Consider the following 57,450-nt stretch of genomic DNA (forward strand, 5'->3'; position numbering starts at 1 on the left):
CGCCCGGTCGCCGGATCGACGCGGTGGCAGCGCGCGTCGATGAGTTCGATGGCGGGCATGACGTAGTCGGTGGCGTCCAGCACGTCGAACAGCGTCACGTCCGGCCCGATCAGGTCGCGGGTCAGATGGAACACCAGTTCGACCTCGACCATGGGGACGATGAAGCGGTCGAAGGGGATGTCCTGGCCGTTCTCGAACAGCATGTCGTCGAGCAGCACGCCGTAGTCGGGCTCCTCGATCCGGGAGGACCGCTGCATGGCGCGCGAGGTCAGGCCGATCTTGCGGCCGATCACGCGCCGGCCTTCCTGGAGCTTCAGGCGGATGCCCTCGCTCTGGATGGCGTAGGCGTCCTCGATCGTGATCCCGGGATGGTCCAGGGACGGCGCGCGCACCTGGACGCGGGTGCGCTCGGCTTCGCGCAGGGCGGCGGCGGCCCGGGCGATGGCGTCGCGGGACAAGGCCCCCTGGGCCGGCGCCCGCGGGCGATCGGCGATGGCGGTTTCAGCGTTTGGCATAGCGGGCATGGATGTTGTTGTGCTTGAGCGTACCCGCCTCGGAGAATTCGGACAATTCCAGGGACAGGGCCAGGGTGCGGCGCCGGAACAGCGCGTCGAAATGCTGCTTCATCACGTCGAACAGCGCCTGCGCGGTGTCGCGCACGGCCTGCGGATCGCGGCCCGCGCCGATCTTGACGGTGGCATGCACGAAGGCGTCGTCGTGGTCGCCCTCGGCCACGCAGTATTCTTCCAGGCGCAGGGCGCGCGAACGGATGCCGCCCGGCGGGAACAGGCCGGTGTCGATCAGGACGTGGTTGGCCTTGCGCAGCAGGCCGGGAATGTCGCCTTCCTGGGCGAGATTGCCTGAATACTCGAAAATCAGATGTGCCATGATATGTGGACCCAGGATGCGGAAATCGGCGTCCCGGCCGGGCGGCCGGGGGACGGTCCGCGCGGCCCGCCGGGGCCGGCCGCGCATGACCGGAGAAGCCGGGATTTACTGGACCGGCAGGACCGCGTTGATCTGGCCGGTGCCCGAGCTGCCGAAATACGGGGTGACGACTTCGGCCTGGCCCCGGTACTGGTCCCAGCCCAGGGCGCCCAGCAGCATGGCGGTGTCGTGCATGTTGCCCTCGCCGTGGCACTTGGCGTTGTATTCGGGCAGCATCTCGCAGAAGGTCGCCCAGTCGCCGCGCTTCCACATGTCGATCACGGCGTGATCCATGGTTTCCAGGAACGGGCTCCAGATCTTGAACAGATAGTCCTCCGCCACGCCGTTCTGGGCGAAGCGGTGCGACAGCGAGCCGCTGGCGAGGAAGGCGACCGTGCCGTCGTACTGTTCCTCGACCGCGCGGCGCATGGCGGCGCCGATCCTGGCCGAATCCTCCATGTTGTGGACGGTGCACAGCGCCGCCACCGACACCACCTTGAACCGGCGGTCCGCGTTCATGTAGCGCATCGGCACCAGCGTGCCGTATTCCAGTTCCAGGCTGGCGATTTCATGCGCGCGCGTCCGGACGCCGGCCGCCGTGCTGGCATCGGCCAGCAGCTTGCCCAGCGCCGGATTGCCATCGTATTCGTAGGGCATGTCCTTGATGAAGTGCGGCAGCTCGTTGCTGGTGTACACGCCCTTGAAATGGGGCGCGCAATTGATGTGATAGCCGGAATTCACCAGCCAGTGCGTGTCGAAGACGACGATCGTGTCCACCCCCAGTTCGCGGCAGCGGCGGCCGATTTCCTTGTGGCCGTCGATGGCGGCCTGGCGGCAGCCTTTATGCGGCCCGTCCAGCTCGGACAGGTACATCGACGGCACGTGCGTGATCTTCGCGGTCAAAGCGAGCTTACCCATGGTGTCTCCTCCGTAAGGGGATATGAGGCAATGTTGGCTGGAGTTCAGACGCCCCAGCGAGGGATCGGATGATCCCCGTATGAGATGCAGATGTTCTTGGCTTCGCAGAACACCTCGTAGCTGTAATGGCCGCCTTCGCGCCCGGTGCCGGAGGCCTTGACGCCACCGAAGGGCTGGCGCAGGTCGCGCACGTTCTGGCTGTTGACGAACACCATGCCAGCCTCGATGCCGCGCGCCATGCGCAGGGCCCGTCCGGTGCTTTCGGTCCAGACGTAGGACGACAGCCCGTAGGGCGTGTCGTTGGCGATGGCCAGGGCCTGGGCCTCGTCGTCGAACGGGATCAGGCAGGCCACCGGGCCGAAGATCTCGTCCTGGGCGATGCTCATCCCGTTGTTTACGTCGGCGAAGACGGTGGGCTGGACCCAGTTGCCGCCCCGGAAGGCCGCGTCCACGTCCGGCGCGCCGCCCCCGCACAGCAGGCGGGCGCCCTCGCGCCGGCCCGCCTCGATGTAGCCCGTGACCTTGCGCAGGTGATCGGCCGAGATCATCGGCCCGATGATGGTCTTGGGATCCAGCGGATCGCCCACAGCCAGGCGCCGCGCCCGGGCGGCGAAATCGGCCTGGAAACGCTCGTAGATGCCGCGCTGGACCAGGATGCGGCTGCCCGCCGTGCAGCGTTCGCCATTGTTCGAGAAGATCATGAAGACGGCGGCGTCCAGCGCCCGCTCGTAGTCGGCGTCGTCGAACACGACGAACGGCGACTTGCCCCCCAGCTCCATGGAAAACTTCTTCAGGCCGGCGGCGCGCACGATGCGATGGCCGGTGGCCGTCGAGCCGGTGAAGGACACCGCGCGCACGCCGGGATGCGAGACCAGCGCCTCGCCGGCCGTGGCGCCGTAGCCGTGGACGATGTTGAACACCCCCGGAGGCACGCCGGCCTCCAGGGCCAGCCGCCCCAGGTGGTCCACGGTCAGGGGCGACAGTTCGCTCATCTTCATGACGGCCGTATTGCCGAACGCCAGGCAGGGCGCGAGCTTCCAGGTCGCCGTCATGAAGGGCACGTTCCAGGGCGAGATCAGGGCGCAGACCCCGACCGGCTGCCACATCGTGACGTTCAGGTGGCCGGTGTCCGAGGGATAGCTTTCCCCGTCCAGCCGCTGGATCTGCTCGGCGAAGAAATGGAAATTGTTGGCCGCGCGCGGCACCAGCGCCTTGCCGGTCTGGCCGATGACCTGGCCTGTGTCCCGGGTTTCCAGGCGGGACAGCTCGGGCACGTCGCGCGTGATCAACTCGCCCAGGCGATGCAGGATGGCCGCGCGCTCGGCGGTCGGCCGGGCCGCCCAGACAGGAAAGGCCTCCTGGGCGGCCTGCACGGCCCGGGCGACCTCGTCGGCGCCGCCGCTGGCGACCTCGGCCAGGACCTCGCCCGTCGCGGGATTCAGGGTTTCGAAGACGTCGGCGCTTTCGACTTCGCGCCCGGCGATCAGATGCTTGATCATGGAAGGTTCATCCCTGGTTGGCGGGTTGGGAAGGGTGGGCCTCGTCGCCCACGATGGTGTTGACCAGGCGGCCCACGGATTCGATCTCGGTTTCGACCACGTCCCCGGGCCGGGTCTCGGCCAGCCCCTGCGGGGTGCCGGTCAGGATCACGTCGCCCGGCGACAGGGTCATGAAAGACGACAGGTATTCGATCAGGAACGGGATGTCGAAGATCATGTCGGCGGTCGTGCCCTGCTGCACGACCTGGCCGTTGATGCGCGTGCGCAGCGCCAGGGCCATGGGATCGGGCACGTCGTCGCGGTCGACCATCCAGGGGCCGATGGGCGTGCAGCCGTCGCGGTTCTTCACCCGCAGGTTGGGCCGGTACCAGTTTTCCAGGTAGTCGCGGATGGCGTAGTCGTTGGCCACGGTGTAGCCGGCGACGTGCTCGTAGGCGTGCCCGCGGTGGATGCCGCGGCCGCCGCGTCCGATGACCACGGCCAGCTCGCATTCATAGTGCATGCTCTTCACACCGTCCGGGCGGCGGGTGCTCGCCCGATGGCCGATGAAGGTATTGGGGCCCTTCAGGAAGACCAGCGGGACCTCGGGCGCCTTGAAGGCCAGTTCCGCGGCGTGGTCGGCGTAGTTCAGACCCAGCGCGAAGGCCGTGCCGATCCGCACCGGCGGCAGCCAGACGACTTCCTCCGCGGGCGCCGCGCGGCCGTCGGCCAGGCGCAGCGTGCCGTCGTCCTCGACCGTGGCCGGGCGGACCGCCCCCTGCCAGGCGATGCGTGCATGCCTCATGCCGGTTCCTCCCCGGTTTCCACGGTGAATTCCAGCCGGGCCAGGCCCGGCACCTCGACGCGCACGGCGGAACCCGTCCGGGCCTCGGGCGACCGATAGACGACCCCGGTCAGGAGCACGTCGCCCTGGCGCAAGGTCATGAATTCCGTCACGTCGGCCAGCAGCCGGGCCGGCGCGCGCAGCAGGTCGGCCAGGCGGCGCTCCTCGCGCCGCTCGCCGTCGATCCAGGTCCGCAGCGCCAGGGACTGCAGCTCGCGGACCGCGCGCGGCGGCAGCAGCCGCATGGGCAGGGACCCGTCGAAGCATTTCTGGCGGATGGCCGGCCGGTAATAGTCGGCGTGCGGCAGGCTCAGGTCGGCGGCCAGCAGGCAGGCATCGACGGCATCCAGGGCCGACTCCGGCCGCAGCCGGGCCGCGTCCCGCCCCATGCGCAGGCCGATCACGGCGCCGACCTCGACCGCGCGCTCGCCGGCCGGCAGCCGTACCGCGCCGCCTTCCGGCGCCCAGGTGTTGCGCGGCTTGATGTACAGGACCGGCGCCGCCGGCAACTCCTTGTACGGCGGCTGCCGCGCGGCATCGCCCAGGCGCGACACACTGGCGGGGTCATTCATGATGACGCCGTACACGGCGGCGTCGGGAGGCAGGATGGTTTCGGTATGCATCATGTTTCAGCGACGGACGGGATTGGCCGGACTAGCCCAGGGCGCGGATCAGCCACAGGGTAATGCCCGGGAAGAAGGCCAGCACGATGATCCGCAGGAAATCGGACGCCAGGAAGGGCATCACCCCCAGCGCCGTTTCCTTCATGGGTACGTCCTTGGCCAGCTTGTTGATGATGTACAGGTTCATCCCGACCGGCGGGTGCACCAGGCCGATCTCGACCACCATCAGCGTCATGATGCCGAACCAGACGGATTTGTCGCCCGCCGACAGGCCGAAGAAATCCAGGCCCATGATCATGGGATAGAAGATCGGGATCGTCAGCAGGATCATCGCCAGCGAATCCATGACGCAGCCCAGCAGGATGTAGATCGCCAGGATGACGAAGAGCACCATCATGGGCGACAGGCCGCTGTCGATGACCCATTGCGCCAGCTCGTTCGGCATCTGCGACAGGGCCAGGGACGAATTCAGCAGGTCCGCGCCGATCAGCACCATGAAGATCATGCCGGTGACCCGCGCCGTGCCCAGCAGGCTCTGGCGCGTGCCTTCCCAGCGCATGCCGTTGGCCAGGGCGATCACGCCGCACGCCCCCGCCCCGATGGACGCCGCCTCGGTCGGATTGGCCCAGCCGCCGTAGATGCCCACGACCACGACCACGAACACCAGCATGATGGGCACGGTGCGCATCAGCGCCGCCAGGGCCTCGGCCCTGGGCGCCTTGGTGCCGGTGGGGCCGGATTCGGGATTGCGCGTGACGAGGATGCGGATCACGATCAGGTAGCCCAGCGCGGCCAGGATGCCGGGAATCACGGCGGCCATGAACAGCTTGCCGATGGAGTCCTGGACCAGCACCGCGTAGATGATCAGTGGCACCGAGGGCGGGATCAGGATGCCCAGCGTGCCGCTGGCCGCCAGCGTGCCCGTGGCCAGGCGCCCCGAGTAGCCGTGCGCGCGCAGCTCGGGCAGCGCCACCTGCCCCATCGTGGCCGCCGTGGCCAGCGACGAGCCGCAGATCGCCCCGAACGAGGCGCACGCCGCCACCGAGGCCATCGCCATGCCCCCGCGCCAGTGCCCGATCAGCTTGCCGGCCGCATCGAACAGCGCCTTGGACAGCCCGCCGTGTGTGGCGAACTGCCCCATCAGGATGAACAGCGGCACCACCGCCAGGTCGTAGTTCGACAGGCGCGCATAGGCCAGGTCGCTGAGCGTATACAGCAGTCCGTTCAAGGCCCAGTCGCTGGAGGCCACGTAGATCACCGCCCCGGCCAGCAGCATCGCCACCGCGATCTGCACCCGGAGCACCAGCAATACCAGCAGCCCTGCGAGACCGCTCAGGCCCACCGCCATCCCGCTCATGCCGACACCCCGTGATCGACGGCCATCTGTTCACGGCGCCCCAGGTACCGGGCATGCCCGAGCGCCGCCCGGACGCGCCAGAGCGCGCACAGGGCGGTCAGCAGCAGGCTGGGCACGATGGCCGCCACGGGCATCCAGATCGGCAGGCCCAGCAAGGTGGTGAAATCACCCGTCTCGCGCAGATGCAGGGCCGACAGCCAGGTCCGCCAGGCCAGCACCAGCATGGCCGCCACCAGCAGGCACTCGCAGGAGGCGTCGAGGCGGCTCTTGGCGGTCGCCGGGAGCCGCTCGGTGAACAGATCGACCCGCAGGTGATCGCCCACCAGCGTGCAGTAGGGCAGGAAGGCGGCGGCGGCCACCGCCGTCCCCACCTGCATCATCTCGACGTCGCCGGTGATCGAGCCAAAGCCCAGCTTGCGCCCGACGATGGAGACCAGCGACATGCCGACCAGCAGGATGAACAGCATCCCGCCCCCCAGGGCCAGGCCCGTGGCCAGCCGATTCAGGATCGGCCAGCCCCGGCTGCGGCGGGCCAGTTCGGTTCCGGTGTAATCCATGATCTGAATCCGTGTCGGTTATTGACGCGCCAGCGCGTGCGCGGCTTCGGACAGCTTCGTGCCGTCGAGGCCCTTCTTGTCCATTTCCGCGCGCCACTCGGTGTCGACCGCGCGGGCGGCGTTCTTCATGGCGCCGAGATCGGCTTCGCCGATGTCGACCACTTGGCCGCCGGCGGCCCGCACCTTGGCCTGCGTCTGCGCGGCCACGTCGTCCCAGACCTTGCCGAAGCGCTCGACCAGCGCCGGTCCGCTGTTGCGGTCGATGACGGCCTTCAGGTCGGGCGCGAGGCCATCGTACTTCTGCTGGTTCATCAGCAGCACCAGCACCGTGGCGGCGGGATAGGCCTGGCCGGCGGCGGGTTGCGTATGATATCGAGTGACCTCTTCGAGCTTGGTGGGCAGCACGACTTCCCAGGCGCCCATGGCGCCGTCGACCACACCCTTGGAAATGGCCTCGGTGACCTGGCCCGGCGGCATGGAAACCGGCTCGCCGCCCAGGGCGGCCAGGGTCTTGGAAGCCATGCGCGTGGGCGTGCGCAGCTTCAGGCCCTTGAAGTCCCCAAGGCTGGCGATGGCCCGCTTGGACGTATGCAGGGCCACGCCGCCGTCCACGTGCACGGCCAGCACCTTGTACTTGGAGAATTCCTGCTTGGCGTACTGTTCGTAGAAATTCCAGGCGGCGCGGCTGCCGCTGGCGGCATCCCTGACGACGAAGGGCAGTTCCATGGCTTCGATGGCCGGGAAGCGGCCCGCCGAATAGCCGGGCGCCGTCCAGACGATGTCGGCCACGCCGCGCAGGGCCTGGTCCGCCAGCTGGCCCGGCGTGCCGCCCAGCTGCATGGCGGGGTAGAACTGGCAGGCGATGCGCCCGGACGATTCCTGGGCCAGCGTGGCGCACCAGGGTTCGAGTACCATTTGCTGAGCCGCGGCGGCCGACGGCAGGAAATGCGCGATCTTGAGAGTGACTTCCTGGGCGGCGGCGGGATTGCCGACGGAAGCGGCCAGCGCCAGGGCCAGTACGGCGAGTCGTCGTTGCATATGTCTTCTCCGGATGAGGATGGGTTTTATGAGCATCGGCTGGGTTCAGTTGCCGATTCACTAACATGTTATTGTTATTTTCAGGCACTATAAAGCTAACATATTAGCAAGTCAAGCACGGAAACCGGACCGACATGAACACACCGAAAATCCATCGCAACCTGCCGCAACTCCTGCTGAAGGCGCGCGACGCCCTGCTGAGCCATTTTCGCGGGATCCTGACGCACTACGGCCTGACCGAGCAGCAATGGCGGATCGTGCGCAGCCTGCGCGAGCAGGGTCCGCTGGAACCCAATCAGCTATGCGATGCCTGCCAGATCCTCAGCCCGAGCATGGTCGGGGTGCTGAGCCGGATGCAGACCCAGGAACTCATCGTGCGCGAACGCTCCCCGCACGACCAGCGCCGGATCATCATCAGCCTGACGCCGCAGGGCCGGGCGGTCTACGATCGGGTCGCCCCGCTGGTCGAGGCCCAATACCGCCTAATCGAGGCCGCCATCGGCCGCGATCTCATCGACCAGACCTATGCCCAGATCGACCGCCTGCTGAGCGCGCCGCTGGACCAGGTCCCTTCCGTCGAACTGCCTCCCGTGGATCCGAAGGCCTGAGCCCGCGAGCGGCCTTCCGCGCCGGGCCGCGTGGCGCCGCGCCCGGCGCGAGACGGGCGGCGGCCCGTCCGGAGGCTCCCTAGCGTCCGGCCAGTTCCCGGTACACGGCCAGGTGCGCCCGGACGATCCGGTCCAGGCCGAAATCGCGCTCCGCCAGCGCCCGTCCCGCGGCGCCCATGCGGACCCGCAAAGCCTCGTCCCCGGCCAGGGCCGCGACCGCGTCGGCCAGGGCCCGCGCGTCCCGGGGCGGCACCAGCACGCCGCTGATCCCGGGCTCGATGGCGTCCCGGCACCCCGGCACGTCCGTGGTCACCACCGGCCGGCCGCAGGCGGCCGCCTCGATCAGGGACTTGGGCAGGCCTTCGCGATAGGACGGCAGCGTCACGATGTGGGCCTGCGCGTAGAAGCCGGCGACGTCCGCGCATTCGCCCACGTACTCGATCGCGCCTTCCGCCCGCCAGGCATCCAGTTCCCCGGCCGTCACCGAAGCCGGATTTTCCGGATCCAGGCTGCCGGCCAGCCGCCAGCGCAGCCCTTCGCCGCGCGCCGCGGACATCCGGGCCGCCTCGACGAATTCCCGCACGCCCTTGTCGTGCAGCAGCCTGCTGGCCATCGCGACGGTCACGGGGCCTTCCGGCCAGGGCGCGGGCGCGAACCGGTCCAGATCGACGCCCGAGCCGCGCAGCAGCACCGCCTGGGCGGGGCGCACGGCGCCGGCCTGTTCCAGCACGTCGCGGTCGGCGGTGTTCTGGAAGATCACCCGGCTGTTCGGATGCCCCAGGGCCAGGCGGTACAGGACCAGGGCCAGGCGCCGCAGCACGCCGCGCAGCCCCGAGCCCGGGATGAACACGTAGCCCAGGCCGGAAATCGCCGCGACGTAGGCGGGCACCCCGGCCAGGCGGGCGGCGATGCCGCCGTAGAGCACGGACTTGAGCGTGACGGCATGCACCAGGCCGGGCCGCACCCGGCGGAACAGGCGCCAGATCGCCCACAGGCTGCGGGCTTCGGTCCAGGGCCGCATGCTGGTGCGCGACAGGGGCAGGACGTGGTGCGTTAGGCCCAGCGCCTCCAGTTGCGCCACCGCCGGGCCGCCCATGGACGCGACGTGCACCTCGTAGCCCGCGTCCCGGGCGGCCAGGGCGACCGGCAGCCGGTGCGACACCAGGAACGCCGGATTGGTGATGAAGAACAACAGCCGCGGCGCCGGAACCGGCGCGGCGCCCGCCGCCGGAACCCGAACCGCGTCCGGAACCGCCGAAGCCGCCGCGCCGGCCGACGCGCGCCCCGCCCCGGCCGCCGGGAAATCGGCGGCCAGACGGCGCCAGACGGCTTCGTAGCGATCCACCATGGCCCGCAGGCTGTAGCGCCGCTCGACGGACACCCGGGCCGCGTCGCGCCGCGCCGGCCAGCCGGCGTCGCGCACGGCATCCACCGCCTGGGCGATGGCCCCCGCCAAGGCCACCGCATCGCCCGGCGGCACGACCCAGCCATGCTCGCCCACGATGTCGGCGGCATCGCCGACGTCGGTCACCACGCAGGCCACGCCGGAGGCCATGGCCTCGGACACCACGTTGGGAAAGCCTTCGGCCTTGCTCGACAGCACGTGGATGTCCAGCGCCCGCATCAGCGCGGGAACGTCGTCGCGCCGCCCCAGGAAGATCAGGTGGTCCAGCAGGCCGTAGTGCCGCGCCAGGGCGATCAGGTCTGCGTTGTCGCGCGACATGCCCAGCCCGATCAGCACGCAGCGCAGGTCCGGATGGGCGCGCACGCACAGGGCCAGCGCCGCGAGCAGGTTCTCATGGTCCTTCAGGGGATTCCAGCGCGCCACGCTGCCCAGCAGCGGCGCGCCCTCGGGCACGCCCCAGCGGGCGCGCAGTTCGGCGGCGCCCGCCGCGTCCGGGTGCCAGACGTCCAGGTCGTAGCCGTTGGGCACCACCAGCACCCGGTCGGCACGGTACCCCCAGCCCCGGTGGACCTCGGCCGCCTTGCGGGCGCAGGCGACGATGACGCCCGGCACCCAGGACGACACCCGGGCGCAGGCCCAGGCCGCGATGCGGGAAGATCGGCTGCTTTCGCCCAGGCTGACGCCCGAATTGCGCACGCCCCAGGCCACGGCGCGGATGCCGGCCAGGCGCGCCACGAGGCCGGCGATCAGGTCGGCATGGTACATCCAGGTCTGCACCACGTCGGGGCGGCGCTCGCGCAGCAGCCGGACCAGCCGCCACAGGCCCCGGACGTTGCCGGTCCAGCCCTGCATGTCCAGGCAAACCACCTCGACGCCGGCCTCGTGCAGCCGCGCGCCCATGACGCCTTCGCCGCGCATGGACACCACCGTGTGCCGGACCGTGCCGCCGGGGGCCGTGACTAGGCGGAACAGCACGGTTTCGGCGCCGCCATGCAGCAGCCCCGAAATCACGTGCATGACCCGCAACGGCGCGCGGCCCGTCTCGGACCCGGATTCGGCGGCTGGCTGGGGAGTGGCGGGCAGGCCCGCTTCGTTTCCGTTCATGAAGTTTCCTCGACCCTCGGGATCATCAGGTCATCAGGACGGCGACCGGCGCGCGGCGCCCTCGTCATCGGCGCCGATCGTCCCGTCCGCATCCGTCCAGGCATCATCCCAGGCCCGCAGGACGGCGTCCAGCCCATAGCGGGCCCGCACCGACCCGGCCGCCGCCCGGCCCCGGGCCTCGCGCTCGGCGGGGCCGGCGCGCATCACCCGCAGCAGGGCCCGGCCCAGGGCCGCCTCGTCGTCCAGGGGCACCAGGTCGGCCAGGCGGCCGTCCAGCGTCAGTTCCGACGGCCCCGAGGGACAGTCCGTCGCCACGCAGGGCAGCCCCAGGGCCATGGCCTCGAGCAGCGCATTGGGGAAACCCTCGACGCTGGAATTCAGCACGAAGGCATGGGCCGTGGCCAGATCCTCCCACGGGGTCCGGCTGAAGCCGGGCAGCCGGATACGGGATTCGAGCCCCAGCTCCCGGACGCGCCGCAGGCAGGCTTCGCGCTGGGCGCCGTCCCCCCAGATGCACAGGTCCCAGTCCGGACATTGCGGAGCGAGCGCGGCGAAGCATTCGATCAACCGGTCGAACCGCTTGACGGGATTGAAGCGCCCCAGCGCGGCCAGCGTGCGGCGAGGTCCCGGGGGCTCGTGGGCCCGGCACGCGGGCAACCCGTCGGGCAGCGGATTGGGGATCACCGCCACGCGGCGCACGCCCGGCGCGACCCGCAGCAGATGGGGCACGCTGCGGCGGGTCTGCACGGCGACGCGGCGCGCCCAGGGATAGGTCCAGCGCCGCAGCCGGCGCAGGACGGGTTCCAGGTTGACGCTGTGGGCCGGATCGGTGCGTTCGCCGACGACGATCGGCAGGCCCAGGCCGCGCAGGGCCAGCAGCGCCGTCACGTTGACGTTGGTCAGGAAGGACAGCACCCGGTCGGGCCGGCATTCCCGCGCCAGGCGCCGCAGGGCGGCGAGCTTGACCAGGGGGCGCAGCCAGGCCGGGCCGCGCACCCGGTCGGCCAGCCACAGCAGGCGCACGCCCGGATCCAGGACTTGGTCGCAGCGCCCGCGCCCGGAATAGCAGCACACCAGGGTGACCTCGTCGCCACGCCGCGCCCAGGCGTTGGCCAGGGTGGCGGCCACGCGCTCGGCGCCGCCCCCGTGCATGGAACTGACGAGGAACAGGAGCTTCACCTAATTCACCCTCCGGCCCTGGAACACCTGTTCCCACAGGGCCATGATGCGCGCGGTACCGAAGCGGTCGCGCGCATCGACGGCGCGGCCGGCCAGCCGCGCCCGCAGGCCGGGGTCGGCCATCAGCTCCGCCAGCCCGGCCGCGAGGGCGTCCGGATCGTCGATCGGCCGGACCAGCACGCCGTCCAGGCCCTCGCGGATGATCTCCCGGGGACCGGTATCGCAATCGGTGGCCACGCACGGCAGGCCGCAGGCCATGGCCTCGATCAGGGTGTTAGACAGGCCTTCCGCCTGGGAACTGAGCACGTACAGGTCCGAGGCGCCGTACCAGGCCGCCATGTTGCCGACGCGCCCCGGCAGGCTGACGCGCCCGTCCAGGCCCAGCTCGTCGCGCAGGGCTTCGAGTTCCCCGCGCTGCTCGCCCTCGCCCAAGATGGTCAGGTCCCAGTCGGGAAACGGCGCCGCCAGCTGGGCGAAGGCCCGCAACAGGCCGTCGAAGCCCTTGACCGGATGCAGCCTGCCCACGGCCAGCAGCCGGCGGCGGCCGGGCGCGCGCGGCGGCTCCAGGACCGGCTCGCCGTCGGCCAGCGGCCAGCGCACGGCATTGGGGATGACCTGGGCGCGCACGCCGGGCAGGTGCTCGTCGAGCCACTGCGCCGTCCCCCGGGTCAGGGCGACGACGGCGTCGGCGCGCGGATAGGCCCAGCGGCGCAGCCGTTCCCAGAACGCCGGCAGCGGCAGGCTGGGCGGGTGGGCGTGCTCGGTGGCGATCACGCGGCTGTGTCCGCGGGCGGCCAGCACCGCCAGGACCGAGCCCCGGGTCATCATGCCCAGCACGACGGACGGGCGATGGCGCCGCACCAGCCGGCGCAGCGCCAGGACGCGCAGCAGATTGCCCCACAGGGCGCCCACGGGGCCCGCGCTGTCCCCGGCCAGCCCCAGGGCCTGGCGCCGCACGCCGTCCGGCAGCGGATAGGCATCCTGGCGGTCGTCCGTCTGGGTCACGATCATGACCCGGCAGCCGCGCGCCAGCCAGCCGGCGGCCAGGTCCACGGCCACGCGCTCGGCGCCGCCGCCCCGCAGCGAATGGATCACGATCATCAGGTCGATCCGGTCGGCGGTCATGTTTCTTCCCTCTTCTCCGGACGCACGCGCCAGGCCAGGCCCAGGTAGCAGGCATAGGACAGGGCGTACATGAGGGCGGTCGCCAGCATGATGCCCGCCGCGCCCATGGACGGCGCCAGCACGGTGTTCATCCAGGCCTTGAGGCCGAAATTCAGGACGGCGATCGTGGCCATCCAGCCGTAGCGGTTCTGGCTGGCCAGCAATTGCACCAGGATCAGCACGCCGAAATAGAAAGGCAGCTGGAGCATCCCCCAGCGCAGCACGTGCGCCACGGCGGCCGTGTCCTGCGCCGTGAAGGCGCCGCGCTCGAACAGCAGCGACACCAGCCAGGGCGCCAGCCACCAGCCGATCAGCACCGCGACGGCGCCCATCGCCAGCAGGGCGAACGACCATTTCAGCGCCATGGCGCGGGCGTGCGCCGCGTCGCCCCGCGCCTGGATGTCGGCCAGCACCGGCAGGGCCGCGCGGCCGACCGAGGCCGCTCCCAGTCCGATCATGAGCGACAGCAGCCGCGCCGCGTAGCCCAGGGTGGCATTGGCGTTGGCGCCCAATTGCGCCGCCGTGTACTGGTCGATGGGACCGACGAAGCTCATGGCCAGCTGGCCGACCAGCATGATGCCCGCGGCGGCGGCCAGGCTGGACCACTGCGGCGCGTGCCGGCTCAGGCGCGGCCGCATCGGGACGCGGTCCGCGCGCCGCGCCAGGACGTCCTGCCAGACGGCCTGGATGGCGTAGCCCAGCAGCGTGCCCCAGAGCAGCGGCAGGATGCCCGCGCCCGCGGGCGCGGCCAGCACGCAGACCAGGATCGCCAGGGCCGGCACGCTGTCGAGCAGGGTGTTGATGTGGCGCTCGTGCGCCCGCAGGCGCGCCGCGCCCAGCCCCGTCCAGATCGTGAAGAAGGCGGCCGGCGCGAAGCCCAGGATCAGCAGCAGGCTCATGTCGCGCACCGTGGGCGACAGGCCCTGCCCCGCCACATCCAGGACCAGCGGCCAGGCCAGCCCCAGCAGGACGGCCGCCGCGGCGCCCAGCGCCCAGGCCCAGGCCTGCAGTTCGCCCAGGAAGCGGCCGTGCAGGGCGGATTCCCCCTGGCGGCTGCGCACCAGGGCCGGGATCAGCACCACGGAACAGGCCCCGACCAGCGTCACCGGCAGCCAGTTGGCGATCGTCAGGGTGAACTGGTAGGCGTCCACGGCGTCGCTGACGCCGTAGCGGTACGCCACCGCCATTTCCTTGACCGCGCCCACCGCCTTGCCCATCAGCAGGAAGAAGGCGACGCGGGCCGCCCCCAGGGCGATGCGGCGGTGGTCGGCGTGCAGGCCCGCCAGCCGGCGCTTCAGCGGCGCGATCACGTCAACCAACCCTCACGCGTCGGACCCGCACGCCACGGTCAGCTCAGGAACTGGACGTACCAGGGCATGGCGACCTCCAGGCCCCGCAGGATGTCGAACTGAGGATCGTAGCCCAGCAGGCCGCGCGCCTTGGCGATGTCGGCCTGGGAATGGCGCACGTCGCCCGCGCGGAAGTCCGCGTGGCGCGGCTCACGCGCGTAGGCCACGCCGTTGCGTCCCAGGATGTCGCGCAGGTGGCCGAACAGTTCGTTCAGCGAGGTGCGGGCGTTGAAGGCCACGTTGTAGACCTGGTTGACGCCCTCGGGACCGGCCAGGGACGCCAGCACGTTGGCCTGGACGACGTTGTCGATGTAGCAGAAGTCGCGGCTGGTCTCGCCGTCGCCGTTGATCACGACCTCCTGGTCGCGGATCATGGACGACACCCACTTCGGAATCACGGCCGCATAGGCGCCGTCCGGGTCCTGGCGCTGGCCGAAGACGTTGAAGTAGCGCAGGCCGACGGCCTTGAAGCCGTAGGCGCGGGCGAAGACGTCGGCGTACAGCTCGTTGACGTACTTGGTGACCGCGTAGGGCGACAGCGGCTTGCCGATCAGGTCCTCGACCTTGGGCAGGCCGGGATGGTCGCCATAGGTGGAGCTGGAGGCCGCGTAGACGAAGGATTCGACCTGGGCGTCGCGCGCCGCCACCAGCATGTTGAGCTGGCCGCCGACGTTGACCGCGTTGGTGGTGATCGGATCGTTCAGCGAACGCGGCACCGAGCCCAGCGCCGCCTGGTGCAGCACGTGGCGCACGCCCTTGACCGCCTGCCTGCAGGTGTCCAGGTCGCGGATGTCGCCCTCGATGAAGCGAAAGCGCGCCCACTGCGCGGGGCTGACGCGGGATTCGACCTCGTCCAGGTTGCGCTGGTAGCCGGTGGAAAAGTTGTCCAGGCCGACGACGGTCTGGTCCAGGCCCAGCAGCGCTTCCAGCAGGTTGGAGCCGATGAAGCCGGCGCAGCCCGTCACCAGCCAGGCGCGGGGCTGCGCCCGCAGCTCGGCCCGGACGGATTCATAGCGAGAAGTCATGCGGGAACCTCAGAGGCGCAGGTCGGACTCGCCGGCGGCGAGCACGTATTTCAGGTCGTACAGCACGTGTTCGGGCTTGCCCAGCGCGCGCAGCGCGGCGGCGCCCATGGCGGCGAACTGCTCGTGCGCCACCGCCAGGATGATGCCGTCGTAGGCGCCCACGGCCGGCTTGGCAACCGGCGTGAGGCCGTATTCGTGCTGCGCCTCGGCCGCGTCGACCCAGGGATCGTAGACGTCCACCTCGATGCTGTATTCGCCCAGTTCGCGCACGATGTCCACGACGCGGGTGTTGCGCAGGTCGGGGCAGTTTTCCTTGAAGGTCAGGCCCATCACCAGCACGCGCGAGCCCTGCACCTGGATGCGGCGCTTGGTCATGGCCTTGACCAGTTGGGAGACCACGTAGCCGCCCATGGAGTCGTTCAGGCGGCGGCCGGCCAGGATGATTTCCGGGTGATAGCCGATGGACTGCGCCTTGTGGGTCAGGTAGTACGGATCGACGCCGATGCAGTGCCCGCCGACCAGGCCCGGCCGGAAGGGCAGGAAGTTCCATTTGGTGCCCGCGGCCTGCAGCACGTCCAGCGTGTCGATGCCCAGGCGGTTGAAGATCAGCGCCAGTTCGTTGATCAGGGCGATGTTCACGTCGCGCTGAGTATTTTCGATGACCTTGGCGGCCTCGGCGACCTTGATCGAGGGCGCCTTGTGCGTGCCCGCCGTGATGATCTGGCGGTACAGTTCGTCGACCAGGTCGGCGACCTCGGGCGTGGAGCCCGAGGTGACCTTGCGGATGGTGGAGACGCGGTGCTGCTTGTCGCCCGGGTTGATGCGCTCGGGACTGTAGCCCGCGTAGAAATCGACGTTGAACTTCAGCCCGGAGATGCGTTCCAGCACCGGCACGCAGACTTCTTCGGTGGCGCCGGGGTAGACCGTGGATTCGTAGATGACGATGTCGCCGCGCTTGAGGATGCGGCCGATGGTCTCGCTGGCGCGTTCCAGGGGCGTCAGGTCCGGCTGCTTGTACTCGTCGATGGGCGTGGGGACGGTGACGATGAACACGTTCGCGGCGGCCAGCTCGGCGGGGTCCGACGAATAGCGCAGGTGCCTGGCCTGGGCGAGTTCCGGGCCGTCCACTTCCAGGGTGTGGTCGCGGCCGGCGCGCAGTTCCTCGATGCGCCGCGTGTTGATGTCGAAGCCCAGCACGTCGCGGTGCTTGCCGAATTCGACCGCCAGCGGCAGGCCCACGTATCCCAGACCGACGACGGCCAGACGGACGTCCTGAATGTTCATTTGGTTCTCCCCGGCATGCGAGCCGATTTGACAGTGTGGAATTTTAATCGCGCCGCACGCCGCGCCCCAAGGAGGGCAGCAGCAGCCAGCGCGGCCGCCGCCAGGTGACGAGGCGGATGTACAGCCAGATGTAGGCCATGGCGAAGACCCCCATGCTGAGGCACAGCATCCAGGCGTTGTCCCACCACAGCGTGGCGGGCACCAGCCCGATCAGGGCCAGCACCCACAGATAGGGCGAGGTCATGGCGTTGCACAGCGCCGGCAGCGCGTGGCGGCGGTCGCGGCTGAAGGTGATGCGCACCAGGCGGCGGAACACCAGCTGGTGCAGGTGCAGCGCGTCGGGCTGGTCGACCGGCACGCCGCGCTTGAACTTGCGGCGCCAGATGGAAAACAGGGTCTCGAAGACCGGGTAGAACAGCACGGCCAGCGCATAGAAGGGCGACACCCCGGGATTGCGCACCACCAGCTGCACGGCCAGCTCGGCCAGCATGAAGCCGACGAAATAGGCCCCGCCGTCGCCCAGGAAGACCCGGCCGAAGGGGAAGTTCCAGACCAGGAAGCCCAGGGTCGCGGAAGCCAGGGACGTGGCGATGAGGAAGATGGGGATGTCCTGGACCTGCCAGGCGACCAGGGCGAGCGACACCGCCATCAGGGTGGCGATCATGCCCGCCAGGCCGTTCATGCCGTCGATGATGTTCAGGGCATGCGTACAGCCGCCGACCGCCACCATGGTGAACAGCAGCGAGATGATCGGCCAAGCCGACAGCAGCGTGTCGGCCCACGACAGGCCCACGCGCGAGACGCCGCCCAGCAGCCACCAGGCGATGGCGGCCGACACGAAGGCCGCCAGCAGGCGCTTGCCGGAACCGATGTCCTTGGTGATGTCTTCGAGCAGCCCGGCGACGAACACCGGCAGCGCCGACACGAACAGCGCCGGCCACAGCCAGGTCAGGGTCATGTTGCTGGGGCCCAGCACCAGCAGGCCCGCCAGACTGCCGGCCACCACCGCCAGCCCGCCCACCCGGGGCGCCGCGCGGGAATGCATGGCCTGGGGCTTGTGCATGTCCGTGTCGCCCGTCAGGCGGCCGTGCCAGCGTTCCGACACGACGATCAGGCCGCCGACCATGAAGGCCACGATCCCGATGATGGGCCAGCTGAGCGTGGCGGACAGATTGGAGGCGTTCAAGTCGATCCCGTTGGGCAAAACGAGATTATCGGCCAATTTTGTAACTTGTGGTGCGGCGCAGCGGATACAGATGCAACAAAAGAGCCGCGCGAAACGATCCGTCCGCGCGACCCTGGCCTGTCAGGCCGTCACAGACCGCCCATGCACAGATATTTGACCACCAGGTAATCGTCCAGCCCGTAGTGCGAGCCCTCACGCCCCAGGCCGGACTGCTTGACCCCGCCGAAGGGCACGGCTTCGTTGGAGATCAATCCGGTGTTGATGCCCACCATGCCGTATTCCAGCGCCTCGGCCACGTGCCACACCCGGCCGATGTCGCGGCTGTAGAAATAGGCGGCCAGGCCGTATTCCGTATCGTTCGCCATGCGGACGACGTCCTCGTCGTCGCCGAAGCGGAACAGCGGCGCCAGCGGACCGAAGGTTTCCTCGCGGGCGAACTTCATGGTCGGCAGGGCGTCGGCCAGCACCGTGGGCTCGAAGAACGTGTGCCCCAGGGCATGGGGCTGGCCGCCGGCCAGGATGCGCCCACCCTGGGCGACGGCGTCCGCGATATGTTCCCGGACCTTGGCCACGGCGGCCTCGTCGATCAGGGGCCCCTGGGTGACGCCGTCCTCCAGGCCGTTGCCGACCCGCAGCTTGCCGACGGCCTCCACCAGCTTGCGGCTGAAGGCGTCGTAGACCGAATCCTGCACGTAGAAGCGGTTGGTGCACACGCAGGTCTGCCCGGCGTTGCGGTATTTGCTGGCGATGGCGCCTTCCACGGCGGCATCCAGGTCGGCGTCGTCGAACACGATGAAGGGCGCATTGCCGCCCAGTTCCAGCGACAGTTTCTTGATCGAAGGGGCGCACTGGCGCATCAGCAGGCGCCCGACCTCGGTGGAGCCGGTGAAGGACACCTTGCGCACCAAGGCATTGGACGTCATCTCGCCGCCGATGGCGGGAGCGTCCCCCGTCAGAACGGAGAACACGCCCGCCGGCACGCCGGCCTCTTCCGCCAGCACGGCCAGGGCCAGGGCGGAAAACGGCGTCTGTTCCGCCGGTTTGACGACCAGCGGGCACCCCGCCGCCAGGGCGGCGCCGGCCTTGCGAGTGATCATGGACGACGGAAAATTCCAGGGCGTGATGGCGGCGCACACCCCGATGGGTTCACGGGTGACGACGACCCGGCGGTCCTTGGCGAACGTGGGGATCACGTCGCCATAGGCGCGCTTGCCCTCTTCGGCGAACCATTCCAGGAAGGCGGCGCCGTAGGCGATTTCACCCCGGGATTCGGCCAGGGGCTTGCCTTGTTCGACCGTCATGATCAGGGCCAGATCCTGGGCGTGTTCGGTCATCAGGTCGAACCAGCGCCGCAGGATGGCCGCGCGTTCCTTGGCGGTCATCGCGCGCCAGGCGCCCCAGGCGGCCTGCGCGCCCTCGATCGCGCGGCGGGTCTCCGCCGCACCCATGCGGGGCACGGTGCCCAGGATTTCTCCCGTCGCCGGATTGCGGACATCGAAGGTGCCGGCGGAATCCGCATCGCACCATTGGCCGTTGACATAGGCCTGCTGACGCAGCAGGTCGGGTTTTTTCAGTGCCAGCATGCTTGTGCTCCGATTGTTCGTTCAATATAATGAACGATATTTATTGGAATGAACGATCCGATGATAACGGCCCCCGCCGCCAGGCGTCAATCCGCCGGGATGCCCCGCGCCCGGCGCGGCGGCCGGTAGGCGCCGCCCCTCCCCGACGACCCCATCCCATGAGCACCGATCACGGAACCTCTGAACGCGTCCTCGCGCCGGCCGTCGCCCGCGCCTCCGCCGTGCTGGACCTGCTGGCCCGCACCGGCCGCCCCGCCTCCCTGGCCGAACTGGCCAAGACGCTGCGGTTGCCCAAGAGCAGCCTGCACGGCCTGTGCGCCACGCTGGAACACCTGAACCTGATCACGCGGCTGGAAGGCGGTCAGATGGCGCTGGGACCGCACGTGATGATGTGGGCCAACGCCTTCATGGCGCGGCTGGACATCACGCAGGAATTCTTCGCGTCCTGGGACGACATGCGCGTCCTGCCGGAAGAAACCATCACGCTGTCGGTGCGCGACGGCGCCGAGGTCGTGTACATCGCCTGCCGCAACGGCAAGCATCCCCTGGGACTGCGATTCCACGCCGGCATGCGGCTGCCGGCGGTCTACACCGCCACGGGCCTGGCCATGCTCAGCACCCTGCCGGACGCCAGCGTGCGCAAGCTGCTGGACGGCCATCCCGGGGGCTGGCCCGCCCCGCTGACCGATCACGGCCTGCGCGACACCGCGTCGGTCATCGACGAACTGCGGCAAATCCGCCAGCGGCGCTATTCGACCGACCGCGAAGGGGTGCGCGACGGCATGTACTGCTATGGCGCCCCGGTCTTCGATTCGCACCACCCCGAAGCCGTGGCGGGCGTGGCGGTCAGCATCCGCTCGCTGGAGGCCAACCCGGCGCTCGAGGAACGCGCCGGGCACGCCATCCGCAAGCTGGCCGACCGGCTGTCGGAACGCCTGGGGGCCTGGCGCGGCCGGTGAGGCGGAACCCGCGCGCGAAAGAGGCGCCGGGTCAGAACAGCCCGTGTTCCAGGCAGAAGGAGATCAGTTCCTGGTTGTTCTGCGCGCCCAGCTTGCGCATCGCCGAGGTCTTCTGGGCGCTGATGGTCGTCACGCTGCGATGCAACTGGCCCGCGATCTCGGTGATCGAAGCGCCCTGCACGAACAGGCGCAGCACCTCGAACTCGCGCGTGCTCAGGGAATCCACCCGCTCCTGCAGGCTGCGCACCTCCCCGCCCACGGACATGTCCTGCCTGAACCCGGGCGGGTAGTAGCGCAAGCCCCGGCGCGCCAGGGTAAGGGCCACCAGCAGCGCATCCAGGTTGTCCTGCTTCATGACCACGCCCAGGACGCCGGCATCGTACAGCGAGGAAACGATCATCGGAGTGGACACCATGGTCAGGACGATGATCCCGACCTCCGGAAAATGCCGGCGCAGATAGGAAATGAACCGCATGCCGTCGCCGTAGCGCGCATCGCCCGGCATGGAATAGTCGGTCACGACGATATCCGGCGCGCAGGTGCCCAGGCGCTCGACCAGTTCCGAGGGCGTCGAGACCATCGCCTCCACTTCCAGGTTGATGTCCCGCGCGAGCAGCTCCCGGATCCCCATCAGCACCAGGGGATGATCGTCCACCAGGACGATGCGCAATTTCTTCGAGGGCACCATCGGATGTCTCTACCGTCAAATCAGACTTGTTCGACCTGCGCGCTCAGGGCTTCCTGCGCCTGCCGCACCTTTTCCCAGACGGCCGGCGCATCCGCGCCCGCCGTCAAGGCATCCTCCAAAGCACCCAGTTCGCGCGCCTGGCCTTCCCAGCCCACGACCACCAGCGCGCCGCGCATGCGATGCAGCAATCGCGCGGCCGCTTCCGTCTGGCCCTGCCCGCACGCCAGACGCAACTGGCCCAGGTCAGCCGCCATTGTCCGCCGAAACACCGCCCGATAGCGATCCTCGATCGGCTTCGCCCCCTCCGTCCCCCCTTCCGCGGGGGCCCGGACGGCTATTTCCGGCCGCGGAGTGTTGTTCGGCGGCAACTGGTCGCGCGGCCGCAATTTGTTGAGCAGGCCGCACAGCGTCCGCAGGTCGATCGGCTTGACCACCCAGGCGTCCATGCCGCTGTCGCGGCAGCGCAGTTCCTCATCCCGCATCGCATTGGCGGTCAAGCCCACGATCGGGATCCGCTCGCCGAGGCCGCGCAAATGGCGCGCCAGCTCGTAGCCATTCATGCGCGGCATGTTGACGTCGGTCAGCACCACGTCATAGCGGCCGGCGGCCCACAGGCTGAGCGCGTCCTCGCCATTCTCGGCGACGGTCACCTGGCAGCCCAGCTGTTCCAATTGGTCGCGCAGCGTCACCATGTTGATGGGATTGTCCTCCACGACCAGGATCCGCACGCCGGACCAGGCCAGGCGGGGAGCCGCCGTCTGCGCGGCATCTTCCGCGGGCGGATGGCCGCCGCCCAGCCAGGCGCCCAGCCCCAGGCCGATGCTGCTCACGCGGAACCCGTCGATGCCGGCATGCGTCGATGGCCCTTCCCTGGGAGACAGCCCCATGTAGCGCCCCTGCCACCCCGGTGGCGCGTCGGCGCGCGGCATCTGCACGTCGAGCAGGACCTCCTCGCTCCCTCCCGAAGGCTCCTGCGCGGCGGGCACGATCTGCGCCGCCGCTCCCCAATGGGCCAGCCACCGGGACAGGTTTTCCGCCAGCTCGGCGTGCGGCGCGCGCACCCGCACGCTCAAGGTCCGCAAGTCCGGCGCTTCGCGCCCGGCGGCCCCATCCACGCGGTCGAGCGTCAGTTCGAACGTGAAGCTGCTGCCCAGGCCGGGTTCGCTGACCACCTGGATCCGGCTATCCATCAACTGCGCCAGGCGGTCGCAGATGGACAGCCCCAGCCCCGCCCCGCGCACCGTATGGTTGTCCGCATGCACCAGGTAGAACGGCTTGAACAGGTCCACCTGCTGCTCGCGCGTGATCCCGATGCCGCTGTCGGCAACCTGGAATCGCAGCGCGCAGCGGCCCGCCTCTCCCGGCTCGGCGCGCAGGCGGACGATCACATGGCCCGCCTGGGTGAACTTGACGGCATTGCTGATCAGGTTGTTCAGGATCTGCCGGATGTGCGCCATGTCCCCCATGACGGCGGCCGGCGTCTCCGGATCCACGCAGGCGAACAGCAGCAGCCCCTTCTGCTGCGCCATGGCCGCGTAGGCGGCGACGCAATCCTCGACGAGCGCGACCGGATCGAATGGTTCCCGGTTGATCTGCAGCTGTCCCGCCTCGATCCGGGTGATGTCCAGCACGTCGCTGATGATCTGCAGCAATTGATGCGACGCCCCCCGGATCCGCTCGACCTGCTGGTGCTGCTGCGTGTCCAGCGCCATCAGCGACAGCAGTTCCAGGGAGCCCAGCACGCCATAGAGCGGCGTGCGGATTTCATGGCTCATGGTCGCCAGGAACGTGGATTTCGCGGCACTGGCCGCGTCCGCGGCCTCTTTGGCCCGCTCCAGTTCATGGTGCGCCTCGACCTGGGCCGTGATGTCCGTGAAGATGCACAGCAGCACGTCCTGTTCATGGTAGCGGGTCGGCGCGCAGGCCATCAGCAGGTGCCGGTCGTCCGGCAAGGCCAGCGGCTGGATGCCGGCGGACTGGCCGTCGCGGACCTGCCGCCAGACGTCCCGCAGCCCGGGCAGCTCGGGAAATGCATCGCCCGGCTCGAGTCCCAGCCACGCCAGCGCGGACGCATTGCTGAAGACCACGCGACCTTCGGCCATCTCCAGCAGGCACAGCGCCACGGGCGCCGTCTCGATCAGCGTCCGGTTGAAGGCTTCGCGCTCCAGGATTTCCTGCTGCGCCTTGCGCGCCGGTTCGACCACGCCGTACCGGTACCAGCGCGCATAGCCCACACCGCCCAGCAGGCACAGCAGGATAAGGAAACCGGCGCCAGTCAGGAACCAGGCGTTGCCCCGCAGGAACCGGTCGTACGACACCAGGTAGCGGCCCGTCCAGAGGCCGGCCTCGTCCCGGACCAGGAACGCCAGCCCGTTGGCCGTCAACTTGAACCCTTCGGCCCCCAAGTCGGGCGGCGAATCCCCTCCGCGAATCAGGTCGCCCTGCCCCGTGCGGCTGAGCCAGAACCGGTAGCCCGCGGGCGTATCTACCCCCGCCCGTGTCGCATGCAGGCGCGCTTCGTCGATCAGCAACGCCGCGCGCAAATGCACGGTCCGTGGATAATCCAGCGGCGGTGTGTCCACGGGAAACAGCGCCAGGGAGGACAAGGCCAGCAGCTTGTGCGGCTGGCCGGGCACGGGCAGCCAATGGACGACGGGGGCGCCCGCGTTCGGGCCTTTCTGTTCGGGACGCTGCCTGGCGTCTTGTTCGTCCAGGAATTCCCACGCAAACCGGATCGTGGCGGCGAAGGCTGTCTGCTGAGACTCGTCGGAAGCATCTTCCAGGTAGCCGAAGGAAGGAATGCTCAGGCTGATCGGATCTCTCCGGCTGGCCAGCGCCAGGTCGGCCGAAGGGAAATCCGACAGGGACCAGAACGCCGAATAGACCCCCGAAAGGTAATTGCCCAGCGACTGGTAAAAGGCCAGGCGCGGATCGCAGGCCTCGATGCGCGTACGGCAGATGAGGGAAAACGGAATGGCCGCCGGCGACGAGCGGGCCACGAAGACCCGGTCGCCCTGGACATCCAGCTTTCTCCAGACGGGCGACAGATCCTCGGCCCGCAACTGGCCACCCACCGAGTGCAAATGGGACAGGAAGCGTTCCTGTTCCTGGAGATTGCCCAGGACGGCCTCGAAATCGTCGACCAGGTGCAGCCGTTCCTGATGAAAGAACTGCTGGGCCCCGACGAAGAGCGCCCCCAGCAGGATCAGCGAGATCGGGACGAAGACGAGGACGACGACGCTGAGCCAATAAGAGCGCTGGGTGATCCGATTGAAGAAAGGGGCATCGTGCATTGTCTTGAACGGAAGATGCCGCCCCGGCGCAATGGAATCAGGGCGTCGCGCTCGTACCATAACGCAGAAACGGCTCGATCCCCTCCGCCCGGACGGCGGGCGCCACGAGGAACCCCTGGATGCAGTCGCAGCCGAGCTGCCGCAACAGATCCAGGTCGTCGTGCGTTTCCACCCCCTCGGCGGTCACCTTGAGACCCAGTTGCCGGCCCAGACGCACCGAGGCTTCCAGCGCGGCCCGGCGCGTCGCATCGCGCCAGGCTCCGGTGACGAAGCCCCGGTCGATCTTGACTTCGGTGAACGGCAAGGTGGTCAGGTGGCGCATAGAACTGAACCCATGGCCAAAATCGTCCTGCGCCAGGCCGAAGCCCTTCAGCCGCAAACGGCCAGCCCCCATATGATACTGCCCCATGTCCTCCAGCGTCTGGTCCTCCAGCAGCTCGAACGTCACGTCGCCGCAGCTTCCGTCCGCGGATTCGACGCACGTCTGGAGCTGGTCGGGCAGGTCCGGATTCGCCAGCAGCGGGACCGGCAGGTTCACGGACAGCTCCACCCGCCAGCCCGATTTCCGCCACTGCCGCTGCGCAGCCAGCCCATCCATCAGCATCCGGAACAGCAAGGGTTCCTCCAGGCCATAGAGCCGGATGGCTTCCAGGAACCGGGCATCGCCGGCATGGCTGGCGCCGGGCACCGGCCAGCGGGCCAGCACCTCGACACCGGTCACCTGGCCACTCCTGATATCGACCTTGGGCTGGAACCAGCCCTGGATCCTGCGGGCTTCCAGGGCATGGCTGAACACCCCTTTTCCAGCGGGCTGGCTCGGCGGCGGGGCGTCCTCCGCACTGCGCCGGTCGAAGCCTGCGGACAGCACGGCCCGCAGGCGGCGCGCATGATCCAGGGTGAACGGCTTGACGAACGCGCCCATGACGGCCAGTCCGCGCGCCTTGGCCATGGCGGCGGCATTGTCCAGCACCGGCTGGCTGCACATGCTGACGCACGCCACCCAGGGCCGCAATCCTTCGCGATGCATCTGGTCGATGAACTGCAGGCCATCCATGCCGGGCATGTTCAGGTCCATCACGACGAGGCAGCGGTCCGACTGGCGCAGCCGATCCAGCGCCTGCTGCGGACTGCTCAGCTCGACGACATGCTGGAAACCCGCATCCCGCAACGTGTACATCAGATGCAAGGCCTGCAGGGGCTCGTCATCCAGGGCAAAAACCGAGATGGAATTCATCATGTTACATATCTCCCGACGGAGCATGGGCATCGAGCCGATCCTCCAGGACTGAAAAAGAGAACGGCTTGACCAGCAGATCGTCCATCCCCGCCGCCGCCCACCGCCGCTGGGAACGGGCCAGGGGATCCGCCGTGACGCCGAAGACGACGCCGTCATAGCCCCGGCCGCGCAATGCCCGCGACAAGGCGTAGCCATCCATGCCGGACATGCGCACGTCCGTCAAGATGGCGGCAAAGGAATCGAGGTCGTCGCGCCGGAGCGCGGCCTCGGCGGAACGTTCCTGCGCGACCTCGTAGCCCAGGCGCCGCAACTGGTTTCCAAGCACCAGCAGGTTGACCGGGTGATCATCCACCAGCAGGGCTTTTCGGCCCTGGAATCGCACCGATGCCCGCGCATCGGCCGCAGGCACGCCGGCACCGGCCGCCACGGGGCCCGGCGTCCCTTGGAGCGCCTCGATCGCCAGGCCGATGGCCCGCACCGAAGGGTCCGCCACCCAGGCCACGGACGCATCGGCCCCCGCCCGCCCGCCGTCCACGTCCGTCCGCACGCGTTCGATCCGCACCCGCGCCCTCCGGCCCGAGGCGGTCCCGGGGTACTGGTTCAGGCAGACCCGCAGGTCGCCGGCCTTCGGCGGCCGGTCGTCCTCGGGCACGGCCCAGGCGCCCCAATGCCGCAACCACTGGCAGACATTGCCCACGATCTCCGGGGCGGCGCCCGCGACCCAGACACGCTGCGGATCCAGCACGGGGATCCGGCGAGGGACTTCCGGCGCGGTCTCGGCCAGCGGCAGGGTCACGTCCAGCGCCATGCTGGTGCCCAATCCCGGTTCGCTGACCACCTGCAGGCCGCCGCCCATCAATTCCGCCAGCATGCGGCTGATGGTCAGCCCCAGCCCCGTGCCGGCCGCCTTGCCCTGCTCATTCTTCCCGGGGCTGAAATAGGGCTCGAACAGGTAGGGCAGGTCGTCCGGGTCGATGCCCACACCGGAATCCACCACCTGGAAGCGCAAGGCCATGCCGCGCTCATCGGGCCTGGCCTGTGCACGGATGATCACATGCCCCGACGCGGTGAACTTGATGGCATTGCTCACCAGATTCCCGAGGATCTGGCGCAGCCGCAGGGAATCCCCCAGCAGCACGCGCTCCATCTCCACGTTCATGAGGGCGTACAGGTGCAGCCCCTTCACGCGCGCGGCGGCCTCGTACGCGGCCACGACCTCGTCGACCAGGTCGGCGGGGCCGAACGCCCTGGACTCGATGTGGATCCGCCCCGCCTCGATCTGCGACAGGTCGAGCGCGTCATTGACGATTCTCAGCAGCGTCTTCACGGAATGGGCCAAGGCTTCGAAATAAGGCTGCTTCCCGGGCGGAATGTCCGACGGCTCGAACAACTCCAGCGTGCCGGTGATACCGTGCAGAGGCGTGCGGATCTCATGGCTCAGCATGGCCAGGAAGCGCGTCTTGGCCTGATTCGCCTCTTCCGCCAGGCGATGCGAGCGCGCCAGATTGTCTTCTATCCGCTTTCTGGCCGAAACATCCCGGATCAGGCAAAGCGCCGCGCGCCGGCCCTGGTATTCCAGCACGACCGCATCGACATGCAGGACCCGCCCATCCGGCAAGCTGGCCTCGGTGCGCCTGTCGGCCTCGCCCGGCCCGGGAATGCGATCCCGCCACTGCGCGTCCTCGGCAAGCCAGGACCGCGCAAACGCGTTGGCCAGGTGCACGGCATGCCGCTCATTGTCCACCAGCGCCAGGCCGATGGGCGCCATGGCCAGGATCGTCTGGTTCAGCGTCAGGCTTTCGGACAATTCCCGGTACTGGCGGCGCATCGGCGCCAATACCCGGCGTCTGATCTGCCGGGCAAAGAGCAGGACTCCCAGCGCGAACACCGACACCAGGCCGACGGCCCGGCCGATGACGGGAGCCTCGTCCCGCAGCAGCCGGGCGACGGGCAACGCATATTTCACCCGCAAGCCGCCGACACCGATCGACTTGCTCAACAGAACATAACGCGGCAGCCAGCCCTCTCCGGCAAAGCCGTAGTAATCCGCGGCGAATCGGTCGGTGGACATGGCATGGCTCAGCCCGCCCCGCTCCACCACCACCAGGCCCTCGCGGTCGTACAGGCCGTACAGCGTGCCGGGCGGAAGGAAATCCGGCGCCAGCACATTCTGGAGATCATGCAATTCCAGCCCCAGCCAGCCGCTATGCGCGTCCCGGCGATCCAGGGGGGAATAGGCGATCAGCGTGTCGGCTTTCCGACTTATGCCTCCGAGCCATACCACAGGCGCCATGCGCCCTTGCGGCGCATCGTTCACACGCAGAAAGCCGCGCGCGTCATCCCCCGACGCCAGATGCCAGGAGGGGCGTTTCCCATCCACGGCCAGGCGGGCCACCATGGAGAAAGACGGCTGCGCATAGACCAATGTTCCAACCCGCCGGATCGCATCCAGGTAACGGGGCGTCAGGAACAGCATCCGCGATGCCTTTTCCCCATCGGCCACAGGCAGGGGAACCGCCGGCCCATCCACGCCGAAACCGCCTCCGGCCCTGGATGCCTGCCCGGACGGCGGCTGGAAAGAAGTGGCGGCCAGGGCGCGTATCAGGACTTCACGCTGATCGAAATAAAGTTGCGCCTGATACGCCGCGGCATTCAAGTGTCTGCGATATTCGGACAGGGTTCTGGAGGCGGATACATACACGTACCCACCCAATCCGATGATCATACCCAGTAACAAAGCCAATACAAAAAACAACAGCAGCGCTTCTGGCGTACGAACAAAATCTCTTTTGGATAAATTTTGTCGCTGCATGAGAGAATTCTAAGCAGCGGCTCATGAAGAGGATTTAGTAATAATCCGAAAACAAATTGAATCGTCCCGCACGGCGGCGGGCCCGCCGCACAATCAGCCGCACCGGAGGGCGCGCTTATGGCGGCGCCGGCGCAGGTCGGACGCGGTCACGCCAATGCCGGCAACCAGCAACGCCGCCCCGCCCCACCCCAGCGCCGGCGCGAATATGTCCATGAAGGGCAGCGAAACCACGATCAGCACGACGATCGATAATCCCAGGAATGCCTGCCATCCTTTCAAGGGCCTGTTCCAGTGCCTGGCGGCGCCGCTCGAAGCGAAGCGCCAGGCCGCCGCGAACACTGCGCCCCAGACGCAAAGCGCGCCAACGGTCGCAATGGCGGTGGCGATCTCAAACCCCTTCAACCGCTGGTATGTAACCGCCACGAGCACGGCCGCCGCGCACAAAAAGGCGGCGGCCGTCGCCACGCGGGGACTTCCCGCATGGAGGCGGCCGAGGCACGCCGGAAGTTCGCCCGCCCGCGCGGCCTCGTGCAGCACGCGCGCGGCCCCGAACAACTGGCTGTTGATCACGGACAACACGGTGACGGCGATCAGAAGGCTGAACAGAGGATAGGCCCAGGCTTGCGACAAGAACCCCAGCAGATACTGCGTCGGCAATAAATGGATGGGCACGGTGCCGGTATGGACTAGCATGGCGGTGACTGCGACGATCACCCACACCATCAGGGCCAGCCAAGCGGAAACCCGCATCAGGCGGGCACGCAGGACATGCGGTGCCGCCGAGGTCTCCCGGGCCGCCAGCGACAGGGATTCGATGCCGACGAAACCCAGCGTCGCCAGGACGAACGGCGGCCAGAGCGCACCGGGATCGGCGCGCAACAGATCCCACAGCCACCCCGCCTCCACCGGAGTCGGCCCGTCCGCGCGCCAGATGGCAAGGCCGCCCAGCACCAGCACGCCGGCGACCGTGCCGATCTTGATCGCGGACAGCAGCATCTCGAGGCGCGCGAACGCCTTCGCCCCGCGGGCCATCACGAGCGCCAGGCACAGCAGGCCCGACAGGCTGATCAGCCAGCCCGGCAGCCAGCCCAGCCAAGGCTTGAGCGCCGGCGACAGGAAGGTGACTTCCGTACCGACGATGGCGGTCACGGTCAGGAAGTATGCCGCCCGGACGAGGCCCGCCGCCCGGCGCCCGAGCTGGCGTCCGATGGCCTCGGTGAATGACCTGGGAACCGGACCGCCCAGGGTCAGTTCCGCCATGCAATGCATCAGCAACAGGAAAACGGCGATGGCGGCGATATAGACCGGCACCGCCGCGCTGCCGACCAGCGAGAGCGGGAAGATGCCGCCGGACACGAGTCCGAAACTGATCACGGCGCCGAAACCGACCATGGACATCTGGGACAGGCTGAGCAAGCGTGGCAAACGGGAATATCGGCGCATATATGGAAATTGAAAATCGGATATAAGGGCGGGGCGCTGGCACGACGGGAATGGCGCCGGCGGCAAAAGGTGACATTTATAGCATCGTTGCCGGCCGCCCGATCCCGGACGCAGATTCTTTCGGAATAATCCTAAACATCTAAAACAAACGGAAGGCTAATATCCTCCTGCTTTATCTCAAGCAACGCAATCCCCTAGAAAGACAGCAATCTGTCTTATTACCAGCCCCACCGAATGAAGCCAATGAACAAGCCCGGTTTTTGGGCGGATTACGACATGAAAATCGTGTGCAATGAATTGCGCCGCCAAGGCCTGCTCTCCGTGGCAGATTGGGCCTGCGACGCAAGCTATTGCGCGAGACGTTTCGATTCCACCACCTACCTTGGCTACCGCCTGTGGGCAAGCCCTTGTCTGCGCATGATGCAAAGACACCGGCCGCTGGCGCGCGCCCTGGCGATTCCTGTCCGCTGGATGATCGCGGACATGCGATATCAACACGGCGCTCGTTCAAACAGGCATTTCCTTGGTTTGCTGATCAACCGGGGCCTTTTCTGGCCCGCGAACAGGCTGATCGGCAAAGCGGCCCGGTTTCTGGGATCGCCGGGCGCAAAAGGGTTTTCGCCCAGTTCAAAGAAATCATTCGGCGGCAATCTGGCGGAATGCTTCGTTCAACCTCCTTTAAAAGGTGATTTATCCATGAAGAAGAGTATTTTCAGCGCACTGACGGTCGCCGGCCTGGTCGCATCCGTGAGCACCGCCTCGGCGACGCCCAATTCCGGCACCATCAACTTCCAGGGCTACATCACGGAATCGGCCTGCTCGATCTCCGGCGGCGACACCAATATGACCGTCCCGATGGGCAGCATCACCAAGAACGAATTCACCACGGCCGGCACGCGCAACACCACCCCGGCGCGCTTCTCCATCTCGCTGCTCAACTGCAACACGGAGGTTGCCAAGAACGCGACCATCGCCTTCACGGGCAATGTCGTGGGCACCGGCCTGCTGGCGCTGGAACCCTCCGGCGCCCAGGGCGTGGCGGTCGCGCTGTTCAATGCCAACAACCAAGCCATCACCGTCGGCGGCACGGGGGTCAGCGGCGCCCTCACCAACGGGACCAATGAATTCAAGTTCCAGGCCTATTACCAGGCCACGACCGCCGTCGCCAATATTGTCGCGGGCGCGGCCAACGCCAAGGCGACTTTTACGGTCACCTACTCGTAAATCGGCGCGCCAAAGGGCTTTCCGGCCCTTCCACGGGCTGAGGAATTCTCCTCAGCCCGTTTCATCGATGCCCGGCCTCACATGGGGCCGCCGCGCTCCCCCGTCCACCCCCCCCATACGCGTAACCCCATGAGCTCAATCGCCCGAAGCCTGCTTCCCGCCCTATTGATCAGTTGTCTGGCATGCGGCCCCGTCCAGGCCGCCGTTCAGCTCTCGTCCACACGCGTCATCATGAATGAAAAGGACCGCAACGCCATCGTCACGGCCAAGAATAACGGCACGCAGCCCGTCGTGGTACAGGCCTGGGTCGATGGCGCCGCCGAGGAAATGAAAACGCCTTTCTTCATGACGCCGCCGCTGAGCCGCTTCGACGGCGGAGAGGAGCGCAACCTGACCGTCAGCCGGGTCGACGATGATTTTCCTGCGGACCGGGAATCCTATTACTGGGTCAATGTCCTTGAAATTCCGCAGAAGGTCGATTCCCAGGAAAACAGCCTCGCCCTCGCCATACGCACCCGCATCAAGCTTTTCTACCGTCCCGCGGCCATCCTGAAGGCCGCCCGGGGCCCCGACCAGGTTTCATGGCAGCTGGAGCGCAATGGGGGAGCCTGCTCCATCTCGATCACCAACGCATCCCCCTACACCATCAATTTTTCCCGCATCGACATCGATGGGGACTCGGACGCCCTCGGTAAAGGGATGGTCGCCCTGCCCCTCGAACAGACCCGGGTGGTGCTGCCCAAGTGCCCGGCCAGATCATCGATCCAGGTGCAGCCGCGCGTCGTGAACGACTATGGGGCCGTCGACGCCTGGCCGACGCTCACCCTGCAGGAAGGCAGGTCCGTCATGGGAAGCGCGCAGTGACCACCGACTCCCGTCTGCGACAACCCGCGGAGCGCCTCTCCTTGTGCTCGATGGGGATGCTGCTGGCATGTTCCGCGCAGGCCCAGGGCCCGGTGGCATTCGATACCGGCTTCCTGCACCGCGTCGATGGCCAGGAAAGCGTGGATCTCGCCATCTTCGCCGAATCGGACCGCGTGCTGCCCGGCATGAAATCAGTGCAGATGCTGTTCAATCAACAGCCCCTGGGCGTGCGCGAACTGCGATTCGTCGCGGAGCAAGGCAGGCTGGACGCGCAGCCGTGCATTTCACCCCGGCTGCTCGAAGAGCTGGAGGTGAACGTCAAGGCTTTTCCAAAGCTGTCGGAGCTCGACGCCGACAACTGTACCCAGGCATTGCCGCTGATCCCGATGGGCAGCGTGTCGTACGATCAAAGCCGCAACACCGTCACGCTCCTGATCCCGCAGGCCGCGCTCGTCCAGCGCGCGCGCGGGCTCGTGCCGGAGGATCGCTGGGATGACGGCGAAGTCGCCCTCTGGTCTTCGTACCGCCTTTCGCACAACCGCACCAGGCATTCGGCGGGATTCGGCCCGGACAACAGCGAGAGCACCTTCCTCAATTTCCGCAACGGTTTCAACGTGGGCGGCTGGCGCCTGCGCGGCAATGCAAGCTATTACGACAACAGCCATTCGCGCGCCTGGGACTGGTCCGAGCTCTATGCCGAGCACAGCGTGAATGCCTGGCGCGCGCAGCTGCGCCTGGGCGACACCATGACGCCGGGCAACATTTTCAATGCCTCGCGCATCCGGGGCATTCAACTACGATCCGACGAAGGCATGCTGCCGGACAGCCAGCGCGGCTACGCCCCCGTCGTGCGAGGCATCGCCGCCGACAGCGCCAAGGTCACCGTGCGCCAGGCAGGATATGTGATCTATACCGCTTTCGTGCCCGCCGGCCCCTTCGAATTCAGTGACCTCTATCCCACGGCCGGCGGCGGCGACCTGGAAGTGGAAGTGGCGGAACTCAATGGCCGCGTCACCCGGTTCTCCCAGCCCTATGCCGCCTTGCCGACGATGATGCGCGAAGGGATCTGGCAGTACGGCGCCGCTTTGGGGAAATATCGCGACGATTATTATTCCGAATCTCCGTGGGTGGGACAGGCGACGTTCGCCTACGGCCTGCCCTGGGGCATGACCGCCTACGGCGGGCTGAGCGTCGCCCAGAACTCCTATCAGGCCGGAGCGCTGGGCCTGGCCATCAACATGAAGGGCCTGGGCGCCCTATCGGCCGACGTGACGACCTCCAGGTCCCTGGACGGGCAAGGCGCCCGCCACCGAGGCGCCGCGGCGCGCGTGCAATATGCCAAGTCGTTCCCCAACAGCGGCACGAACTTCACGCTGGCCGGCTACCGCTACAACTCGGAAGGCTATCGCAGCCTGGACGACACCTTGCGCGAACGCGACATCCGCATCGACCGCGACGATCGCTACAACTACCAGCCCGCCGGATACGCGCGCAGCCATGAATACCAGTTGTCCATGTCCCAGAATCTGGGCAACCGCAGTTCGGTGTCCGTCAACTACTACGGCATTGCGTACCGCAATGCGCCAAGGAACGCCACCTACGCGCAAGTCGCCTTTTCCAGTTCGGTCGGACGGGTCGGTTACTCACTGAACTACAGCCTGAACCGCACCCCCTGGAACGGCCGCGATCACTCGGTCATGCTGACGCTCAGCATCCCCCTGGGCGGCTCGCACAGCGCCGGCTATGCGATGAACCGCACCAACAACCGGGTGACCAGCCACGACGCCACGCTGAGCGGCGCGCTGCTCGACGACTATTCCCTCACGTATGCGGTGCAGACAGGGGTGACGACGGGCAGCGATGAAAACAATGGCGTCCATGGATTCGGCTCGCTCGGATATTCATCCCCCATCGGAACCGCCAACCTCAGCCACGCCTATGCCAGGCAGTCGTCGAGCACCAACATCGACTTCAGCGGCGCCGTCTACGCCGACCGCAAGGGCGTGCTGCTCGGACAATCCATGGGTGAAACCGCCATCGTGGTGGATGCGCCCGGCGCCGGAAACGTCGAAATCAACAGCTACCCCGGCGTCAGGACGAACAGCCGGGGGCGGGCGCTGATTCCGTATGCCCAGCCCTACCGGGAAAACCGGGTGTCCTTGACGCCGCCGCCGGACCAGCAGGACGCGACGCTGGAGCAGAACGTGCAGACCGTCGTGCCCACCCGGGGCGCCGTCGTGGTCGCGCAATTCGGCACTGAAGTGGGCCGTTCGAGGCTGTTCGTGCTGCGCAACACCGAGCAGGGCTTCCTGCCTTTTGGCGCGACCGTGTTCAGCCCCGACGGCAAGCAGAAAGGGATCGTGGGGCCCGTGGGCCGGGTATGGCTGACAGGACTCCAGGGAAAGAACCGCTATACCGTGCAATGGGGCGAAGGAAAACAGTGCGCCGTCATGATCGATGCCGGTACGGGCCATGCCGGGGCGGAAGAAGAGAACAAGGATCTGACATGCGACCCGACAACCGATATCTAAATCCTCTGCGCGGGCCGGCCGCGGCCCGGTTCGGGGCCGCCGCCGGGCTGATCCTGGCATGCATGAACACGGCATCCGGCGGCCCGCTGGATACCCGTGCCGCGAGCTGCGTCTATCAGGACGGGGGCCGCGGCCCCAAAACGGGCATCACATACGACAGATATATTCCCTCCACCTACTTGATCTTCGTTCCTTTCGGCAGCGTCACGATCAGCATCCCGTCACGCCCGACCCCCGGGGAAGTCCTGCTCGCCAAGGAAGCCCCTCTGCCGATGCTGTTCCAGGGACAGGCCGGCCGGGGCGCACCGTTGAAATTGTGCCCGCCGGGCACGGTTGAAACATTTCTTGGCGCTGGAAGACTGATACCCGGAACGGGCGATATCTATGAGACTGCGGTCCGCGGCATCGGCTACCGGGTTTATTACTACCTCAGCAATGAAAGCCGGCAGACGGCACCCGTCATGTACCAGAACCCATACTCCGCCGGCGTGCTGATTTACCCCATGAACACGGACAACCACCCGCAGGGCACGAACGTGCGTACGCGGATCGAGTTCGTCGCCACGGGGGAGCCGATCGCCAGCGGAACCATCAGCTCCGGGGTGTATGGCGAAGGAGGGGTCCTCGGCTCCGTCACCCCCCCCATACCCGCTCTTTACCGGGTCCAGATGTCGGGAACCGTGACGGTGGCTCATCCCACCTGCAGCATCACGAACCCGGCGGCATTGAACGTGACGCTGCCCGAGGTGTCGACCTCGCAACTGGCCGCGTCGGGAACGGGAGGCACGACGACAACCACGCTGGGCGTGGCCTGCAGCGCGAACCGCGACGACGCGCCCTTGATCACGTTGAGGGCCAACAGTCTTGCCTCGCAGGTCCCGGGCACCTTGAACAACGAACTCACGGACAGTACGGCGGCAAAGGGAGTGGGCGTACAGGTACAGTACGAGATGCCTTCCGGAAACTCGGTGCCCTTCCAGCAAGGGGTCGCCACCGCGGGGGCGGGACATCCCGCCGGCGCCCTGCCGACCAACCAATGGCAGTTCCGGCTGGGGGCCAGGTTCGCGCGCCTGGGTTCCGCCGCCGAGCTCAGGCCAGGCAAAGTCCGCGCCACCGCCACCGTGACTTTTACCTACAACTGAATGCTATATTGCCCTGAATGGAAGCAATTCCAGCGTGCAGCGAAGTTTCGACACCCTTGCCCCACGGCTCCGAACCGCCCATGTCCACAATGACGCCCACCCCTTCGCTTCCTTCGCTGCCCGACACCCCCGAACTGCGGGAAAGACTGGCCGAAATCATCGCCAACGTCTGCCGCTGCGACAAAGAACCGTTCCTGCGGGACGAACCTTTCACCTCGGTGGCCATTGAATTCGATTCGCTCGCGGTGCTGGAAATCCTGCTGGAAATCGAAACCCTCTACCACATCGAAACCGACGACATGGTGCCGGTGGACCCGGAAGCGGGATCCCAGGAAGTCCTGGGCGTTTTCCCGCAGAACCTCTCCGAGCTCGTCGCCTATACGCAAGAAGTGGCGCACCGGGTGCTGCAGCGCGAAGCGGCGCTGGCTGGCCAGGAACCCGCGGAAGCCCTGCAGGCGCGCCACGCGGAACGGCTGGCGCGCGCGCAGCAACGCACCGCCGCCAGGCCCGCGCCGGCGCGGGACGGGGATGACGGCGACGGCGGCGGGCAGAAGCGGGACGCTTAGGGGGCGGCGATGCAGAAAAGAACCGTCGTCGTCACGGCCATGGGCCTGATCACCCCCGTCGGATCCTCCGCGCGGGAAACCTTCGACGCGCTGATCGCCGGCCGGTGCGGCATCGGCAAGCATCCCAGCCTGGCGCTGGGCCGGCGCGTGGGGTATGTCGACGTGGACATTTCCGCCGGAGAACACCCCGCGCAAGCGCGGCAGATGGACCGCGTGACATTGATGGCCCAATATGCCGCCACCCAGGCGATCGAACGGTCGGGGCTGACTGCCGGGCAGCAGGCCAGGACCGGCGTGTTCTATGGCACGGGCATCGGCGGCATCACCACCTTCAACGAAGCGATCGAAGCCTATCACCAGCTCATCCCCAAGCGCCCCGTCCTGGTGGTGCCGGCCATCATGCCCCACGCGGCCACCGCGCTGATCGCCCAGAGGCTGAGGTCCGTCGCCGAGGCGCAAACCTACGCGACCGCCTGCTCGGCGGGCTCCGTGGCCATCGGCGAGGCATTCCGCCGCCTGCGCGACGGCTATCTGGACGTGGCCATCGCCGGCGGCGCGGAATCCATGCTGATTCCCAGCATCATGGCCGCCTGGGAACAGCTTCGGGTCCTGAGTCCCGATCCGGCCGACCCGGACACGGGCAACTGCCGGCCCTTCAGCAGCCGCCGGGCGGGTTTCGCGCTGTCCGAAGGCGCCGCGATGATCGTGCTCGAAACGCTCGACCACGCGCGCTCGCGCGGCGCCACGCCGATCGCCGAACTATGCGGCTACGGCGTCAGCAATGACGGCACCCATCCGTTGCGGCCGGATCCCGTCGGCCAGACCCTCGCCATGCGCCGCTGCCTGGACGACGCCGGCGTCGATCCCGCCCAGGTGGGCTACGTCAATGCGCACGCGACCGGCACGCACGTGGGCGACCGCATCGAAACCCAGGCCATCAAGCAGGTGTTCGGCGCGCGCGCCGGCGCGCTGCCCGTCAGCAGCATCAAGGGGGCCGTCGGCCACATGATCGGCGCGGCGGGCGCCGTCGAAGCCGCGGTGACCGCCATGAGCGTGCAGCAAGGCATCGTGCCCCCCACCCTGTTCTACGAGGCGGGCGACGCGATCTGCGATCTGGACTACATCCCGGGCCGGGCCCGCGAATTGCCGGACCTCTCCGTGGCGATCAGCAATTCGTTCGGCATGGGCGGCAACAACTCCGTGCTGGCATTCCGCAAGATCGCCTAGCGGCGGCCTCCCGCCGGCCGACGGCACGCCATCGATCGGCCAAGTTTGTAACTTTCCGGGCGAAATCGTGGTTACAGGTGCAACAAAAGCGCCAAACCACCACTCTGACCAGCGCAATCGGTTCACCTTGTCGCTTTGGTTAGAATAATCTTCCTCCGCGCAACCGGAAGTTCCATGGAAATCACCCTCAACGGCTACCACACCCTGATCGCCGCCGCGCTCGTGATGCTTGCGGGTCACTGGCTGGTCTTTCGCATCAGGTTCCTGTCCACGTTCAATATCCCCGAGCCGGTGGCCGGCGGCCTGCTGGCGGCGCTTCTCATCACGCTGCTGAACGCCACCACGGGCCTGACGCTCAGGCTCAGCACCGAGCTGCAGACGACCTTCATGCTGATGTTCTTCGCCTCGATCGGCCTGAGCGCGGATTTCACGCGGCTGAAGGAAGGCGGCAAGCCCCTCGTCATGCTGCTGGCGCTGGTCTCCGTCTTCATCGTGGTTCAGAACGTCATCGGCGTGAGCCTGGCGGCCCTGCTGGGCCTCAAGCCCCTGATCGGCCTGGTGGTCGGTTCGATCACGCTGACCGGGGGCCACGGCACGGCGGGCGCCTGGGGACCGGTGCTGGAGACCAAATACGGCATCGCCGGCGCCACCACGCTGGGCATCGCCACGGCGACGTTCGGCCTGGTGTTCGGCGGCCTGATCGGCGGACCGGTGGCGCGCCACCTGATCCGCAAGCAGAAGCGCAAGCCGGTGCCCGACGCGCACGAGCGCACCGGCATCGAGACCATTTCCGGCACGCCGCGCCATGAACAAGGCACGGAAAGCGAGGAAGCGAGCCGCCTGACGTTCGAAATCTTCGACCAGCCGCGCCTGATCACGGCCTACGCCGCGATCGAGACCCTGGCCATGTTCGCCGCCTGCCTGACCAGCGCCGACCTGCTCGGCCGCTGGACCCACGGCACGGCCATCGAACTGCCCACCTTCATCTGGGCGCTGGCCAGCGGCGTGGTGATCCGCAACGTGCTCACCCACGTCTTCCGCTTCCAGATGTTCGACCGCGCGATCGACGTGTTCGGCAACACCTCGCTGTCGCTGTTCCTGGCCATCGCACTGATCAGCCTGCGCCTGTGGGAACTGGCCGGCCTGGCCGGCCCGGTGGCCGTCATCCTGGCCGCGCAGGTCGTGGCGATCATGCTGTACGCGGCCTTCGTCACCTATCGCTTCATGGGGTCGGACTACGACGCCGCCGTCGTCGCCGCCGGCCACTGCGGCTTCGGCCTGGGCGCCACCCCCACGGCCATCGCCAACATGCAGGCCGTGACCGACCGCTTCGGCCCTTCGTACAAGGCCTATCTGATCGTGCCGCTGGTCGGCGCGTTCTTCGTGGATCTGGTCAACGCCGCCATCCTGCAGATCTTCACCCAGATTCCCTTCCTGCAATGAACCCCGCGCATCCCTCACGCGACACGCCATGACCGACGACCTGATCCAACTGGCCAAGCTGGCGGGCCTGGGGCTCGCCCTGATGCTGCCCCTGGCCAACCCCCTGACTTCCATGACGCTGCTGCTGTCCCTGGGCCAGCACATCCCCTACCAGGAGCGCAAGCGCCAGGTCACCCAGGCGGCGTTCTACGTGGTCGGCATCATGATGGTGACCTATTACGCCGGCGCCTGGATCATGCATACCTTCGGCATTTCGATTCCGGGGCTGCGGATCGCGGGCGGATTGATCGTGGCCAGCATCGGCTTCAGCATGGTACTTCCATCGAACGGCACGAACCCGTCGGAAGCCGACGTCGCCGACGCGCAGGCCAGCCGGCAGGTGCCCAATATCGCTTTCGTGCCGCTGGCCATGCCCGGCACTGCGGGGCCGGGCACCATCGCCATGATCATCAGCGGCGCGACGTCGACCGACGCGGCGATGGCGATGGGCTTCCCGCCATGGGTGCTGGCCGCCACGCCGATCGTCGTGTTTTCCCTGCTGGGCCTGCTGTTCTGGGTCTGCCTGCGCTCGGCCGGACGCATCGTGGCCGTGATCGGCCAGGGAGGCGTCGAGGCCATCTCCCGCGTCATGGGCTTCCTGCTGGTCTGCATGGCGGTCCAGTTCGTCATCAACGGCGTGCTGGAGATCGTGCAGCAATACGGCGCGGGCTAGAGGGGTTCCCCTTCCCCTGCGGGCGACGCCGCGCCGGCCACCCTGACGGTCGGCGGCCGAACCTGGCGGCAAGCCTCCCCAAAAAAAGCCTAAAAAAAAAGCCCAAGATCCGAAGATCCGAAGATCCTGGGCTAAATCCACCAAAGGAGGAGGGTGGAGGAGACAACCGGGGCATGTCGGGCTGCGAAGAACCTGGGTTCCGAGCCGCCGTGATTAGGGGTTTTCCCTCTGCAATCACGTTTCGACATCCGATAAGCAAATTATATAGAGAAAACTTGCTGCGATGCAAGATCAATTTGTTGTCAATAGACAATACCCAGCGCTTTGTTGTGTTTTGATCACAAAGCAGGGTAAGTCCCTAGCCTGAATGGCCTAAATCCGATACGCCGTGGTGGTCATGACCTTGGACATCAGGCGCATGGCGCCCCGCACCGGGGCGGGCAGGGGCGCCGCGCCATGGTCCTCCGCGGTGGCGCGATGGCCGATCTCGTCGTCGCGCATCCGCGTGACGATCCGCCGCGAACGCCGGTCCCGGTCCGGCAAGGCGCGCAGGTGGCCGTCCAGGTGTTCCTCGACCTGGCGCTCGGTTTCGGCCATGAAGCCCAGGTTGTAGGGAATTCCGGCGCGGCTGGCCGCCAGCCCGAGGCCGAAGGACCCGGCGTACCACAGGGGATTCAGCAGGCTCGGGCGGCTGTGGAGTTCGTCCAGGCGCTGCCGGCACCAGGCCAGGTGATCGACCTCTTCCTCGGCCGCCCGCAGCAGCACGCGGCGGATGCCCTCGTCCCGGCACAGCAGCGCCTGACCCCGGTACAGGGCCTGGGCGCAGATCTCGCCGACATGATTGACCCGCATCAGGCCGGCGGCGTGGCGGGACTCGGTGGCGGACAGCGCCGGATCGTCGGCGGCGGCCGGCCCCGCTGGATTGGCCCGCTCGTGGGAAACCGTGCCGTCCAGGACTCGCAGCGCGCGACCGGCCTCGGCCAGGATCGCGTCCAGCCGGCCGATCCGGCGCCGCCAGGCGGGGGCCGCGCCCCGCGCATCCGGCCCGGCCGCCGGATCCATGCCCTCCATCCCGTGCATCACCTGTTCCATGAGAAATCCTTTTCAACGATTGAGGAAGCGCCAGACCGGCTTGAGCTCGGCCAGCAGCCAGCACGACGGCAGGACGATGGCCAGGGCGATCAGGCCCCGGCCCGACCAGTCCTGGTCGTCCTGGAGGTAGGCGTTGCACAGGCGGATGGGCTGGTCCAGGTAGACCATGCCCACGATGGCGCTCATCCAGCAGAAATTGCCCAGGAAGAAGAGCTTGATGACCACGTTGGAGCGCCGCAGCGAAGCCCGCAGCACCCAGCCGCAGACCGGCAGGCCCAGGTATTTGAACGCCGCCACGCGCCAGTCCGTCAGGGCGTCGTCCAGCGCCTTGGGAATCATCCACCCCGCCCCGACCAGGCTGACCAGCAGCAGGCCGGGAACGCCGTATTCATTATAGGACCAGGCCGGGCGCGGCCGCGCGGCGGCAACCGCCGGGCGGCCGGCGCGCCAGGCCTGCTCGGCGAACAGGCCCGCCAGCACCAGCAGAGGAATCTGGACCAGCATGTGCAGGCTCATCAGCGCCGTCAGCGGGGCGCGCAGCCCCACGGCCACACCCAGGCACGCCAGGGCGGCGATGAACCATGCGAGACGGCCCGGCGCGCTCATGGCGCCCCCTTGGCGCTACGCGCCGTCCCCCCAGGGGGGAATTCGCGCTTGGGGCGGCCCGGCGCGCTCATCGTGCCCCCTGGGTCGACGGCGCGGACAGCGACTCGGCGGCGGACAGCGCCAGGCCCGGGTCGTCCAGGTCGAAGACGCGCGCCAGGCGGCCGTCGGGCGTCACGACGTGGAAGGCGGCGTTGTGCTCGAACTCGCCCAAGGGCGCCGGCACGACCGTGATGCCGAACACGTCCAGCGCGGCATCGCGCTGCGCGGGCCGCGCGAAGGACAGGAATTGCCAGACGCCCGGATCTGCCCCCATGCGCACCGCGTAGCGGGCCAGGTCCGGCGCCCGGTCGCGGGGGTCGAAGCTGATGCTGATCAGCCGGACGCGGTCCCGCAGCCCGCGCGCTTCGATCGCCTGCTGCAGGCGCTCCGTCAGGGAACCCTGGGCCAGGCACAGCGCCAGGCAGCGCGTATAGAAGAAATTGACGATGGCGACGCGCCCGTCGCGGCGCAGATCCTGGTCCAGGCCCAGGACCCGGCCGTCCCCGGCCAGCACCTCGGCGGGAGGAATCGCCCTGGGATGCCGGGCCACGTCCTGGCGGCGCGCGGCCTCGGCCGTCAGAACGGTGAAGCCGCCGGTCAGGCCGTACAGCGCGCCCAGGCCGGCCGCCAGGGCCAGCGCCAGCGCAAGGATCCAGCGCATGCCGCCGGCCCCGCGAGGCTACTTGCCCAGCAGGGGACGCAGGTCCTCGTCGCCCTTCCAGGGACCCTGCTGGCCCTTGGTTTCCTCGCGGACCCGGGCGACCGTCTTGGCGTCCGTCGCCGAGGCGGCGTTGCCGAAGCTGGAGCGCACGTGGGTCACCAGCGCGGCCACTTCCTCGTCGGAGAACTTGGAGAAGTTCGGCATTTCGCCGTTGTACTTGGCGCCTTCGACCGTCAGCGGACCATGGATGCCGTGCAGCAGGATGCGGATCATGACGCCCGGGTCCGACGCGTCCACCCATTCGGACTTGGACAGCGGCGGGAACACGCCCGGCACCCCGGCGCCGCTGGCCTGGTGACAGGCCACACAGTTGGCCGTGTAGAGCTGGCCGCCGTCAGCCGTCGCCGGCACGGCGAAGTCGGCCGCGACGCGATCGTCGCCCACGGACGCGGGCATCGGATTGAAGCTGGTATACAGGTGATACACCGCCCACAGCAGCAACAGGCCGATGACCGTCAGGACGATCTTGGGAACCGGGCGGCTGCCCTCGTGGGGTTCGGGCTGCTCGCGGCTCTGCTGGTTGAATCGGGGATCGCTCATTGCTTGGCTCCTTCGGCGCCGGCCTGCTTGGGCAGTTCCGGCAGCTGCGCGCCGGGCTTGACCGGGTAGGTGTGATCCAGGCCGATCAGGTAGGCCACCAGATCCAGGGCTTCCGGCGTGGCGACCACGACCTTGCCAGGAGGGGCGAAGCTGGGCGGCAGGTTCACGACCTTGTCGCCGGCCTCGGCCTGGTCCTTGAGCTTGAACAGGAAGGGGAAGGACGGCATGTTGCTGCCCGGCGTATAGGCGCGCGGCTCGTACAGGTGGCCCAGGTTCCAGTCCACGCTGGGCTGGCGGGCGCCGATGTTGAACAGGTCCGGCCCGGTACGCATGGTGCCCAGCAGGTGCGGATGGTCATAGTAGTAGTCGCCCGCGACCGGCGCGCGGCCCCAGCCGCGCTGGAAGTCCGGCGCCTGGGACTGGCTGCGCGGCTGCTGCGAATGGCAGTAGACGCAACCCATCTCGATATAGACCTGGCGCCCGCGCAGCTGCTGTTCCGTGTAGGGCTTCAGGCCTTCGGAGGGCTGCACGTCGGACAGCTGCATGTAGGGCAGCACCACCAGGGTGGCGGTGGCCAGCGCGAGGGTCACCATCGCGCCGCTGAGGAGTTTGTATTCGCTTTCCATGATCAGGCACCTGCGATCGCCTGATGCTCAGGCAAGGATTTACGGTTGTGCAACAGGGCGGGGCCCACGCGGCTCGTGCCGTAGCGCAGGGCCATCAGCACGAAGTGCGCGGCGAACACCAGATGGCCCAGGGTCATCATGGCGCCGCCCAGCGTGCGGCCTTCGAGATAGGGCATCGTGACCCGCACGGAATCCATGAAGGGCTTGGTCGCGTCCAGCATCGCCAGGCCCTGCAGCCAGCCGCCGATGGACAGGCTGACGAAATAGATGCCGATGCCCAGCGTCACCAGCCAGAAATGCACGATGATGAGCTTCGGGTGCGGCCATTCCCAGGACATGACGCGCGGCATCACGAAATAGATGGCGCCGAACATCACGATCGAGAAGAAGGCGTACAGTCCCAGGTGGGCGTGGGCCACGGTGAAGTGGGTGAAGTGCGCCACCGTGCTGACGCTGCGCAGGGCCTCGAAAGAGCCCTCGAAGGAGCTGAGGGTGTACATCATGGCGCCCAGCACGATGAAGCGCAGCGTGGGCGAGTAGTACATGGTCTTGAAGTGGCCGCGCATCGTCAGGTGCTGGTTCACCGAGAAGGCCAGCACCGGAATGATCATCATCATGGACTGGACGATCGACAGCGTGATCAGCCAGTGCGGCACCGGGCCGCCGACCAGGTGGTGGCCGCCGACCTGGCCGTAGAAGAAGGCCAGCGCCCAGAAGCCGATCAGCGACAGGTTGTAGGACTGGATCGGGCGGCCGATGATCTTCGGCAGGAAGTAGTACACCGAGGCCAGGGCGATCGGGGTGTAGTACAGGCCCAGCACGTTGTGGCCGAACCACCAGTTCATGGTGGCCTGCTCCACGCCGAAGTGCACGCCGGGCACCTTGCCCACCAGGTACAGTACCGGGAACCAGAACAGCGCCGCGCCCATGTACCAGATCGACACGTACAGGTGCTCGACCTTGCGGTTGCGCAGGGTGAACACCAGCGGCAGCGCGATCAGGGCGCCGCCCAGCACCAGCAGGATGCTGATCTGCCAGGGGATTTCCAGCCACTCCAGGCCGTCGTTGATGCCCACGGCGATGCTGCCCAGGCCGGCGATCAGGCCAGCGTTCCAGAGCATGCAGCCCAGCAGGGCGAAGCGTCCGCCGTACAGGCGCGTCTTCAGCAGGCGCGGCAGCATCCAGATCGCCACGCCGAAGGCCGCCATCGGACACCAGCCGTAGGCCACCATGTTCAGGTGCAGCGTGCGCGTGCGGCCGAAGGTGAGCCAGGCATATTCCGTCAGGAATTCGGGATTGTGCAGCTTGATCGAGCTGATCAGGCCGAAGGTCGAGGCCAGCACCAGCCAGACGATGGCACAGCACAGGAAGGTGAAGGTGACGTAGGCGGTCGACTGGTCCGCCTCGAGGCGGGCGGCGAGTTCCTGCTTCAGTTCGCCGGCCAGGGACGGATCCACGACGGCCTTGCCGCCCTCGGTGACGATCTTCTGCAGTCCGGCGCGCTGCTCCGGGGTGGCGGAAGGATCCTCGACGTGGCCGATTTCACCGGTCGAGAAGATCACCCCCGCGGCTTCGGGATTGTCGTCGAACATGTTCCGCCTGAGGGACCAGATGAAAACACCCAGTCCTGTGACGGATAATATGAAGGTCAGGAGTAATACGGTGATGGTATCCACGGCGCTTCCGATGCAAGACAAGAGACGCGCAGAGCCTGGAAATCCGGCCCTGGCAGCCCGCTATTGTAGACTTAGATTTGATCTATGATAAATCTACGCCAGAATATCAAGCCTGAATTACCCTAATCGTGATACGGGCATCAGGCGGGTCTCCGGCACCGGCGACCCGCGCTCCCGCCACCCGGCAACCGCCGTTTTTCCCAGGCCACTCACAGGAAAGATTCACCATGGAATGCACCATCGACTGGCAAGGCCCCGAAGGCATGCTGTTCATTTCCCGCACCGGCAGCGGCCACGTCCTGGCCATGGATGGTGCCCCCGACGGCGGCGGGCGCAACCTGGCCCCCCGGCCGATGGAAACCGTGCTGACCGGGGCCGGCGGCTGCGCCGCCTACGACGTGGTGCTGATCCTGAAGCGCGGCCGCCATGCCGTGACGGGCTGCCAGGTTGCCCTGACGGCCGAGCGCGCCGACACCGAGCCGAAGGTCTTCACGAAGATCCACTATGCGTTCCGGGTCACGGGCCGCGACCTGCCCGCCGCCGCCGTGGAGCGCGCGGTGGAGCTGTCGCACACGAAATACTGCTCGGCCATCGCCATGCTGGAAAAGACGGCCGAGATCACGCACTCGATCGAGATCGTCGCGGCCTGAGGGCCCGCCGGCCGTAGCGCGAGCGCGCCCGAAGGCGCCGGCCGCGGCGCGGGGCCGGGCGCCGCGCGGGAACGCCCCGCGCTACACCGCCATCGGCGCCGTCAACGGCGGATGATGGCGGTAGTCCTCCAGCGAGAAATCCCCCGGCTCCAGGCGTTCCAGCCATTCGGGTTCGTAGCGGCCGGTGTCCGCGTAGGCCGGGATGCGGTCCGACAGGCGCAGCCGGGGCGCGGGCAGCGGATCGCGGTTGAGCTGCTCGCGCAGCATGTCCACGTGCGTCTCGTAGATGTGCGCGTCGCCGATGAAATACGTGAACCAGCGCGGCTCGTAGCCCGTCAGGCGGGCCACCAGGTGCGTCAGGGCCGCGCCTTCGGCCAGGTTGAACGGCGTGCCCAGCCCGACGTCGTTGCTGCGGATGTACAGGCACAGCGACAGTTCGCGCGTCGCCGGATTCGCCAGGAACTGGTACAGCAGGTGGCAGGGCGGCAGGGCCATTTCCTCGAGCTGGGCCCAGTTCCAGCCATGGAACAGGATGCGCCGGCTGCCCGGATCGCGGATCAGCGTATCCAGGCAGGCGCGCAGCTGGTCCACGGCCTTGTAGAGCAGCACGTGCGGCCGCCCCTGGTCCAGGATCGGGCCGACGACGCGGTAGCCCTGCCCCCGCGCGGCCTCGATGCGCGCGGCGGCGTCGGCCGGCAGCAGCTTGTAGGCCGGCCACCCGCGCCACTGCACGCCATAGACCGGCCCCAGGTCGTCGGGGCCGTCGCGCCAGGGGCTGTCCAGCCAGGCGCGGTTCTCGTTGGCGTTCTGGTCCCAGACCCGGCAGCCCAGCGCACGGAAGTCCGCCGCGCTGTCGGCCGCCCGCAGGAAGCCGACCAGTTCGCCCATGGCCGACTTGAAGGCCAGGCGCTTGGTGGTGACGGCGGGAAAGCCCTGGCGCAGGTCGAAGCGCAGGCAGGCGCCCGGCAGACTGAGCGTGCGCACGCCGGTGCGGTTGTCCTGCCAGGCGCCCTGTTCGAAGATCGAGCGGACCAGGTCCAGGTAAGCCTTCATGCGGATTGTTCCAGGATGCGCCGGGCCCGTTCGATCAGGGGCAGGTCGACCATGCGGCCGTCCAGGCGGAAGGCGTATTCGCCGGTCGAATCGGCATGGTCCACCACCCGGCGCGCCCAGTCGATTTCCTCGGGCAGCGGCCGGTAGACGCGGTGCGCCGCCGGGATCTGCGCCGGATGGATGCACAGCATCCCGCCAAAGCCCATGTCCCGCGCGAACACGGCCGAGCGTTCCAGGGCGTCGAGGTCGGTGAAGTCCGGGTGGACGCAGTCCAGGGGCGCTCCCAGCCCGTGCATGCGGCTGGCCGTGAGGATCCGGAAACGGATCTGGTCCAGCACGAAGCGGGCCGCGTCGGTGCCCGGCCGGGTGCCGAATTCCACCATCAGGTCCAGGATGCCGAAGGACAGTCGCGCCACCCCGTGGGCCTCGGCGATACGGTCCAGCGCCTGGAGCCCCGCGGCGGATTCGATCACCGGGATCAGGGGCTTGCCGGCGCCGGACACGCTGTAGACGTGATCGGGCGCCTGGGCCTTGGGCAGGACGATGCCGGCGACCGACGGCAGCGACCGGCACAGGGCCAGGTCGTCCTCGAACCAGGGGGTGGTGCCGTCGTTGATGCGCACCCACAGGCGGTCCCCGGGATGCGCCGCCGCGTGGCGCGCCAGCGCGTCGCGCGCACCGGCCTTGGCCTCGGGCGCGACGGAGTCCTCCAGGTCGACGATCACGGCGTCCGCGCCGCTGGCGACCGCCTTGGGTATGCGTTCCGGCCGGCTGGCCGGCACGAACAGCGCCGAACGCATCGATGTGTCATGCATGGAAATCCCCCTGTGAGTACTGTTCAGGCCGGTGCCGGGACGGCGCGCGCGGCGATGCGCTCGCGCCATTCGCGCGGCCCGGTCTGGTGGACCGAGGTGCCCTGGGCGTCGACGGCCACCGTCACCGGCATGTCGCGCACCTCGAACTCGTAGATGGCTTCCATGCCCAGGTCTTCGAAGCCCAGCACCCGCGCCGAGCGGATGGCCTTGGACACCAGGTAGGCGGAACCGCCCACCGCCATCAGGTAGGCCGAGCCGTGGCGGCGGATGGCCTCGATCGCCTCGGGACCGCGCTCGGCCTTGCCGATCATCGCCAGCAGGCCCGTCTGCCCCAACATCATATCGGTAAACGCATCCATGCGCGTGGAGGTGGTGGGGCCCGCCGGGCCGACGACCTCATCGCGCACCGGGTCGACCGGCCCGACGTAGTAGATGACGCGTCCGCGGAAATCCACCGGCAGGGACTCGCCGCGCGCCAGCATGTCCTGGATGCGCTTGTGGGCCGCGTCGCGGCCGGTCAGGATGCGGCCCGACAGCAGCAGGCGCTCGCCCGGCTTCCAGGAGGCGACCTCCTCGCGGGTGAGCGAGTCCAGGTTCACCTGGCGCGAGGCCTTGTAATCGGGCTTCCAGTGGACTTCCGGCCATTCGGACAGCGCGGGCGGCTGGAGCGCCGCCGGACCGCTGCCGTCCAGCGTGAAATGCACGTGGCGCGTGGCGGCGCAGTTCGGGATCATGGCGACCGGCTTGGAGGCGGCGTGCGTCGGACAGGTGAGGATCTTGACGTCCAGCACGGTGGTCAGTCCGCCCAGGCCCTGGGCGCCGATGCCCAGCGCGTTGACCTTGCGGTACAGCTCGATGCGCAGTTCTTCCAGCTTGCTTTGCGGGCCGCGCTGCAGCAGCTCGTACATGTCGATGTCCTGCATCAGGGACTGCTTGGCCATGAGCATGGCCTTTTCCGCCGTGCCGCCCACGCCGATCCCCAGCATGCCCGGCGGACACCAGCCCGCGCCCATGTGCGGCACGGTCTTCAGTACCCAGTCCACCAGGGATTCGCTGGGGTTGAGCATGGCGAACTTGGTCTTGTTTTCCGAGCCGCCGCCCTTGGCCGCGACCTGGACGTCCACTGTGTCCCCGGGGACCAGTTCAACGTGCAGGACACAGGGCGTGTTGTCGCGCGTGTTGCGGCGCGTGAACAGGGGATCGTCCAGCACCGAGGCGCGCAGCGGATTGTCGGGATTGGTATAGCCCCGGCGCACGCCCTCGTCGCACAGTTCCTGCAGGCTGCGGCGCGTGTCGAAGCGCACGTCCATGCCGATCTTCAGGAAGACGTTGACGATGCCCGTGTCCTGGCAGATCGGGCGGTGGCCCTCGGCGCACAGGCGCGAATTGGTCAGGATCTGGGCGATGGCGTCGCGCGCCGCCGGGCTTTCCTCGACCTCGTAGGCGCGGGCCAAGTGCCGGATGTAGTCCAGCGGATGATAGATGCTGATGAACTGGACGGCGTCCTCGATCGACTGGATCAGGTCGTGTTCGGTGATCGTGGTCATTATTTTCCTTTCCAGACCGGGGGGCGTTTCTCGGCGAACGCGGTCGCGCCTTCGCGGGCGTCCTCCGAGGTGAAGATGTGGGCGATCAGGGGGCGCTGGTGGTCGAACATTTCGTCCGGACGCCAGTTGCGCGACTGCGCGATGACGGACTTGGCCGTGCGCACCGCCAGCGGGCCGTTGGCGGCGATGGCGCGCGCCATCGCCAGGGCCTCGTCCAGCGCCGCGCCGGGCTCGGCCAGGCGGTTCACCAGACCCAGCTGGTACAGGCGTTCGGCGCCGAAGGCCTCGCCCGTCAGCACGGCTTCCATGGCGACGTGGTAGGGGATGCGCGACGGCAGGCGCAGCATGCCGCCCGATCCCGGCACCAGGCCGCGCCGGACCTCGGGCAGGCCGAAGCGGGCGTCGCGCGCCGCCACGACCAAGTCGCAGGCCAGCACCAGCTCGCAGCCGCCGGCCAGCGCGTAGCCCTCGACGGCGGCGATCAGCGGCTTGGCGGGCGGCTGCTCGCACAGGCCCGCGAAGCCGCGCTTGCCCACGTAGGGACGCTGGCCGGTCGCGGCGAAGGCCTTCAGGTCCATGCCGGAGCAGAAATTCCCTCCGGACCCGGTCAGCACGCCCAGGCGCAGGTCCGGATCGCTGTCCAGGACGTCCAGGGCCGCCGCCAGGGCCTGGGCGGTCTCCAGGTTGATCGCGTTGCGCGCCTGGGGCCGGTTGAGCTGCATGATCAGCACTCCGTCCAGGCGCTGCACGTCGAGGCAATCGCTCATGTTTTCTCCGAAAAAAGAGAAGTGGATAAAATGGCCGTTCCGGACGCGGCCCAGGCCGCGTTCATCGGACGACACAACCATCGCGGGCCTGGCCCGCCACGCCATGCTCACATTCCAACAACTGATTTTATCGCTCCAGCAATATTGGGATCGCCAGGGGTGCGCCCTGCTGCAGCCCTACGACATGGAAGTCGGGGCCGGCACCTCGCACACCGCCACGTTCCTGCGCGCCATCGGCCCGGAACCCTGGCGTGCGGCCTACGTGCAGCCCTCGCGCCGCCCCAAGGACGGGCGCTACGGCGAAAACCCCAACCGGCTGCAGCATTACTACCAGTTCCAGGTCGTGCTCAAGCCGGCGCCGCTCGACATCCTGGACCTGTACATCGGCTCCCTGCGCGCGCTGGGCATCGACCCGCAGCAGCACGACATCCGCTTCGTCGAGGACGACTGGGAAAACCCCACCCTGGGCGCCTGGGGCCTGGGCTGGGAAGTCTGGCTCAATGGCATGGAAGTCACCCAGTTCACCTACTTCCAGCAGGTCGGCGGGCTGGACTGCAATCCGACCATGGGCGAAATCACCTACGGCCTGGAACGCCTGGCCATGTACCTGCAGGGCGTGGAATCCGTCTACGACCTGGTCTGGACCCGGGGTCCGGACGGCACGCCCGTGTACTACCGCGACGTGTTCCACCAGAACGAGGTCGAGCAGTCCACCTACAACTTCGAATACGCCTCCACCGCCATGCTGTTCGCCCACTTCAACGACTACGAGGCCGAGGCCAAACGCCTGATCGAGGTCCCGCTCGCCCTGCCCGCGTACGAGGCCACCCTCAAGGCCGCGCACACCTTCAACCTGCTGGACGCGCGCGGCGCCATCAGCGTCACCGAACGCGCCACCTACATCGGCCGCATCCGCGCCCTGTCCCGCGCCGTGGCGCAGGCCTACTACGACGCGCGCGAACGCCTGGGCTTCCCCATGCTGCGGGAGGTCGCGTGATCATGAGCACGAATCCGAACGCGCGCGCGCTGGTCGTCGAACTGGTCACGGAAGAGCTCCCCCCGAAGGCGCTGGACGCCCTGGGCCAGGCCTTCGCCGAAGGCATCCGCAAGACGCTCGACGCGCTCGGCCTGCTGGCCGGTCCCGGCGCCTGCGCCGCCTACGCCACGCCCCGGCGCCTGGCCGTGCGGCTGGATGCCGTCCTGGGCCAGGCGCCCGACCAGGCCTACACCGAAAAACTCATGCCCGCGGCCATCGGCCTGGACGCCTCGGGCGCGCCCACGCCCGCGCTGCTGAAGAAACTCCAGGCCAAGGGCCTGGGGCACCTGGGCGCGGACGGCCTGACCCGCAGGCACGACGGCAAGCAGGACGTGCTCTACGCCGAAGGCACCGCCCCCGGCGCCCGGCTGGCCGACGGCCTGCAGCAGGCCCTGGACTACGCCGTGACCCACCTGCCCATCCCCAAGGTCATGCAATACCAGCTGGCCGACGGCCGTACCAGCGTGAAATTCGTGCGTCCGGCCCAGCGCCTGCTGGCCCTGTGGGGCACGGACGTCGTGCCCGTGCGCACGCTGGGCCTGGAAGCCGGCCGGATCACCCTGGGCCACCGCTTCCTGGAAGCCGGCCCGCTGGCCATCGAATCAGCCGAGGCCTGGGCCGACCGCCTGGCCGCCGACGGCCGCGTGGTTCCCTCCTTCGCCGACCGGCGCGCGCTCATCGCCCGGCAACTGGCCGAATCCTCCGCCTCGCTGGGTGCGACCATCGGCCAGGGCGCCGAAGTCGAGGCCCTGCTCGACGAAGTCGCCGCCCTGGTCGAATATCCGACGGTCTACGTCGGCGCCTTCGAGGAAGCCTTCCTGGCCGTGCCGCCGGAATGCCTGATCCTGACGATGCGGCTGAACCAGAAATACTTCCCCCTGTTCGATCCGGCCACGGGCGCGCTGACCCACCGCTTCCTGATCGTCAGCAACATGCGGCCCGCCGACCCGGTCCACATCATCCAGGGCAACCAGCGCGTGGTGCGCCCGCGCCTGGCCGACGCGCAGTTCTTCTACCAGACCGACCTGAAGGCCCCGCTGGCCGAGCGCGTGGCCGGCCTGGCCGACAGCGTCTACCACAACAAGCTCGGCTCGCAGCTGCAGCGCACCGAACGCGTGGAGGCATTGGCCCGCTGGCTGGCGCCGCTGCTGGGCGGACGGGCGGAATCCGCCGCCCGCGCCGCCCGGCTGGCCCACGCCGACCTGGGCACCCAGATGGTGGGCGAATTCCCCGAGCTGCAAGGCATCATGGGCGCCTACTACGCGGCCCACGACGGCGAGCCCGCCGACGTAGTGCGCGCCCTGCGCGACCAGTACCGCATCCGCCTGGACGAGCCCGTGACGGACGACACGCTCACGGCCGCCGTCCTGTTCATGGCGGAACGCGCCGAGACCCTGGTCGGGATCTGGGGCATCGGCCTGGCCCCCACCGGCGAACGCGACCCCTACGGCCTGCGCCGCGCGGCCCTGGGCCTGATCAGCGCCTACGAGCAGCTCACGGCCGGCGGCCGCCTGCAGGCCAGCCAGGACTCCCCGGCGCGCCTGGCGGCCCTGCTGGAGCGGGCGGCGGCCGGCTTCGCGCCCGGCCTGCTCGCCGAGGGCACGGCCGAGGCCGTGCTGGACTTCGTCTACGAACGCTACCGCAACCAACTGGCGGCCGCCTGCGACCGCTCGGCCATCGACGCGGTGCTGGCCCTGCGCCCGCCGCTGCACCAGGTCGCGGCGCGCGTCCAGGCCTGCGAACGGTTCGCCACGCTGCCCGAGGCCGAATCCCTGGCCGCCGCCAACAAGCGCGTCAGCAATCTGCTGAAGAAGGCCGACGATACGCAGCCCGGCTTCGACCCGGCGCTGCTGGCCGAACCGGCCGAACGCCAGCTGGCCGACACGATCGCCCGCCTGGAACCCCAGGCCACCGCCCAGCTGCGGGCCGGCGACTTCGCCGCCAGCCTGGCCACCCTGGCCCAGGCCCGCGCCGCCGTGGACGCGTTCTTCACCGACGTCATGGTCATGGCCGAGGACCCCCGCGTGCGGGCCAACCGCCTGGCCCTGCTGCGTTCCCTGCACGGCCTGATGAACCAGGTGGCCGACCTGTCGAGGCTCGCCCGGTGAAACTCATCATCCTGGACCGCGACGGGGTCATCAACCACGACAGCGACGCGTTCATCAAGTCGCCGGACGAATGGATGCCCATCCCCGGCAGCCCGGAAGCCATCGGCCGGCTCAGCCAGGCCGGCTGGCGCGTGGTGGTGGCCACCAACCAGTCCGGCATCGCCCGGGGTCTGTTCACCATGGAAACCCTGGGCGCGATCCACGCCCGGATGCGCCAGGTGGTGGCCGACGCTGGCGGGCGTATCGACGCCATCTTCTGCTGCCCCCACGGCCCGGACGACGGCTGCGCCTGCCGCAAGCCCCTGCCCGGCATGCTGCACGACATCGCCCAGCGCCTGGACGTGCGCCTGGACGGCGTCCCGCTGGTGGGCGACAGCCTGCGCGACCTGCATGCCGCAGCCGCCGCGCGCTGCGCCCCCTGGCTGGTCTTGACCGGCAAGGGCCGCAAGACCTGGGAAGCCTCGGGCACCAGCGGCGAGCTCCCCGCCGGCACCCAGGTCCGCGACGATCTGGCCGCCGTGGCCGATACTTTATTGAAGGCCGTGCCATGACCTACCTGCGCTCCGCGCTCTACATGGCCTATCTGGTCGTGACGGTGATCCCCTACGCCCTGTGCTGCGTGCTGTGGGCCCCCCTGCCCCTGTCCTGGCGTTACCGCCTGACCCTGGGCTGGCCGCGCATGGCGCTGTGGGGCGCCCGCTGGATCCTCGGCATGCGCTACCAGGCGCAAGGCTGGGAACACCTGCCCACCAAGGGGCCGGCCATCATCCTGTCCAAGCACCAATCCGCCTGGGAAACCCTGTATTTCGCGGTCAAGCTGCCGCGCGACGTGGTCTTCGTCTACAAGAAGGAACTGCACCACGTACCCTTCTTCGGCTGGAGCCTGGCGCTGCTCAGCATGATCCCCATCGACCGCACCAAGGGCAAGGAATCCTTCGACCAGGTGGTGAAGATCGGCAGCCGTCGCCTCGCGGAAGGCCGCTGGCCGGTGCTGTTCCCCGAAGGCACCCGCGTGGCGCCCGGCCAGACCGGCCGCTACAAGCAGGGGGGCGCGCTGCTGGCCTGCCGCACGGGGGCGCCGGTGATCCCGGTCGCCCACAACGCCGGCGAATGCTGGCCGCGCAACGCCTTCCTGAAGACCCCGGGACTGGTGACCGTGTCCTTCGGCCCCGCCATCGACCCGGCCGGGCACACGCCGGCTTCCCTGAACCACGCCGTGCGCGACTGGATCGAGGCCGAGATGCGGCGCCTCAATCCCGAGCGCTATGCGAACCGCTGACAGCCACCAGCTCGACCTGTTCGGCGCGGGCGACTGGCCGGCCGCCGCGCCCGCGGCCGGCCCCGGGCGCTCCGCCGGCAGGCCCGGTCGGGCCGCGCCCCGACAGGCCGGAGAACCACCAGCCGCCCAGGCCCCCTCGTCCGGCCCGCGCCACCCGCCCGCGCCGGAGCCTCCGTCCCCGCCGCCCGTCCTGCCTCCCGGCGGACGCTGGCTGACCCTGGAGCTGGACGACTGGACGCTGGGCTACGTGCTGCGCCGGGCGCGCCGCAAGACCATCGGGCTACAGGTCCGCGACACCGGCCTGGCGATCCAGGCCCCCGCCTGGGCCACGCACGCGCAGATCGAAGACGCGATCCGGCACAAGGCGGCCTGGATCCGGGACAAGCTGCGGGACCGCGACCGGCGGCTGGAGCAACTGGCCCTGCAGGCCGGCCAATGGCGGCCGGGCGGCCGCATCCCCTACCTGGGCGTCGCCATCGAGCTGCGGCTGGACGGCGCCCGGCCGGCCCGCTACGAGGGCGATCCCTCCGCGCCCGCCGAGGGTGACCGCCTGTTCCTGCCCCTGCCCGACACGGCCGACGCCAGCCGCGTCCAGGAGCGCGCCCAGGCCTGGCTGCAGGCGCGCGCGCGGATCGATTTCGACGCGCGCCTGCGGCGCTGCCTGGACGGCGCGGGGCGATCCATCGCCGGCTGGGGCCTGTCCTCCGCCCAAGGCCGCTGGGGTTCGTGCACCAGCCAGAAGCGCATCCGCCTGAACTGGCGCCTGATCCATTTCGCCCCGGCACTGATCGACTACGTGATCGCCCACGAGGTCGCCCACCTGAAGGAAATGAACCACGGCCCCGCTTTCTGGCGCGAGGTCGAGCGCCTGTGCCCGGATTTCCGGACGGCGCGCGACACGCTGCGCCGCCAGCCTCCGGACACCCTGCCGCTGATCTGATCCCGGCGCGCGCGGACGGTTCCGGCGATGAACGGTTTCGGCGATGAAAAATGCGTATGATGATGTGAATCGCACCACCGGAGAATTTCATCATGCGTCTGCTGCACACCATGCTGCGCGTCGGCAATCTGGACCGTTCCCTGATGTTCTACACGGAGACCCTGGGCATGCGGCTGCTGCGCCGCAAGGACTACCCGGAAGGCCGCTTCACCCTGGCTTTCGTCGGCTACCAGGACGAGGCCGACGGCGCCGTCATCGAACTGACCCATAACTGGGACACCGACCGCTACGAGATCGGCACCGGCTACGGCCACATCGCCATCGAAGTCGAGGACGCCTACGACACCTGCGCCACCATCAAGTCGCGCGGCGGCCTGGTCGTGCGCGAGGCCGGCCCCATGAAGCACGGCACCACCGTGATCGCCTTCGTCGAGGACCCGGACGGCTACCGGATCGAACTGATCCAGCGCGCGGGCCGCGAAGACTAGCAAAGGCCCCCACGCTGCGCAGCCTGCGGCTGCTTGCTGCCCCCCAAGGGGGCGCTTTTTGCCTTGGGGCGGCCCGGCGGCAAAAAGGGGCCCCCACGCTGCGCGGCCTGCGCCCCCGCGGATCCGGGACGGTCCGGCGTGCTCACGCGGTGGGCGTCACTCCGGCGTCGGACAGGGCGTCGGCCATGTCCATGAACTGCGCCACCGTCAATTCCTGGGGCCGCGCCGTCGGCGCCACGCCCAGGGCGTCCCAATCCAGCCATTCCGCCCAGGCGCCCAGGCTGCCCCGGATCATCTTGCGGCGCTGCTCGAAGACCCGCGCCACCAGCCGCTCGAACACCCGCGCGTCGCGGGGCCGGCGCAGCGCGTCGGGCGCCAGCGGGCGCATGCGCACCACGGCCGACACCACCCGGGGCGGCGGATCGAAGGCCTCGGGCGGCACGTCGAACAGGTGCGTCATGCGGTAGCGCGCCTGGAGCATGACGGACAGGCGCCCGTACTGGCTGTCGCCGGGGCGGGCCACCATGCGGTCGATGACTTCGCGCTGCAGCATGAAATGCTGGTCGCGGATCCGGCCGGCCCAGCGCAGCAGGTGAAAGAGCAGCGGGCTGGAAATGTTGTAGGGCAGATTGCCCACCACGCGCAGCCGGGGGACGTCCGCCGCGGCCTGGCCCGTCTCCGCGCCGGCGCCGGGCGCCAGTTCGCCGAAATCCACGGTCAGGGCGTCGGCCTCGACCACCCGCAGGCGGTCCTCGCCCCAGCGGCCGCGCAGCCGATGGGCCAGGTCGCGATCCAACTCGACCACGGTCAGCCGGTCGAGCCGCTCCAGCAGCGGCGCCGTCAGCGCCGACAGGCCCGGCCCGATCTCGACCATGGCGTCGCCAGGCTGCGGATCGATGGCGCGCACGATGGCGTCCACCACCGATTCGTCGGCCAGGAAGTGCTGGCCGAAGCGTTTGCGCGCCTGGTGTGCGCCCCCTGGGCGAGGCTGCGCCTCGCCGCCCCCCCGAGAGGGGTCAGAAAACTTGGGACGGCCCGGCGTTTTCTGATGCCCCGCCCCCATGTCAGTGACCGCCGGCCGCCGCCTTTTCCAGGCGATTGTCGATGTAGGCCTGGCCGCGCAGCTGGTCGAGCCAATCCTCGTAGGCCGGCCCGATGCGGCGTTCCATCAGCTCGCGGCGCGCCTGCATGCGGCGGAATTCCTGCTCCATGTTCTTGGTCTGGCGGCCCTCGACCTGGATCAGGTGCCAGCCGAACGGCGACTTGACCGGCTCGCTGACCTGGCCGTCCTGCAGGGCGTTCATGGCCTGCTCGAAGGCCGGCACGGTCTCGCCGGGATTGAGCCAGCCCAGGTCGCCGCCCTGGGGCGCGGAAGCGTCCTCGGAATAGCGCTTGGCCAGTTCGGCGAAGGATTCGCCGTGCTCGATGCGGGCGCGCAGGCCTTCGAGGGTGGCGCGGGCCTTGTCGTCGTCCACGACCTTGGAAGTCTTGATCAGGATGTGGCGGGCATGGGTCTGCGTGACCATCATGGGACCCGAGGGCGCCGGGCGGGACGCGGCGGCCTGCGCCTGGGCCTGGGCCTGGGCCTGGGCCTGGGCCTGCGCGGCCTGGGCTTGCGCGGCCTGGGCGGACTTGGGCGCCGGGCGCTGGGCATAGCCCCGGCGCAGGACCTTCAGGATGTGGAAGCCGCGGCCGCT

51 protein-coding genes and 1 pseudogene (2 of these 52 running past the window's edge) are annotated in these 57,450 nt (G+C 68.5%); 17 read left to right on the top strand and 35 right to left on the bottom strand.

Going from position 1 to position 57,450, the window contains the following annotated elements; genetic code table 11:
• The 9 genes from hpaH to ACFO27_RS07635 all read right to left on the bottom strand — a co-directional run.
• Positions 1-515, bottom strand: partial view of a 2-oxo-hept-4-ene-1,7-dioate hydratase gene (gene hpaH / locus ACFO27_RS07595; protein WP_376816793.1) — the 5' portion only. The gene continues 343 nt to the left of window position 1, outside the view; only the first 515 of its 858 coding nucleotides appear in the window; its start codon is at positions 513-515; its stop codon lies beyond the left edge, outside the window.
• Complete coding sequence (locus tag ACFO27_RS07600) at positions 502-888, bottom strand: 5-carboxymethyl-2-hydroxymuconate Delta-isomerase (RefSeq protein ID WP_376816794.1); 387 nt, start codon at positions 886-888, stop codon at positions 502-504. The genes hpaH and ACFO27_RS07600 overlap by 14 nt, the downstream gene beginning before the upstream one ends.
• Positions 889-993: 105 nt before the next feature.
• Positions 994-1,845, bottom strand: coding sequence for a 3,4-dihydroxyphenylacetate 2,3-dioxygenase (gene hpaD / locus ACFO27_RS07605; RefSeq protein WP_376816795.1), 852 nt, complete (start codon positions 1,843-1,845; stop codon positions 994-996).
• Between the two features lie 44 nt (positions 1,846-1,889).
• Entirely contained in the window at positions 1,890-3,344 is a 1,455-nt protein-coding gene (gene hpaE / locus ACFO27_RS07610; RefSeq protein ID WP_376816796.1) for a 5-carboxymethyl-2-hydroxymuconate semialdehyde dehydrogenase, read from the bottom strand.
• 7 nt (positions 3,345-3,351) lie between these two features.
• Positions 3,352-4,128: a fumarylacetoacetate hydrolase family protein gene (locus tag ACFO27_RS07615; RefSeq protein WP_376816797.1), complete on the bottom strand. Its 777-nt coding sequence runs from the start codon at positions 4,126-4,128 to the stop codon at positions 3,352-3,354.
• A complete protein-coding gene (locus tag ACFO27_RS07620) occupies positions 4,125-4,793 on the bottom strand; it encodes a fumarylacetoacetate hydrolase family protein (protein ID WP_376816798.1) in 669 nt (222 codons plus the stop codon). Before ACFO27_RS07620 ends, ACFO27_RS07615 begins: the two co-directional genes overlap by 4 nt.
• A gap of 28 nt (positions 4,794-4,821) precedes the next feature.
• On the bottom strand, positions 4,822-6,147 hold the full coding sequence (locus ACFO27_RS07625) for a TRAP transporter large permease (RefSeq protein WP_376816799.1): 1,326 nt from the start codon (positions 6,145-6,147) through the stop codon (positions 4,822-4,824).
• On the bottom strand, positions 6,144-6,704 hold the full coding sequence (locus ACFO27_RS07630; protein WP_376816800.1) for a TRAP transporter small permease: 561 nt from the start codon (positions 6,702-6,704) through the stop codon (positions 6,144-6,146). The genes ACFO27_RS07625 and ACFO27_RS07630 overlap by 4 nt, the downstream gene beginning before the upstream one ends.
• Before the next feature lie 18 nt (positions 6,705-6,722).
• A complete protein-coding gene (locus tag ACFO27_RS07635) occupies positions 6,723-7,742 on the bottom strand; it encodes a TRAP transporter substrate-binding protein (protein WP_376816801.1) in 1,020 nt (339 codons plus the stop codon).
• Between the two features lie 134 nt (positions 7,743-7,876).
• On the opposite strand from ACFO27_RS07635, the gene hpaR reads away from it, so the two are divergent.
• Positions 7,877-8,350, top strand: a complete 474-nt coding sequence (hpaR, locus tag ACFO27_RS07640) for a homoprotocatechuate degradation operon regulator HpaR (RefSeq protein ID WP_376816802.1) — start codon at positions 7,877-7,879, stop codon at positions 8,348-8,350.
• A gap of 79 nt (positions 8,351-8,429) precedes the next feature.
• On the opposite strand, the gene ACFO27_RS07645 is transcribed toward hpaR, so the two are convergent.
• From ACFO27_RS07645 to gabD, 9 genes and pseudogenes are all read right to left on the bottom strand, one after another.
• On the bottom strand, positions 8,430-9,545 hold the full coding sequence (locus ACFO27_RS07645; protein WP_376816890.1) for a glycosyltransferase family 4 protein: 1,116 nt from the start codon (positions 9,543-9,545) through the stop codon (positions 8,430-8,432).
• A gap of 246 nt (positions 9,546-9,791) precedes the next feature.
• A pseudogene (locus tag ACFO27_RS07650) lies at positions 9,792-10,859 on the bottom strand (glycosyltransferase); the annotation flags it as partial.
• A gap of 33 nt (positions 10,860-10,892) precedes the next feature.
• Positions 10,893-12,038: a glycosyltransferase family 4 protein gene (locus ACFO27_RS07655; protein WP_376816803.1), complete on the bottom strand. Its 1,146-nt coding sequence runs from the start codon at positions 12,036-12,038 to the stop codon at positions 10,893-10,895.
• Positions 12,039-13,163 (bottom strand): glycosyltransferase family 4 protein, encoded by a 1,125-nt coding sequence (locus ACFO27_RS07660; protein ID WP_376816804.1) that lies wholly within the window; start codon positions 13,161-13,163, stop codon positions 12,039-12,041.
• Positions 13,160-14,509 carry a murein biosynthesis integral membrane protein MurJ gene (gene murJ, locus ACFO27_RS07665; protein ID WP_376816891.1) on the bottom strand — a complete coding sequence of 450 codons (1,350 nt, stop codon included), beginning with the start codon at positions 14,507-14,509 and terminating at the stop codon, positions 13,160-13,162. Before murJ ends, ACFO27_RS07660 begins: the two co-directional genes overlap by 4 nt.
• 41 nt (positions 14,510-14,550) lie before the next feature.
• The gene (locus ACFO27_RS07670) at positions 14,551-15,576 is read right to left on the bottom strand and encodes an NAD-dependent epimerase/dehydratase family protein (protein WP_376816805.1); all 1,026 of its coding nucleotides are present in this window, start codon (positions 15,574-15,576) and stop codon (positions 14,551-14,553) included.
• 9 nt (positions 15,577-15,585) lie between these two features.
• Positions 15,586-16,860: a Vi polysaccharide biosynthesis UDP-N-acetylglucosamine C-6 dehydrogenase TviB gene (tviB, locus tag ACFO27_RS07675; RefSeq protein WP_376816806.1), complete on the bottom strand. Its 1,275-nt coding sequence runs from the start codon at positions 16,858-16,860 to the stop codon at positions 15,586-15,588.
• Between the two features lie 43 nt (positions 16,861-16,903).
• Entirely contained in the window at positions 16,904-17,986 is a 1,083-nt protein-coding gene (locus ACFO27_RS07680) for an MraY family glycosyltransferase (protein ID WP_376816892.1), read from the bottom strand.
• Between the two features lie 188 nt (positions 17,987-18,174).
• A complete protein-coding gene (gabD, locus tag ACFO27_RS07685) occupies positions 18,175-19,629 on the bottom strand; it encodes an NADP-dependent succinate-semialdehyde dehydrogenase (RefSeq protein WP_376816807.1) in 1,455 nt (484 codons plus the stop codon).
• A gap of 158 nt (positions 19,630-19,787) precedes the next feature.
• On the opposite strand from gabD, the gene ACFO27_RS07690 reads away from it, so the two are divergent.
• The gene (locus ACFO27_RS07690) at positions 19,788-20,588 is read left to right on the top strand and encodes an IclR family transcriptional regulator (RefSeq protein WP_376816808.1); all 801 of its coding nucleotides are present in this window, start codon (positions 19,788-19,790) and stop codon (positions 20,586-20,588) included.
• A gap of 31 nt (positions 20,589-20,619) precedes the next feature.
• Here the strand turns inward: ACFO27_RS07690 and ACFO27_RS07695 are convergent, their stop codons facing one another.
• From ACFO27_RS07695 to ACFO27_RS07715, 5 genes are all read right to left on the bottom strand, one after another.
• Complete coding sequence (locus tag ACFO27_RS07695; RefSeq protein ID WP_376816809.1) at positions 20,620-21,276, bottom strand: response regulator; 657 nt, start codon at positions 21,274-21,276, stop codon at positions 20,620-20,622.
• Between the two features lie 20 nt (positions 21,277-21,296).
• Positions 21,297-24,569: a response regulator gene (locus ACFO27_RS07700; protein ID WP_376816810.1), complete on the bottom strand. Its 3,273-nt coding sequence runs from the start codon at positions 24,567-24,569 to the stop codon at positions 21,297-21,299.
• 37 nt (positions 24,570-24,606) lie between these two features.
• Complete coding sequence (locus tag ACFO27_RS07705) at positions 24,607-25,806, bottom strand: EAL domain-containing protein (protein WP_376816811.1); 1,200 nt, start codon at positions 25,804-25,806, stop codon at positions 24,607-24,609.
• A 1-nt stretch (position 25,807) separates the two neighbouring features.
• Positions 25,808-28,618, bottom strand: a complete 2,811-nt coding sequence (locus ACFO27_RS07710) for an ATP-binding protein (protein WP_376816812.1) — start codon at positions 28,616-28,618, stop codon at positions 25,808-25,810.
• A 93-nt stretch (positions 28,619-28,711) separates the two neighbouring features.
• A complete protein-coding gene (locus ACFO27_RS07715; protein WP_376816813.1) occupies positions 28,712-30,034 on the bottom strand; it encodes an amino acid permease in 1,323 nt (440 codons plus the stop codon).
• A 270-nt stretch (positions 30,035-30,304) separates the two neighbouring features.
• Between ACFO27_RS07715 and ACFO27_RS07720 the strand changes: the two genes are divergently transcribed.
• The 8 genes from ACFO27_RS07720 to ACFO27_RS07755 all read left to right on the top strand — a co-directional run bounded on the left by ACFO27_RS07720 (position 30,305) and on the right by ACFO27_RS07755 (position 39,770).
• Positions 30,305-31,285, top strand: a complete 981-nt coding sequence (locus ACFO27_RS07720; RefSeq protein WP_376816814.1) for a fimbrial protein — start codon at positions 30,305-30,307, stop codon at positions 31,283-31,285.
• A gap of 129 nt (positions 31,286-31,414) precedes the next feature.
• Positions 31,415-32,149 carry a fimbrial biogenesis chaperone gene (locus tag ACFO27_RS07725; RefSeq protein ID WP_376816815.1) on the top strand — a complete coding sequence of 245 codons (735 nt, stop codon included), beginning with the start codon at positions 31,415-31,417 and terminating at the stop codon, positions 32,147-32,149.
• A gap of 92 nt (positions 32,150-32,241) precedes the next feature.
• A complete protein-coding gene (locus ACFO27_RS07730) occupies positions 32,242-34,680 on the top strand; it encodes a fimbria/pilus outer membrane usher protein (protein WP_376816816.1) in 2,439 nt (812 codons plus the stop codon).
• Complete coding sequence (locus ACFO27_RS07735) at positions 34,656-35,822, top strand: fimbrial protein (RefSeq protein WP_376816817.1); 1,167 nt, start codon at positions 34,656-34,658, stop codon at positions 35,820-35,822. The genes ACFO27_RS07730 and ACFO27_RS07735 overlap by 25 nt, the downstream gene beginning before the upstream one ends.
• An 80-nt stretch (positions 35,823-35,902) precedes the next feature.
• Entirely contained in the window at positions 35,903-36,388 is a 486-nt protein-coding gene (locus tag ACFO27_RS07740) for an acyl carrier protein (protein WP_376816818.1), read from the top strand.
• A gap of 9 nt (positions 36,389-36,397) precedes the next feature.
• Positions 36,398-37,615, top strand: coding sequence for a beta-ketoacyl-[acyl-carrier-protein] synthase family protein (locus tag ACFO27_RS07745; protein ID WP_376816819.1), 1,218 nt, complete (start codon positions 36,398-36,400; stop codon positions 37,613-37,615).
• A 174-nt stretch (positions 37,616-37,789) separates the two neighbouring features.
• Positions 37,790-39,058: a sodium/glutamate symporter gene (gene gltS, locus ACFO27_RS07750; RefSeq protein WP_376816820.1), complete on the top strand. Its 1,269-nt coding sequence runs from the start codon at positions 37,790-37,792 to the stop codon at positions 39,056-39,058.
• Between the two features lie 28 nt (positions 39,059-39,086).
• The gene (locus ACFO27_RS07755) at positions 39,087-39,770 is read left to right on the top strand and encodes a MarC family NAAT transporter (protein WP_376816821.1); all 684 of its coding nucleotides are present in this window, start codon (positions 39,087-39,089) and stop codon (positions 39,768-39,770) included.
• 372 nt (positions 39,771-40,142) lie between these two features.
• On the opposite strand, the gene coq7 is transcribed toward ACFO27_RS07755, so the two are convergent.
• From coq7 to ACFO27_RS07785, 6 genes are all read right to left on the bottom strand, one after another.
• Entirely contained in the window at positions 40,143-40,832 is a 690-nt protein-coding gene (coq7, locus tag ACFO27_RS07760) for a 2-polyprenyl-3-methyl-6-methoxy-1,4-benzoquinone monooxygenase (protein ID WP_376816893.1), read from the bottom strand.
• A 42-nt stretch (positions 40,833-40,874) separates the two neighbouring features.
• Positions 40,875-41,468 carry a hypothetical protein gene (locus ACFO27_RS07765; RefSeq protein ID WP_376816822.1) on the bottom strand — a complete coding sequence of 198 codons (594 nt, stop codon included), beginning with the start codon at positions 41,466-41,468 and terminating at the stop codon, positions 40,875-40,877.
• A gap of 67 nt (positions 41,469-41,535) precedes the next feature.
• Positions 41,536-42,168, bottom strand: coding sequence for an SCO family protein (locus ACFO27_RS07770; protein WP_376816823.1), 633 nt, complete (start codon positions 42,166-42,168; stop codon positions 41,536-41,538).
• An 18-nt stretch (positions 42,169-42,186) separates the two neighbouring features.
• A complete protein-coding gene (locus ACFO27_RS07775) occupies positions 42,187-42,768 on the bottom strand; it encodes a c-type cytochrome (RefSeq protein ID WP_376816824.1) in 582 nt (193 codons plus the stop codon).
• Positions 42,765-43,394 carry a cbb3-type cytochrome c oxidase subunit II gene (locus tag ACFO27_RS07780; protein WP_376816825.1) on the bottom strand — a complete coding sequence of 210 codons (630 nt, stop codon included), beginning with the start codon at positions 43,392-43,394 and terminating at the stop codon, positions 42,765-42,767. Before ACFO27_RS07780 ends, ACFO27_RS07775 begins: the two co-directional genes overlap by 4 nt.
• 2 nt (positions 43,395-43,396) lie before the next feature.
• Positions 43,397-45,070: a cbb3-type cytochrome c oxidase subunit I gene (locus tag ACFO27_RS07785; protein ID WP_376816826.1), complete on the bottom strand. Its 1,674-nt coding sequence runs from the start codon at positions 45,068-45,070 to the stop codon at positions 43,397-43,399.
• Positions 45,071-45,297: 227 nt separating this feature from the next.
• Here ACFO27_RS07785 and ACFO27_RS07790 point away from each other — a divergent pair, with 227 nt between their 5' ends.
• Positions 45,298-45,720, top strand: a complete 423-nt coding sequence (locus ACFO27_RS07790; protein WP_376816827.1) for an OsmC family protein — start codon at positions 45,298-45,300, stop codon at positions 45,718-45,720.
• Between the two features lie 81 nt (positions 45,721-45,801).
• On the opposite strand, the gene ACFO27_RS07795 is transcribed toward ACFO27_RS07790, so the two are convergent.
• Genes ACFO27_RS07795 through ACFO27_RS07810 form a run of 4 tightly spaced genes read right to left on the bottom strand, consistent with a single transcriptional unit; the run spans position 45,802 to position 49,902 of the window.
• The gene (locus ACFO27_RS07795; protein ID WP_376816828.1) at positions 45,802-46,773 is read right to left on the bottom strand and encodes a thymidylate synthase; all 972 of its coding nucleotides are present in this window, start codon (positions 46,771-46,773) and stop codon (positions 45,802-45,804) included.
• On the bottom strand, positions 46,770-47,588 hold the full coding sequence (locus tag ACFO27_RS07800; RefSeq protein ID WP_376816829.1) for an HpcH/HpaI aldolase/citrate lyase family protein: 819 nt from the start codon (positions 47,586-47,588) through the stop codon (positions 46,770-46,772). The genes ACFO27_RS07795 and ACFO27_RS07800 overlap by 4 nt, the downstream gene beginning before the upstream one ends.
• A gap of 23 nt (positions 47,589-47,611) precedes the next feature.
• Positions 47,612-49,135 (bottom strand): fumarate hydratase, encoded by a 1,524-nt coding sequence (locus ACFO27_RS07805; protein WP_376816830.1) that lies wholly within the window; start codon positions 49,133-49,135, stop codon positions 47,612-47,614.
• Entirely contained in the window at positions 49,135-49,902 is a 768-nt protein-coding gene (locus tag ACFO27_RS07810) for a crotonase/enoyl-CoA hydratase family protein (protein WP_376816831.1), read from the bottom strand. The genes ACFO27_RS07805 and ACFO27_RS07810 overlap by 1 nt, the downstream gene beginning before the upstream one ends.
• A 103-nt stretch (positions 49,903-50,005) precedes the next feature.
• On the opposite strand from ACFO27_RS07810, the gene glyQ reads away from it, so the two are divergent.
• From glyQ to gloA, 6 genes are all read left to right on the top strand, one after another.
• Entirely contained in the window at positions 50,006-50,899 is an 894-nt protein-coding gene (gene glyQ, locus ACFO27_RS07815) for a glycine--tRNA ligase subunit alpha (RefSeq protein ID WP_376816832.1), read from the top strand.
• 2 nt (positions 50,900-50,901) lie between these two features.
• Entirely contained in the window at positions 50,902-53,046 is a 2,145-nt protein-coding gene (gene glyS / locus ACFO27_RS07820) for a glycine--tRNA ligase subunit beta (protein ID WP_376816833.1), read from the top strand.
• Positions 53,043-53,597 carry a D-glycero-beta-D-manno-heptose 1,7-bisphosphate 7-phosphatase gene (gene gmhB, locus ACFO27_RS07825; RefSeq protein ID WP_376816834.1) on the top strand — a complete coding sequence of 185 codons (555 nt, stop codon included), beginning with the start codon at positions 53,043-53,045 and terminating at the stop codon, positions 53,595-53,597. Before glyS ends, gmhB begins: the two co-directional genes overlap by 4 nt.
• Entirely contained in the window at positions 53,594-54,325 is a 732-nt protein-coding gene (locus ACFO27_RS07830) for a lysophospholipid acyltransferase family protein (protein ID WP_376816835.1), read from the top strand. Before gmhB ends, ACFO27_RS07830 begins: the two co-directional genes overlap by 4 nt.
• Positions 54,312-55,265, top strand: a complete 954-nt coding sequence (locus ACFO27_RS07835; RefSeq protein WP_376816836.1) for a M48 family metallopeptidase — start codon at positions 54,312-54,314, stop codon at positions 55,263-55,265. The genes ACFO27_RS07830 and ACFO27_RS07835 overlap by 14 nt, the downstream gene beginning before the upstream one ends.
• Before the next feature lie 92 nt (positions 55,266-55,357).
• A complete protein-coding gene (gloA, locus tag ACFO27_RS07840) occupies positions 55,358-55,753 on the top strand; it encodes a lactoylglutathione lyase (protein WP_323023407.1) in 396 nt (131 codons plus the stop codon).
• 142 nt (positions 55,754-55,895) lie between these two features.
• On the opposite strand, the gene rsmA is transcribed toward gloA, so the two are convergent.
• Both rsmA and ACFO27_RS07850 read right to left on the bottom strand, forming a co-directional pair.
• Complete coding sequence (gene rsmA / locus ACFO27_RS07845; protein WP_376816837.1) at positions 55,896-56,816, bottom strand: 16S rRNA (adenine(1518)-N(6)/adenine(1519)-N(6))-dimethyltransferase RsmA; 921 nt, start codon at positions 56,814-56,816, stop codon at positions 55,896-55,898.
• Position 56,817: 1 nt separating this feature from the next.
• A protein-coding gene (locus ACFO27_RS07850) for a peptidylprolyl isomerase (RefSeq protein ID WP_376816838.1) crosses the window boundary here: on the bottom strand, positions 56,818-57,450 show its 3' portion. The gene runs 921 nt beyond the window's last position; 633 of the gene's 1,554 nt are visible here — the last part of the coding sequence; the start codon falls outside the window, past its right edge; its stop codon occupies positions 56,818-56,820.

The sequence above is a fragment of the Castellaniella denitrificans genome, from assembly GCF_042653765.1.
Lineage (GTDB): Bacteria > Pseudomonadota > Gammaproteobacteria > Burkholderiales > Burkholderiaceae_B > Castellaniella > Castellaniella denitrificans.

Coding starts and splice junctions, on each gene's coding strand:
- ACFO27_RS07600 (WP_376816794.1), bottom strand. CDS start 888: ATGGCACATCTGATTTTCGAGTATTCAGGCAATCTCGCCCAGGAAGGC.
- hpaD (WP_376816795.1), bottom strand. CDS start 1,845: ATGGGTAAGCTCGCTTTGACCGCGAAGATCACGCACGTGCCGTCGATG.
- hpaE (WP_376816796.1), bottom strand. CDS start 3,344: ATGATCAAGCATCTGATCGCCGGGCGCGAAGTCGAAAGCGCCGACGTC.
- ACFO27_RS07615 (WP_376816797.1), bottom strand. CDS start 4,128: ATGAGGCATGCACGCATCGCCTGGCAGGGGGCGGTCCGCCCGGCCACG.
- ACFO27_RS07620 (WP_376816798.1), bottom strand. CDS start 4,793: ATGATGCATACCGAAACCATCCTGCCTCCCGACGCCGCCGTGTACGGC.
- ACFO27_RS07625 (WP_376816799.1), bottom strand. CDS start 6,147: ATGAGCGGGATGGCGGTGGGCCTGAGCGGTCTCGCAGGGCTGCTGGTA.
- ACFO27_RS07630 (WP_376816800.1), bottom strand. CDS start 6,704: ATGGATTACACCGGAACCGAACTGGCCCGCCGCAGCCGGGGCTGGCCG.
- ACFO27_RS07635 (WP_376816801.1), bottom strand. CDS start 7,742: ATGCAACGACGACTCGCCGTACTGGCCCTGGCGCTGGCCGCTTCCGTC.
- hpaR (WP_376816802.1), top strand. CDS start 7,877: ATGAACACACCGAAAATCCATCGCAACCTGCCGCAACTCCTGCTGAAG.
- ACFO27_RS07660 (WP_376816804.1), bottom strand. CDS start 13,163: ATGACCGCCGACCGGATCGACCTGATGATCGTGATCCATTCGCTGCGG.
- ACFO27_RS07670 (WP_376816805.1), bottom strand. CDS start 15,576: ATGACTTCTCGCTATGAATCCGTCCGGGCCGAGCTGCGGGCGCAGCCC.
- tviB (WP_376816806.1), bottom strand. CDS start 16,860: ATGAACATTCAGGACGTCCGTCTGGCCGTCGTCGGTCTGGGATACGTG.
- ACFO27_RS07680 (WP_376816892.1), bottom strand. CDS start 17,986: ATGGTCGGCGGCCTGATCGTCGTGTCGGAACGCTGGCACGGCCGCCTG.
- gabD (WP_376816807.1), bottom strand. CDS start 19,629: ATGCTGGCACTGAAAAAACCCGACCTGCTGCGTCAGCAGGCCTATGTC.
- ACFO27_RS07690 (WP_376816808.1), top strand. CDS start 19,788: ATGAGCACCGATCACGGAACCTCTGAACGCGTCCTCGCGCCGGCCGTC.
- ACFO27_RS07695 (WP_376816809.1), bottom strand. CDS start 21,276: ATGGTGCCCTCGAAGAAATTGCGCATCGTCCTGGTGGACGATCATCCC.
- ACFO27_RS07700 (WP_376816810.1), bottom strand. CDS start 24,569: ATGCACGATGCCCCTTTCTTCAATCGGATCACCCAGCGCTCTTATTGG.
- ACFO27_RS07705 (WP_376816811.1), bottom strand. CDS start 25,806: ATGATGAATTCCATCTCGGTTTTTGCCCTGGATGACGAGCCCCTGCAG.
- ACFO27_RS07710 (WP_376816812.1), bottom strand. CDS start 28,618: ATGCAGCGACAAAATTTATCCAAAAGAGATTTTGTTCGTACGCCAGAA.
- ACFO27_RS07720 (WP_376816814.1), top strand. CDS start 30,305: ATGAACAAGCCCGGTTTTTGGGCGGATTACGACATGAAAATCGTGTGC.
- ACFO27_RS07725 (WP_376816815.1), top strand. CDS start 31,415: ATGAGCTCAATCGCCCGAAGCCTGCTTCCCGCCCTATTGATCAGTTGT.
- ACFO27_RS07735 (WP_376816817.1), top strand. CDS start 34,656: ATGCGACCCGACAACCGATATCTAAATCCTCTGCGCGGGCCGGCCGCG.
- ACFO27_RS07740 (WP_376816818.1), top strand. CDS start 35,903: ATGTCCACAATGACGCCCACCCCTTCGCTTCCTTCGCTGCCCGACACC.
- ACFO27_RS07745 (WP_376816819.1), top strand. CDS start 36,398: ATGCAGAAAAGAACCGTCGTCGTCACGGCCATGGGCCTGATCACCCCC.
- gltS (WP_376816820.1), top strand. CDS start 37,790: ATGGAAATCACCCTCAACGGCTACCACACCCTGATCGCCGCCGCGCTC.
- ACFO27_RS07755 (WP_376816821.1), top strand. CDS start 39,087: ATGACCGACGACCTGATCCAACTGGCCAAGCTGGCGGGCCTGGGGCTC.
- coq7 (WP_376816893.1), bottom strand. CDS start 40,832: ATGGATCCGGCGGCCGGGCCGGATGCGCGGGGCGCGGCCCCCGCCTGG.
- ACFO27_RS07765 (WP_376816822.1), bottom strand. CDS start 41,468: ATGAGCGCGCCGGGCCGTCTCGCATGGTTCATCGCCGCCCTGGCGTGC.
- ACFO27_RS07770 (WP_376816823.1), bottom strand. CDS start 42,168: ATGCGCTGGATCCTTGCGCTGGCGCTGGCCCTGGCGGCCGGCCTGGGC.
- ACFO27_RS07775 (WP_376816824.1), bottom strand. CDS start 42,768: ATGAGCGATCCCCGATTCAACCAGCAGAGCCGCGAGCAGCCCGAACCC.
- ACFO27_RS07780 (WP_376816825.1), bottom strand. CDS start 43,394: ATGGAAAGCGAATACAAACTCCTCAGCGGCGCGATGGTGACCCTCGCG.
- ACFO27_RS07790 (WP_376816827.1), top strand. CDS start 45,298: ATGGAATGCACCATCGACTGGCAAGGCCCCGAAGGCATGCTGTTCATT.
- ACFO27_RS07795 (WP_376816828.1), bottom strand. CDS start 46,773: ATGAAGGCTTACCTGGACCTGGTCCGCTCGATCTTCGAACAGGGCGCC.
- ACFO27_RS07800 (WP_376816829.1), bottom strand. CDS start 47,588: ATGCATGACACATCGATGCGTTCGGCGCTGTTCGTGCCGGCCAGCCGG.
- ACFO27_RS07805 (WP_376816830.1), bottom strand. CDS start 49,135: ATGACCACGATCACCGAACACGACCTGATCCAGTCGATCGAGGACGCC.
- ACFO27_RS07810 (WP_376816831.1), bottom strand. CDS start 49,902: ATGAGCGATTGCCTCGACGTGCAGCGCCTGGACGGAGTGCTGATCATG.
- glyQ (WP_376816832.1), top strand. CDS start 50,006: ATGCTCACATTCCAACAACTGATTTTATCGCTCCAGCAATATTGGGAT.
- glyS (WP_376816833.1), top strand. CDS start 50,902: ATGAGCACGAATCCGAACGCGCGCGCGCTGGTCGTCGAACTGGTCACG.
- ACFO27_RS07830 (WP_376816835.1), top strand. CDS start 53,594: ATGACCTACCTGCGCTCCGCGCTCTACATGGCCTATCTGGTCGTGACG.
- ACFO27_RS07835 (WP_376816836.1), top strand. CDS start 54,312: ATGCGAACCGCTGACAGCCACCAGCTCGACCTGTTCGGCGCGGGCGAC.
- gloA (WP_323023407.1), top strand. CDS start 55,358: ATGCGTCTGCTGCACACCATGCTGCGCGTCGGCAATCTGGACCGTTCC.
- rsmA (WP_376816837.1), bottom strand. CDS start 56,816: ATGGGGGCGGGGCATCAGAAAACGCCGGGCCGTCCCAAGTTTTCTGAC.